This window comes from Martelella mediterranea DSM 17316 (assembly GCF_002043005.1).
Taxonomy (GTDB): Bacteria; Pseudomonadota; Alphaproteobacteria; order Rhizobiales; family Rhizobiaceae; genus Martelella; species Martelella mediterranea.
On record NZ_CP020330.1, the window covers coordinates 3,745,352 to 3,801,006 of the forward strand.

A 55,655-nucleotide genomic window follows, 5' to 3' on the forward strand; every position below is an offset into this window, starting at 1 on the left:
CCCTTCGCCGCGGTCATGGCCGGGCTTATGCTGGCCGCGCCGGCCGGGGCGCTGGCCCAGAGCACGCCATCGGTTCACTCCGACGATCCTTTCTCCCTGATGCGAGGCACGCAGCAGCCCGGCGAAAAGCGCCCGGTGAAGCTGGAGGCGCGGCTGGCCGAGGATGGCAATGTCATGCGCGACGGCCTGTTCTGGCGGGTATTCACCACCATTCCGGACACCAACGGCCGGCTGCGACTGGTCGCATCGGCCGAGGGCGGCACCAAGACCATCGAGCTTTCCCCCGGCGACTATTTCATCAACTGCGCCTTCGGCCGGGCGTCGGCAACGCGCAAGGTGCGCATCGCCCACGAGGCCGGCGAGGCGGAGCAAATTTCCTTTGTGCTGAACGCCGGCGGACTGATGCTCAATGCCCGGCTCGGCGATGGCAAGCCCGCCAGCGCCAGCGAGCTTCGCTTCTCGGTCTATGAGGACCACGACGACCGCCGCGAACTGGTGGCCGAGGATATCGCGCCCGGCAGCATTCTGCGCCTGCGCGCCGGAACCTATGACGTGGTATCCTCCTATGGCACGCTGAATGCCGAAACCCATGCCAGGCTGAAGGTCAAGGCCGGCGAGATCACCGACGCCAAGCTGAAGATCAATGCCGCCGAGGTGACCCTGAAGCTTGCCGGCGAAACGGGAGGCGAAGCGCTCGCCGACACGGCCTGGACGGTGCTCGGCGCGTCCGGCGACGTGCTGACCGAAAGCAGCAGCGCCATGCCGACGATGATCCTCGCCGAGGGCAGCTACACCGCCGTGGCCCGCAACCACGACAACCTCTTCGAGAAGACCTTCACGGTCTCCTCCGCCGGCACCGAGGATGTCGAGTTGCTGCTGTCGGAAAACAAGGCGAACACCGACGCCGACGGGTTCGATTGAAGCCCGCCGCAGCCAGACGGAATCGACTTATGTCCGCGAAGGTGTGGCAGAGCAGACAGATGGAACGCCGGCGAAGACGGATCAGCCTCCAGCACATTTTCCGATGTCTGTTTATCCGGGATTTCCTGAGGTCCCCTCTGTTGCCCGCGCAGCGCATGAGATACTGTGACGGCACGTCGCGGGGGGCCGAGATTTGCTGATATATGTGATCAGTCTTCGACAGCATGCCGAAAGGCGTGAGCATCTCGCAGGCGCGCTCAATGCAGTCGGCCTGCGTGCCGAATGGATCGAGGCCGTTGACGGCCGCACGGTCGCGCTTGACGAGATCGTCAGGCGCGGCAGCTATCCAAGAGCCGGAAGCCACGCTCTGACGCCAACCCAGTACGGCTGCTATCTCAGCCATGTCAAATGCTGGCAGGCATTTCTGGAAAGCGGGGCGCCGCTCGTCGCGATCTTCGAGGACGATGTCCATCTCGCCGAGGATATCGGCGTTTTTCTGGAACAGGCGGAAAGCTGGTTCCCCGAGGATGCGGATGTCGTCAAGCTGGAAACCTGCCTTCAGCCCGTGCGCCTTGAAAGCCAGCCCGTGGATACGGTTTTCGGGCGCGAGCTCTTTCGTCTGCGATCCCGGCACTTGGGGTCGGCCGCCTATGTTCTCAGCCGAAAGGGCGCCCGCAAGCTGCTGGAAAACAGCGATAAACTCGCAATGGGCGTCGACGCGGTGATGTTCAATCCGCGGCCCCGGCTGAAGCATGAGATGATCAACTACCAGATCGATCCCGCGATCTGCATTCAGGACGATATCGCCTATCGCTGCGGCCTGCCCCGCCTGGGTTATTGCTCGAACAACCCGGTTCCGAGAAGCCGGAAATCCTGTGGAACAAATGCCGTCGAATACGCTCGCTATGTGGTGCGTGACGGTCTGCGCCGCCTGCGCCTGTGCCTCAGATACAGGATCGGCGGTTACCGCAAGCGCGTTATCGACTTTCGCCAACGCCCTGCTTCATCTTGCAAGCGACCGAGCCCGCGCTATAAAACTGCTATGCAATCGCGGAGCATTCCGTGAATCGCTCTGTTCCAATGTTTCAGGCAATTGAAAAGGGTGAGCCGCCTTGCCCGGAATTGCCGCAAAGGCGATATTCCTCCGCCAGCGCGAAAGGGCACCGTGCTCACATTCGTCATCAATCTTGACCGCGATAAAGCAAGGCTGAAGCGTGTGGAAGCGCTTCTTTCCGAACGGGATGTTGCCTTCACCCGGGTCCCGGCGGTTGACGCCCGGTCGCTTTCTCCAGACGAGATCGCGGCGGCCTGCGCTTATCCAACGCCGGTCAGCATCCGGCTGCAACCCGGTGAGATCGCCTGCTATCTCAGCCATATCAAGGCCTGGCGCCTGCTGCTCGACAGCGACGAGGATTGCGCCGCGATTTTCGAGGATGATATCGACCTGAGCTGCGACGCAGCCGAGGTTCTTTCCGCGATAGCAGACTGGATGCCGGAAGAGGCAGACGCCGTCAAACTGGAAACCAGCCTGAAGCCGATAGAGATTGGACGGGCACCAGAAGCCGCCATCGGCGACCGCGAGATCCGGCGGCTTGCCGGCTGCCATATCGGCACCGCGGGTTATGTGATCACGCGCAAGGGCGCTGCCCGCATGCTGGCGGAAAGCAAAAAGCTTCGCATGGCGGTGGACACCACGCTGTTCGACCCGCGCGGCGGCGTCGCCGAAACGCTGTCGCTGTTCCAACTCTCGCCCGCGCTCTGCATCCAGACTCGGTTGCAGACCAGCGCAGAGCCTGCAAGCGCGAGCAATATTTCAGAAAGAGCCAGCCATAAATCCTATGGCGCGACGCCGGGCGAAAGACTGGCAAACAGGATCAGGGACAGACTGGCCTATGCCTGCCGAAAGCTGCGCAATTTCGCGAGCGGCGCGCGCCCAAGGGTGATCGATTTCGAGCCATAAAAAAAGGCGGAGCCACAAGCCCCGCCCCTCTTGGTACTTACGCCCGCTTGCGCTTCAGGTCGGGCGGCGTTGCCTCGTCGATCAGCAGGGCCAGCGCATCATCGAGCGACATCGACTGCTGGTCGCGGGAGCCGAGGCGGCGGATGTTGACCGTCTCCTCTTCCGCCTCGCGCATGCCGCAGACAAGAATGACCGGAACCTTGGCCACCGAGTGCTCGCGAACCTTGTAGTTGATCTTCTCGTTACGGAAATCGGTCTCGACCGATAGTCCCGCATCGCGCAAGCGCTTGGCAACCTTTTCGCCATAACCATCCGCCTCGGTCGTGATCGTGGCGACCACCACCTGCAGCGGCGCGAACCACAGCGGCATATGGCCGGAATGGTTTTCGATCAGGATGCCGAGGAAGCGTTCCAGCGAACCGCAGATCGCGCGGTGGATCATCACCGGCTGCTTCTTTTCCGAGGTCGAGTCGATGTAGAAGGCGCCGAAGCGCTCCGGCAGGTTGAAGTCGACCTGGGTGGTGCCGCACTGCCATTCGCGCCCGATCGCGTCCTTCAGCGTATATTCGAACTTCGGTCCGTAGAACGCGCCCTCGCCCGGCAGGATGCCGGTCTTGATGCGGCCGCCGGATTGCGCCTCGATGGTCTTCAGCACCGAGGTCATGATCGCCTCGGCGTGATCCCAGCTCTCGTCGGAACCGACGCGCTTTTCAGGCCGCGTGGAGAGCTTCACCACGATCTCGTCGAACCCAAAATCCTCATAAACCGACAGGATCAGATCGTTGATCTTCAGGCATTCTTCCGCAAGCTGCTCCTCGGTGCAGAACACATGGGCATCGTCCTGCGTGAAGCCGCGCACGCGCATCAACCCGTGCATCGCGCCCGACGGCTCGTAGCGATGGACGACGCCGAATTCCGCATAGCGGATCGGCAGTTCGCGGTAGGACTTCAGACCATGCTTGAAGAGCTGGACGTGGCCGGGGCAGTTCATCGGCTTCAGCGCGAAGACGCGCTTGTCCTCTGCCTCCTCATCGGCGCAGGCAACGGCGAACATGTTTTCGCGATACCATTCCCAATGGCCGGAGGTCTTCCACAGCGAGGTGTCGAGCACCTGCGGCGCATTGACCTCCTCATATTCGCCAGCAAGCCGACGGCGCATATAGGAGGTCAGCGACTGGAACATGCGCCAGCCCTTGGAATGCCAGAAGACGACGCCCGGTCCCTCCTCCTGGAAATGGAAGAGGTTCATCTCGCGACCGAGGCGGCGGTGGTCACGTTTCTCTGCCTCCTCGAGGAAGGTCAGATAGGCGTCGAGATCCTTCTGGTCGGCCCAGGCGGTGCCATAGATGCGGGTCAGCATCGGATTGTTGCTGTCGCCGCGCCAATAGGCGCCGGCCACCTTCATCAGCTTGAAGGCGTTGCCGATCTGGCCGGTCGAGGTCATGTGCGGGCCGCGGCAAAGGTCGAACCAGTCGCCTTGGCTATAGATCTTGAGGTCCTGCCCTTCCGGGATCGCGTCGACCAGCTCGACCTTGTAGGCCTCGCCCTTTTCGGCGAACACCTTCTTGGCCTTTTCGCGCGACCAGATCTCCTTGGTGAACGGCGCGTTGCGGGCGATGATCTCCTTCATCTTCTTTTCGATCTTCGGCAGGTCTTCCGGGGTGAACGGAACCTCGCGGGCGAAGTCGTAATAAAAGCCGTTTTCGATCACCGGACCGATGGTCACCTGGGTGCCGGGCCAGAGCTCCTGCACGGCCTCGGCCATCACATGGGCGGCGTCGTGGCGGATCAGCTCCAGCGCGCGGTCATCGGTGCGGGTGACGATCTCGATGCGGCCATCGCTCACCGGATCGGCGAGGTCGCGCAGCTCGCCATCAAGGGCGATCGCGACGGCCTTCTTGGCCAGCGACTTGGAGATGGATTCGGCGACATCGCGGCCGGTCGTGCCGGCGGCATAGTCGCGCTTCGAGCCATCGGGAAAGATGAGGGAAATCTGGTCAGACATGTCATGCTCCTTGAAACCAGTCCCGCCAACGAATGCGGGTGGACAAACTGCCGTATCGCACGGCGTCTTAAACGAGGCAGGTCAATAAAGAAAAAACGGCCCTGCGTAAAGCCGCAAGACCGGTTCCTGTCAGACGCCGAAACAAGACGGGATCAGAATTTCACGCCGAGACCGGCCATCACCGCGTGGGTATGCATCTTGAACTTGGCCGTGGCGCCGGCGGCGGAGGCCAGATCCTCGACGACCTTCTGATCCGGATAGCCGGTATAGCGATATTCCAGTCGCGTGAAGATGCTGTCGGTGACGGCGTAGTCGAGGCCCGCGCCGACCGTATAGCCGTAGATCGTATCGCTGACGCTGACGTCCAGTGCGCGGATATAGGCGTTTGCGACCGCAGCACCCCCGGTGACATAGACCAGTGCATTGCCGAAGGAATACCCCAGCCGGCCACGGAGCGTGCCGCTCCAGTCGGAGCCGATCTCGCCGTTGAAGCCGAGGCCGGTCGGAACCTCACGCTTGCCCCAGCTATATTCGGCATCGCCCTCAATACCCACGACGATGTTGTTGTCGAGCTGCTTGTTGTAACCGGCAAACAGATTGGCAATCGCGCCATTATAGTTCAGCCCGCGCGACCCTGCGCCGCTGATCGTGCCGCGACCGCCGGTCCAGCCATAGCCGCCGCCGAGGCCCGCATAGGGACCATTCCAAAGCGGCTCTTCCTCGACATAGACTTCCTGATAGGCCACCGGCTGAATTGGCGGGCGCAGCGCCAGATCGGCGGCAAATGCCGGAAAGCATGATGCGCCGTAAACGGCGAGAAGTGACGCAGACAGTTTTTTCATGGAAGGCTCCGTACGTGATGACTTATCAAAGCCATAGCGCATGAAGCGTTAAAAATTCGTCAGCTTATGGTTTACATACCCTTAATTCGCACAACCTCGGGACGATCTATCATTCGCCGTTGCGGGCGGGCTCGATCTTCATGTAGTCGAGCGGCAATTGGGTCGAGAACTTGATCTGCTCCATGGCAAAGGAGGACGAGACGTCGCGGATCTCGATCTTCGCGATCAGCCGCTTGTAGAAGGCGTCATAGGCCGCGATATCTGGCACCACCACGCGCAGCAGATAATCGACCTCGCCGCTCATGCGATAAAATTCCAGCACTTCGGGGAAATCCGCGATCACCTCGGAAAACCGCTTCAGCCACTCGACCGAATGGGTATTGGTGCGGATCGCGACGAAGACGGTGACATTGGCGTTGACCTTTTCCGGGTCGAGCAGCGCGACCCGCCGCTTGATCACGCCTTCCTCTTCCATCTTCTGGATGCGCCGCCAGCAGGGCGTGGTCGAAAGGCCGACCTTCTTGCCGATATCGGCAACCGCCAGCGTCGAGTCCTCCTGTATGAGGCGCAAAATTTTCCTATCCAGGCGATCCATTTCCGCTCTCCGTAAAATATTTTTGCTCTTATAGCATCAATTTTTCGATTTGAAAGGGCCATTCCGCGCGGCGGCGAGCCGCGCCATCACCCCGCGAAAAGCCGCACCGCCGCCTTCAGCTCGGGCAGAACCTCGGCTTCGAACCAAGGGTTGCGCTTCAGCCATGCGGTATTGCGCCAGCTTGGATGCGGCAGCGGCAGGATGCGGGGGCTGGTATTGGCGAAATAGCTGGCGCGCCAGTTGTGCACGGTTTCCGTAAGCGTCTTCCGGCTCGCCTCCCCCATATGCCATTTCTGGGCATACATGCCGATGGCGAGCACGAGTTCGATCTGCGGCATGGCCGCCATCGCCCGCTCGCGCCATTGCGGCGCGCATTCCCGGCGCGGCGGCAGATCGCTGCCGCGCGCGTCATAGCCCGGAAAACAGAAACCCATCGGCATGATGGCGAAACGCGCCGTGTCGTAAAACGCCGCGCGATCGACGCCCATCCAGTCGCGCAGCCGGTCGCCGGAACGGTCGTTGAACGGAATGCCGGTCTCGTGCACCCTGAGCCCCGGGGCCTGACCGGCGATCAGCACCCGCGCGGTCGGCGACAGGATCGCGACGGGGCGCGGTTCATGCGGCAGCGGCTCGCCCATCTGCGGACAGTCGCGGCAGATGCGGCAGGCCGCGATCCGTTCTGCAAGTTCAATCTGATCTGTCAGCGAAAGCTCCCTCATTGCCGGCTCCCGGCATAGATGTATTACCGCCGTCTTAAAAAACAGCCCTAACAAATCCTTTACGGATTTCTTAACAATTCGTTCGTATCCTCGCCCTCAATCGAGGATGGATGCGATGACGAACCGTGCCGAACTGATTGCCAGCCCCCGCGACGAAGCCGATACCGCCGGCGAATTCCGCGCCGCGCTTCAAAGTCTTGAGAAAAGCGCGCCCGCGATCGCGATCATGCTGGCGCTCGCCGGCTTCGGCTTTCTCTATCTCGGGCGCGACCTGATCTTCGCGGTCTGGGCGCTGGCGGCGCTGATCCTGCACGGCGTCGCGTTCCTGACCATCCGTCAGGCCGCGCGCGCGGGCGAAGATACCGCATCGGTGCGCAAATGGAACGCCCGCGTCATCGGCGCCTACTGGCTGGCAGGCGGCGCCTGGGCGCTTCTCTCCGTTCTGGAGTGCGGCGCCTGTGGCGGCGCGGCGCTGCCCTTCTTCAAGGCGTCCATGGTGATTGTCGCGCTGTCGATGATGGCGCTTGGCGCGGTCGCGCTGCCGCGCTCGGCCTGGCATGTCTTCCTGCCGGCGGTCATGGCCTTCGGCCTCGTCGCCTATCAGAGCCGCGAGCCCTTCGATATCGGCCTGGCGGCCGTGCTTGCGATCGTCATGCTGTTCATCGCCTATTTCAACCATCACATCGCCGCGAGCGAAATGGCGCTGAAAACCAGGGAAAGCGAAAAGGACCTGCTTGCCGGACAACTGACCGAAAGCCTCGCCAGGGCGGAAGCCGCGGCCGAGGCCGCCGAGGCGGCCAACCAGGCCAAATCGACCTTCCTCGCCGCCATGTCGCACGACCTGCGCACGCCGCTCAACGCGATCATCGGCTTTTCGGAAATCATGAAGACCGAGATGATGGGGCCGCTGCCAAACGCCCACTACCGCGAATATGCCGCCGACATCCATCAGTCCGGCCGGCACCTGCTCGACATGATCGACAGCGTGCTCGACCTGTCGCGGCTGGAAGCCGGCGGCTATCGGCTGAACGAGCAGCCGGTCTATCTCGTCGACGTCATCGATGCCTCGATGGCAATGATCGGCGGCGCGGCCGCGGCCAAGGCGATCGCCCTCAAATGCGATGTCGCTGGCGCGCTTTCGCCGATCACCGCCGATGGTCGGGCGGTGAAGCAGATGCTGCTCAACCTGATCTCGAATGCGGTCAAGTTTTCCGATGAACATGCCGAGGTGCTGATCCTGGCCGGCACGACCGCGGAAGGCGGCCAGTATCTCAGCGTTCGCGATTTTGGCTGCGGCATGGACTGTGATGCGCTGGCGCTTGCCACCACCGCCTTCTCGCGCGGCGCGGAGGCCCGCGATGTCGAAGGATTCGGCCTTGGCCTTGCAATCGTCAAGCAGCTTGCGGACGCCCATCAGGGCGAGTTGATCCTGCAATCCGCTCCCGGCGAGGGCACGCTCGCCACGATCCTGTTCCCCACGGGCCGGGTGATCGACCTGCCGGCAGCAGCACTCCATCACCAGGACACCGGCCTCACCGTGGCCCTGTCCCCCGAACGGGCGATGCCGTTTGCGCCCGACAGCATCACGATCGAAACCACGGCCCGGACGTCCGAAACCCGCAGCGGCCGCGACCGGCTTGCCGCGGCGCTGAAACGCCGGGGCCGCAAGGTTGCCAATGACGCGCCGCTTCAGCCTGAAGAAGACGCGGCGGCCGCCCTGGCGTTCGAAGACGCGCTTGAGGCCGAGATCATCGAAGCGATGCAGGCCGATGACGGGGCGCGCCGGCACGAGGCCGCCAATGCCGCATGACATTGCCGCGATCCCGGTGATCGAAACCGAACGGCTGCTTCTGCGCCCGCTCGTCTTTGCCGACTGGCCCGCCTATTTCGCCTTTCTCGCCTCCGATCGCGCCCGCTACATGGGCGGACCGCACAGCGAGGAAACGGCGTGGTCGTTCTTCTGCAACGATGTCGCTCAGTGGACGCTCTTCAGCCATGGCGCGCTGATGTTCGAAGACCGCCAGACGGGCGAAACGATGGGACAGGTGGCGCTCTGCAAGGGGCCGCTTTTTCCCGAACTGGAACTCGGCTGGTTCGTCTATGACGGCGCGGAGGGCAAAGGATATGCGCTCGAGGCGGCGTCAGCGCTGCGCGACTGGGGTTTTGCAACGCTCGGCGTGAGCGAATGCGTCAGCTATGTCGATCCGGACAACGCCCGCTCGATCCGCCTTGCCGAACGGCTCGGCGCACGGCTCGATCCGGAAGCCCAAGCCCCGCACCCGGCGAACCTCGTCTACCGGCATGAGCGCCAAGCGCCTCAGAAGAACACCACATAGACGGCGTAGATAAAATTGCTGCTGATCAGGCAGAAGGTCGCGAACGAGCCGAGGTCCTTGGCATGCCGGCCTTCCACGGAGAGTTCCGGCGACACCCGGTCGATGATCTCCTCGACGGCGGTATTGAGCGCTTCCACGCCGAACAGGCACAGCATCAGGATCACGAAGATCATGAACTGAACCGCGCTCGCGCCGACAAGGAAGAACAACACGAGACCGACCACGAAGCCGATCAGTTCGTGGCGGAAGGCCTCTTCCTTCAGCAACCGCATGAAGCCCTGGAACGAATAGCCGCCAGCCGCGAGCAGATGGCGGAATCCCTTCTTCTTCTCGATCGGGGCCATGCATTATCCTTCGCCGTTTTCAAAACCAGCCAAATCACTTACCTAGCCTGAAAGGCCTGCGGCGTCGCCCGGTTTAGGGCGCAAACTGCCACAGGCCCGTGACAGTCCTGCGACACGTTTGTGACTTACGCTTCCCGGTCGGACACACCGGCTTCCTCGAATGTGGCCATGCCTGTATGACAGGCGGCGGCGGCCTTCACCAGGCTCGCCGCAAGGGCCGCGCCCGTGCCCTCGCCCAGCCGCATGCCGAGCGCCAAGAGCGGCGTCTTGCCGAGTTTCTGCACGAGCTTCAGATGCCCCGGCTCCGCTGAGACATGGGCGATCATGCAGTGGTCGAGCGCCGAGGGGTTGGCGGCCTTCAGCACGGCGGCGGCGGCGGTCGCGACATAGCCGTCGATCAGCACCGGCACTTTCTGCATGCGCGCGGCGATGATCGCGCCGGCGATCGCCGCCAGTTCCCGCCCGCCGAGGCGGCGCAAGGCTTCCAGCGGATCGGACAGGTGATCCTTGTGAAGCGTCACGGCCTGCTCGACCAGCGCGACCTTGCGTTCGTAAGCTTCCCCTTCCACACCCGTGCCCGGACCGACCCAGTCGGTAGCATTGCCGCCATAAAGCCCGTAGCTGAGCGCGGCGGCGACGGTGGTGTTGCCGATACCCATCTCGCCGAGGCAGAGAAGATCGACGCCGCCGGCCACCGCCTCCATGCCGTAGGCCATGGTCGCGGCGCAATCCCGCTCCGAAAGCGCCGGCTCGACCGAGATGTCGCCGGTTGGGTGATCGAGCGCGAGGTCGAATATTTTCAGGCTGAGATCAACGCTGGCGCAGATCTGGTTGATCGCCGCGCCGCCCTTGGCGAAGTTGTCGACCATCTGCTTTGTGACGGCTTGCGGGTAGGCCGAAACGCCTCTGGCGGCAATGCCGTGGTTGCCGGCAAAAACAGCAACCATGGGCCGATTGACCGCCGGCGTGCGCCCGCTCCAGGCCGCAAGCCACATGGCGATCTCTTCCAGCCTGCCAAGCGAACCCGGAGGTTTGGTAAGTACAGAGTTGCGTTTTCTCGCCTGAGAGAGTATCTGTGCGTCGGCCTTGGGGAAGGCGTCCAGCAAAGTGCGAAAATCCTCGAATGGGTGTCCATCGCTCATTTGTCTTGTCCCGTGCTATGCTGACAGCGTTGCCAAAGCTCATATTTTTCAAACGGCCGGCTAGCAAGGCCGAAGTCCTGGAAACGAGCACAAACCGATGAAGATGCCATTCTTCATTACCGACTTGACGAGCGCCCTTAGCTTCCTGACACGTCTCAGAGTGCCTGACCTGCTGATGGCCGAGATGCCGGCGGGCGCCCGCGCTGCCTGGGCGTACCCGCTTGCCGGCGCGATTGCAACCATCCTGCCCGCCATCGCACTGGCCGGGTTCGTCTGGCTCGGCGCTTCGCCGCTGCTTGCCGCGCTCATAGCCGTGCTGATCTCGATCATGATCTGCGGCGGGCTCCACGAAGACGGGTTGGCCGACGCCGCCGACGGGCTTTTCGGCGGGCGCGACCGCGAGACGGCACTGGCGATCATGAAGGACAGCCATTGCGGCGTTTTCGGCGTCACCGCGATCGTTCTGTCGCTGCTGTTGCGGGCGGCGGCGCTCGCGGCGCTCGTTCCGCATTACGGTGCGACGGCTGCGGCGCTGCTGTTCATTGCGGGGGCCACCGCCGGTCGCGGAAGCCTTGTGCTGCAGTGGACAATATTGCCCGCAGCGCGCACGGATGGCGCAGCCGCGACGCTCGGACGTCCCGGCGTCCGGACCACGGCGTCCGCAGAGGCGATTGCCCTGCTTTTGTGCGTCGCCCTCGCCATCGCGGCGAATGCATTCGTCCAGGTGGTGGCAGCCCTTGCCTTTGCCGGCATCGCATCACTGCTGTTTTCCGCCTTCGTCAGAAAGAGGATCGCCGGCCATACCGGAGACACGCTGGGCGCTGCCGCGCAGATCAGCGAGATCGTTTTCCTCGCGACCCTTGTTATCGCCACCTGAAACCCGATATCGGGACAATATCTTGTCGTCTCGGACCGGGAGTATATGCCTTGCGCCTTTTCTGGATTTTGATCGCCATCGTCTCGGTCGGCATGATCCTCCTCATGGTGACGGGCACCAGCGGCACCACGCTTGGCGTCAACAGCGATGACTTTGCCCGCACCCTCTGGCTCGCGCCAATCCTGCTGCTGGTCTCGGCGGGCGTGCTGCAGAGCCGCCGCAATCTCGGCTTCGTGTTCCAGTCGCTGCTGATCTGGGCGGCGGTGCTACTCGTGGTGGCGGCAGCCTACATCTTCCGCGACGATTTCCGCGATGTCGGCGCGCGGCTCTTCAGCGGGCTGATCCCCGGCATGGCGATGGAGACGACAATGTCCGATGGCCGCGAACAGGTGATTCTCCACAAGCGCCTGGACGGCCATTTCGCCGCCGATGTCGAGATCGATGGAGAGACGATCACGATGCTGGTTGATTCGGGCGCAAGCCGCGTCACGCTGACGGCGCGCGACGCCGCCCGCATCGGGTTTGAAGGCTCCGATCTCAGCTATACCGCGATGGTAACGACCGCCAACGGCACGGCGATGGCCGCGCCCATAACACTCGATGAGGTTTCGATCGGCCCGATCACGCGGCGCAATGTCAAGGCCATGGTGGCGACGGAGGGCCGGCTTGCCGAAAGCCTGCTCGGCATGAGCTTTCTCTCCACGCTGACCTCGGTCGACATGCGCTCGGACGAGTTACGCCTGACCGAATAACCGATCAGAAGAACGAATAGAAAAACCGCGCCGAGATGATCAGCAGGAAGATGCCGAAGCCGGCTTCCAGTTTCCGCTTGCTGAGCCGGTGCGCGACGGTGGCCCCGAGCGGCGCGATCAGCATCGTGATCGGAATGATCAGGGCGACGGCGACCCAGTTGATATAGCCGGTCGACAGCGGCGGAAGCCCCGCCTTGCCCCAGCCGCCGACGATATTGCCGATGAAGCCCGGAATCGAAATCAGCACGCCGACCCCAGCAGACGTTGCCACCGCCTGATGGATCGGCCGGTTGAAGAGCGTCATGAAGGTGTTGTTGAGCGTGCCGCCGCCAATGCCGATCAGGCCGGAGAGCAGGCCGATGAGCCAGCCATAGACGAACAGCGCCGGGTTTTTCGGCAGGTCATCGCCCAGCCGCCATTCCGCCGATCTGGGATAGAGCATCTTCAGGCCGATCAGCAGCGTGATCACGGCGAAGGCGCCGCGCAGCAGGCTGCCCGGCGCATAGGCGATTACCAGTGTCGAGACCACCGCCCCTAACGGCACCGCAATCACCCACCGCCTGAGCACCGCCATGTCGACCGCGCCGCGTTTGTAATGCGACTGGAAGGAGCGCAGAGATGTCGGAATGATGATCGCAAGCGAGGTGCCGACGCTCAGCTTGATACGCAACCCGTCATCCACGCCGAAAAGGGCGAAGGCCTGATAGAAGACGGGAACCAGCACGGCGCCGCCGCCAATGCCGAAAAGCCCGGCCAGAAACCCGGCAATTCCGCCGGCGAGCGCCAGCAATACGCAAAGTTCGAGAAGTTCGGAAAGCGGCGGCATCTCATTCCCCTCTGAGACGCTTGCATCTTTCCGGATTTTTCGGAATGAGGGCTCAAATGCGTCTCGATGTCATCAAAACGAGATGTTCTTACACTATCCAAACCACGGGGCAAGGCGGTGCCACCCGCCGCCTAGTACGATTGCCGTAACCTGTCTATTGCCGCCCCGGATTTTGAAGAGTGACATACTGCTCTCTGACTTCACATCACCGATTTGTTTCCGCCTTTTTGCCGGCCCTCACACGGGCCGGCTTTTTTTTTGCGGCCGACAGTCTGGCCCGAGGCTTAAGCGCGCTCAGCCTTCGAGGTCGACGTCGAGGATCGCCATCGAGAAATTGTAGGAGCGGTCGCCGTCCTCGTCATCGAGATAGATGACGCCGATGAACTCCTCGCCATTATAGACCTCGCAGGAATCATCCTTGCGCGGCCGCGCCCGGACCGCAAAGCTCGGGCCGAAGAGACGTTTGAAATAGGCGTCGAGTTTTTTGATTTCGTCTTGTTTCAAGGGATTTTCTCCGTCTGGCCTTTGCAATGTCCGCGGCTTTTGCCATGCGCGCCGGCGAAACGCAAACGCGCGACCGCACGGATTTGTTCTCGCCCGCGCCTATTCCTCGGAAATGATCAACTGATCCATCGAGCGCGCGGGATCGGAGCAGCCGGCCGTGCCGATAACCTTGGCGGGAACGCCCGCGACCGTGGAATTGGCCGGCACCGGCTTCAGAACCACGGATCCGGCCGCAATACGGGAGCACTTGCCGACCGAAATATTGCCCAGCACCTTCGCCCCCGCGCCGATCAAAACGCTGTCGCCGATCTTGGGGTGGCGGTCGCCGGTTTCCTTGCCGGTGCCCCCGAGGGTCACGCCCTGCAGGATCGAGACATCGTCGCCGATCGTCGCCGTCATGCCGACCACGAGGCCGGTGGCGTGATCGAGGAAGATGCCCTTGCCCATCTTGGCGGCGGGATTGATATCGGTCTGGAAGACGCTGGAGGAACGGCTCTGCAGGTAAAGCGCCAGATCCTGCCTGCCGCGATTCCACAGCCAGTGCGCCAGCCGGTGGGTCTGGATCGCGTGGAAGCCCTTGAAATAGAGCACCGGCTCCATGAACCGCGTGCAGGCCGGGTCGCGGTCATAGACCGCCTGGATATCGACGCGCAGGATATCGCCCCATTCCGGCCAGTCGCGGCGCATTTCCTCGAAGGTCTGCCGCAGGAGGATGGCCTGGACATCCGGGTGGTCGAGCCGCTCGCAGATGCGGTAGACGACGCAATCCTCCAGCGAATCATGGTTCAGGATGGTCGAATAGAGAAACGCTGCGAGGATCGGGTCCTTTTCCAGCGCGTATTCGGCTTCCGCCCTGAGGCTCGCCCAGATCGGATCGACGGCCTTCAGATTGGTTTCCTGGCTGTTCTTTTCGGGCTGCGCGGCCATGACGGCCTCCTTTTCTTCCGGTTCTCCGGGCGTCGCACCTGCCGTCGCCGACAGCACGATGAAGGACGCAATTTGCGGGGAATATAGATCAGCCGGCCGCAATTACCAATGCGGCGGTCTTCAGTTTTTCGTGTCGGCCACGTCCTGAAGGAAATCCAGAACCGCCTGCTTGAACACCTTGTCGCCGACGGCGAGCATATGGTCGCGGTTCGGAATGTCGAGTGCGCGCGCATTCTGCATCAATCCCGCAAGGGTCTGGGCGGAGCCCGCGAGATCATCGCGGGTGCCGACCCCGATCAGCGTCGGCGCGGCGATGCGGCCGACATCCTCGCGGCTCACGAGTTCGCGCGAGGTCTCGATACAGGCGGCGAGCGCGATCCGGTCGCTTCTGGTCTGGTCGGCGAAGGCGCGGAACATGCGGCCGCGCTCATGGGTGACGTCGTCGAGCGAAGGCGCGCGCAGCGCTTCGGCGATCGGGTCCCAGTCGCCCGCCCCGTCGCAGAGCGCGATGCCGAGCCCGCCGAAGATCAGGCCGCGGACCTTTTCCGGATCGGCGAGCGCCAGATTGGCGGCGATGCGCGCGCCCATTGAATAGCCCATTACATGGGCGTTTTCGATGCCGAGGTGATCGAGCAGGGCCGCGGCATCTCCGGCCATCAGCCTCGGATAATAGCGTTCGGGATCATGCGGCTTGTCGCTTTTGCCATGGCCGCGATTGTCAAGCGCGATCACCCGGTAGCCCGCCTCGCCCAGCGTCTTCAGCCAGCCCGGATGAACCCAGTTGACGGATGCCGTCGAGGCGAAGCCGTGAATCAGCAGGATGGGCTCCCCCGAACCGACATCGAAATAGGCAAGGTCGAGGCCGTCATGGGTAAAACTATCGAAATCCGGGAGATTGAAATTCATGGCTGCACCGCGGCTGATCATTGTCAAAAGGGCCCCGTGAAAAGCCGCCTCGGCGACAAATCGGGTACTACACATTTGCGGCAAAGAGTTATAGTGTCCGCGCCGAAAGCTCAAGGAACCGGAGACAATTATGGCTGGTCACGCGATCGCGCATTTCAAGAACGACGAGGGACATCGCTCCATCGAGGTCGGGGTCAAGGAATTCATGTGCGTCGGCGCGTCCGCGCCCTTCGACCATCCGCATATCTTCATCGATATGGGCGATGACGACGAAGCCGTCTGTTCCTACTGCTCGACGCTTTACCGCTACAACCCCGCCCTTCACGGCGAAGAGACCAAACCGGCCGGCTGCGCCTATCGGGTCGACGCGGCCTGACCGCGCGCCCGCTGGAGAGGCTTTCGGCGGTCAAGGGATGCCATGACAGTTCAACATGTCGCCATCATCGGAGCGGGCGTTGCCGGGCTGAACGTGGCTCTGGCGCTCGCCCGGCGCGGCATTTCCAGCGACATCTTCGAACAGGCGGAAGCGCTGAACGAGGTCGGCGCCGGCCTCCAGATTTCGCCCAATGCCGCACGCTGCCTTGAACGGGTCGGCGTGCTCTCCCGGCTGGAAAGCCAGTGGCGCGAACCGCGCGAGATCACCCTTGCCTCGGGCGTCAGCCTTCGCCGGATCACCGGCCTGCCGATGAGCGAGGCCCGCGCGCGCTGGAACGCGCCCTATGGCGTTCTCCACCGGGCCACATTGCAGACGGTACTGGCACAGGCGGTCGCCGAAGAACCGCTCGCCAACCTGAAGCTTGGCGCGCGCGCGACATCGCGCGATATCGCGGCGCGTGTCGCCGACGGCGGCCGCAAGCCCGATGCCATCATCTGCGCCGATGGCGTGTGGTCCGCCAGCCGCGGCCGGATAGATGGAAGCGCGACAGCGCGGTTTTCGGGCAATATCGCCTGGCGTTTCGTGGTCTCGTCGGAAGACACGCCGGCCTTCCTGAACCGCGAGCACATAACCGCCTTCATGGGGCCGAGCGCCCATCTGGTCGCCTATCCGCTGCGCGATGTCAGCGGCTTCAACCTCGTGGCGATCGCCGCCGGCGCCAATCCGGGCGAGACCTGGGACGGCAATGCCGATCATAGCTGGCAGGTTGCGCGCGAAAAGCATTTCGGCGGCTGGAACGGCGCGCTCAAGCGGCTTTTTTCAAAGGTCTCACCCGCGGCCTGGCCGCTTTACGAGGTTGGCGACGGCCGCTGGCACAATGGCGCGGACACCATCATGATCGGCGACGCGCTGCATGCGATGATGCCGTTTTCGGCGCAGGGCGCGGCCATGGCGATCGAAGACGGCTTCGAACTCGCCGCCTTTCTGGCCGAAATGCCCGCGCCGACAGCCTTTGCGGCCTTCGAGGCCCATCGCCGCCCACGGCTGGAGCGCCTGAAGAAGCGCACCGGCCTGAACAGGTTCGCCTATCATGCGCGCGGCCCCTTCCGGCTCGGCCGCGACGCCGTGCTGACCATGCGTTCCCCCGATTCCCTTGTCCGGGAGCTGGATTGGCTTTATGGCTATGAGGCCTACGGTCTTCAGCAGGCTTGAAGGGCTTGTGCGAATACCGAAACAGCCGGTTGCTCCCGCCGTCGTTCATCCAGGCTTCAGCTTCCGCGCGCCATAGTCCGTTTTGTGTTAGCATCGGCTTCAACACTTGATTTCGGGAGCAACCATGAGAGCAAGCGCCGTTTTGAAATCCGCCGGCATCGCATTGGCGGCAGCGTTGATGTCGGTCCAGGCGCATGCGGGGACCACCGCCTACGCCACGTCCAACGTCAATCTTCGCGCCGGCCCCTCGACATCCTACCCGACCGTCACCGTCGTCCCGGCGGGCGCCAGTCTCGTCAATAATGGATGCCTTGCCGACTATAGCTGGTGCGACGTGTCCTACGCCAATTATCGCGGCTGGCTGGCCGCCCGCTATATCCAGATCGTCTACCAGAACCAGCGCCAGACGCTGTCGCCGGCGATCGCCTTTACCGCCGGCGTCGCGATTACCGCGTTTTCCCAGTCCTACTGGAACAATTACTATCGCGGTTATCCCTGGTACAATACGTGGGGCCGCTACCCGCCCTATTATCCGCCGCACCCTTATTATCCGCCGCCTGGCTGGCGCGCCCCGCCCGGCTGGGGTGGTCCGCCGCCCGGCTGGCGCGCGCCGCCCGGATATCGCCCGCCATGGGGCGTGCCGCGTCCGGTCTACCGCCAGCCGCCGCCACCGCATTATCCGCCGGTCGGCCGTCCCGGCTATCGCCCTCCCCCGCCCTATTATCATGGCGGCCCCCCGCCCGGTTATCATCGTCCGCCGACCGAATTCCACGGCGGTCATCGCGGGGGACGGTGGTAAAAAAACTAGCCGGCGATCGCATCCGATCGCCGGCTTTTCTGTATTGACCGGACAATATGCGGTTGCCGCTACACGGCCCGCGCCGCCGCCAGCCCCTTTTCAAGATCGGCCATCAGGTCCTGAACATCCTCAAGGCCGATCTGCAGGCGGATGAGCGGGCCATCCAATGGAGCCTTGCTGATCGTGCGGTTGGAGAGGTTCACCGGAACCGCGAGCGATTCATAGCCGCCCCAGGAATAGCCGATGCCGAACAGGTCCAGCGCATCGAGGAAGGCGTGCTGGCGACGGCGGAAGGCCCCTTCTTCCGCGGCAAGCACGATCGAGAACAGTCCGGTCGCGCCCTTGAAATCACGCTTCCACAGATCGTGACCCGGAAATGACGGCAGGCCGGGATGCAGCACCCGCGACACGCCCGGCTGACCTTCCAGCCAGGCCGCGATCTCGAGCGCGCTCTTTTGATGATGGGCAAGCCGCACGCCCATGGTCCGCAGCCCGCGCAGGATCTGGTAGGCATCGTCCGGCGCCGCGCACATGCCGGTCCAGGTGTAATGTTCAAGAAGCTGCGGGAAGCAGCGCTCATTGGCCGAGGCCGTGCCCATCAGGATATCGGAATGGCCCGACGGGTATTTGGTCGCCGCGTTGAGCGACAGGTCGACGCCGAAATCGAGCGGCTTGAAATAAAGCGGCGTCGCCCAGGTATTGTCCATCGATACGATCGCGTCATGGGCGTGGGCGATGTCGGACAGGAGCCGGATATCCTGGATTTCGAACGTGTTCGAGCCGGGGGATTCGGTATGCAGCAGCCTGGTGTTATGCCTGAACATGCCCTCGATATCCGCCCCGAGCGCCGGGTCGTAATATTCGACCTCCACCCCGAGCCCTGTCAGAACGTTATCGGCGAAACGACGGGCCGGATCATACACCGAATCGACGATCAGAATGTGGTCCCCGGGCCTGAGGAAGGCCAGCCAGGGCATGGTGATCGAGGCGAGTCCCGAGGGATAAAGCAGCGTGCCGGCGGCATTTTCCAGCATGGTGAAGGCCGCGTTGGCCGCATCCGTGGTCGGCGTGCCATGGGTGCCATAGGTGTATTTCTGGTTCCCCTCCACCGTCGTCCTGGCATCGGGAAACAGCACCGTGGAGGCATGCACCACCGGCGGATTGACGAAGCCGTGAAAGGCATGCGGGTCGTTCCCGCAATGGGCAAGCTTGCTATTGTCCCCCAGAGTAGAGGCGGCATCTGGTATTCTGGCCATGGCATCCAATCGCACGATTATGAAAACGCATCTGTGTTTTGGAGTTTTGCGGAAGGTCGGTCAAGGCTGAACGATTTCGCGGTAGTTGATCGACAGTCAACAAAACAAACATGACAACGGCCTGCCCTGTTTCCCAGCAACGTCACGCACAGTTTTTGGCTCCCTGCCCATTTATTAGACTAAAGTGGACCTTTTCCATGAAAACAGACCATTTTTGACAGCCGAGTATTGACCATACGGAAAATAACGACTGTGATAAGTCCGCTCGCCCCGAGGGGTAGCGGGCAGTTGTCGTTACCGGCCTGAAGCTGAACTGGTCGCGGCGGCAACTCGAGATTTCAACGATAAACAAAGGTTGGGAAAATGAGAAAGACGATTCTGTCAGCCGCGATCGGCGCAGTAGTCTTGGGTCTTGGCGCCCAGGGCGCTGCGGCCGCGACACTTGACGACGTGAAGTCCAAAGGAACGTTGACCTGCGGCGTCAGCACGGGCCTGCAAGGCTTTTCCGCGCCCGACAATGAGGGGAACTGGTCCGGTCTGGACGTCGAATATTGCCGCGCTATCGCCGCCGCGATCTTCGGCGACCCCGACAAGGTGAATTTCGTAGCCCTGACGGCAACCGACCGTTTCCCGGCGCTGCAGTCCGGCGAAATCGACGTTCTGAGCCGCAACACCACCTGGACGCTGTCGCGCGACACCTCGCTCGGCCTCGATTTCCGCACCGTCAACTACTATGACGGCCAGGGCTTCATGGTGCCGAAGGACCTCGGCGTTTCCTCGGCCAAGGAACTCTCCGGCGCTGCCGTCTGCGTGCAGTCCGGCACCACCACCGAGCTCAACCTCGCCGACTACTTTTCGGCCAACGGCATGGACTACAATCCGGTCGTTTACGAACAGCTCGAAGACGTCAACAACGCCTTCAACCAGGGCCGTTGCGACGTTTACACCACCGACCAGTCGGGCCTTTATGCGATCCGTCTGACGCTGACCGATCCGGACAATTACGTGATCCTGCCGGAAATCATCTCCAAGGAGCCGCTCGGCCCGGCATGGCGCCAGGGCGACGACCAGTGGGGCGACGTCGTATCGTGGGTTCACTACGCGATGCTGAACGCCGAGGAATTCGGCATCACCTCGGAGAACATCGATGAGATGGCCGAATCCTCCGACAATCCGGGGATCAAGCGTCTGCTCGGCACCGAAACCGACAGCAAGCTCGGCGCCGATCTCGGTCTCGACGAGAAGTGGGCCTATAACGTGATCAAGCTCGTCGGCAATTACGGCGAAGTCTTCGACAAGACCGTCGGCACGGGCAGCCCGCTGAAGATCGACCGCGGCCTGAACGCGCTGTGGACCGATGGCGGCCTGCAGTACGGCCCGCCGATCCGCTAAGCTGTGGTTATAATCTTATAAAATCAGGCGCATGGCGGAGTTCCGCCATGCGCCGTATAAAATAAGAACCCTTTCGGGCAACAACCTTTCGGGCAAACCGGGGAACACATGGCTGACACGACAAGCAACGCTCCCTTGGGGGAGTCGCGGGCTGCCGCACTTCTATACAATCCCGCCGTCAGAGGTTTCGTCTACCAGTTGGTGACGGTCATTCTGGTGGTCGGATTTGTCTGGTGGGTCACAGACAACACCATCACCAACCTTCAAAACGCCGGCATCGCGTCGGGCTTCGGCTTTCTCGACAGCCGCGCCGGCTTCGATATCGCGCAGACGCCGGTCGCCTACAATAATGACATGACCTATGGCCGGGCGCTTGTCATCGGCATCATCAACACGGTCATCGTCTCGGCCGCAGGGATCGTGACAGCGACGATCATCGGCTTCATCGTCGGCATCGGTCGGCTTTCCTCGAACTGGCTCATCGCCAGGCTCAGCGAGGTCTATGTCGAGATCTTCCGCAACATTCCGCCGCTGCTGGTCATCTTCTTCTTCTACACCGGCGTTCTGGCGCTCTTGCCCTCGGCGCGCGATTCGATCGCGCTGCCGCTCGATATCTATCTCAACAATCGCGGCCTCGCCTTTCCCACGCCGATCTTCGGCCCCGGCTCCTGGCTGATGGGCGCGGCGCTGGTGGCGGCGATCGTCGCCGTGGTGGCGCTTGCCGTGTGGTCCAAGCGCCGCCAGATGGCGACCGGCCAGCAATTCCCGACGATCAGGGTCAGCATCGCGATCCTTATCCTGCTGCCGCTCATCGCCTATTTCGTCTCCGGCATGCCGGTGACCTTCGACATTCCGGTCAAGGGCCGCTTCAATCTGGCCGGCGGCGCGGTGATCGGTCCGGAATTCATGTCGCTCTATCTGGCGCTGTCGCTCTATACCGCAGCCTTCATGGCGGAGATCATCCGCGGCGGCATTCTCGGCGTCGCCAAGGGCCAGACGGAGGCCGCCGGCGCGCTCGGCCTGCATCCGCGCAAGGTCACACGGCTGGTCGTGGTGCCGCAGGCCATGCGGATCATCATTCCGCCGATGACATCCGAATATCTGAGCCTGACCAAGAACTCCTCGCTCGCCGTCGCGATCGGCTATGCCGATATCGTCGCCGTCGGCAAGACCGTCCTCAACCAGACGGGTCAGGCCGTGGAGGTGGTGACGATCTGGATGATCATCTATCTCACGCTTTCGATCCTGACATCGATCTTCATGAACTGGTTCAACGCCAAGATGGCTCTGGTGGAGAGATAAGATGGCGCAAGATCTGGCTTATGTCCGAAAGGAAATGCAGGCCCAGCAGCCTGCGCCGAAGAAAGAGGGTACGGCGATTCAGTGGGTCAAGGCCAACATGTTTGCCACGCCCAAGGATTCAATTCTCTCGATCATCGCCATCGTCTTTCTCATCTGGGCGATCCCGCCCATGGTCGAATGGCTGCTGATCAACGCCGCCTGGACCGGCACAGACCGCGCGACCTGCGCGACCATAGCCCAGGGCGGTATAAGGCCGGATGGCTGGAGCGGCGCGTGCTGGGCCTTCATCGGCAACAAGATGGATCAGATCCTGTTCGGGCGCTATCCCGACCCATGGCTCTGGCGCCCGATCCTCGTTGCCGTGGTCTTCACTGCCCTGCTGATCCCGATGCTGATGCCGAAGGTGCCGCACAAGGGATGGAACGCTCTGGCGCTGTTCATCATCCTGCCCATTATTGGATTCTTCATCATCTACGGCGGCGTTTTCGGCCTTCCGGTGGTCGACACATCGGACTGGGGCGGGCTGATGGTGACGCTGATCCTGTCCTACTTCGCGATCGCCGTGTCGCTGCCCTTCGGTATCCTGCTGGCGCTCGGGCGGCGGTCGAAGCTGCCGGTAGTGCGCACGCTTTCCATCATGTTCATCGAGGTGGTGCGCGGCGTTCCGCTGATCACCATTCTGTTCATGGCGAGCGTGATGCTGCCGCTGTTCCTGCCGGAAGGCATGACGATCAACAAGTTCCTGCGTGCGATCGTCGGCGTCTCGCTGTTCATCTCCGCCTATATGGCCGAGGTGATCCGCGGCGGTCTGCAGGCGATGCCGAAGGGACAGTTCGAGGGCGCGGCCTCGCTCGGCCTTGGCTACTGGCAGACCATGCGGCTGATCATACTGCCTCAGGCGATCAAGCTGGTGATCCCGGCGATCGTCAACCAGTTCATCTCGATCTTCAAGGACACCTCGCTGGTCTCGATCATCGGCATGTTCGACCTGCTCGGCATCATCAAGTTCAACTTCACCGATTCCTCCTGGGCCTCGCCCGTCACCCCGATCACCGGCCTGATCTTCGCCGGTCTCGTTTTCTGGGTCTTCTGCTTCGGCATGTCGCGCTATTCCAGCTTCATGGAACGCCATCTCGACACCGGACACAGAAGCTAGATTTTTGAGAGAGCCGCAATGACAAATGTAGAGACCATCGACACCTCCCACATGACCGTCTCGGATACCGAGGTCGCGGTCGACATGATCAACGTCAACAAGTGGTATGGCGACTTTCACGTTCTGCGCGACATCAACCTCAAGGTGATGAAGGGCGAGCGCATCGTCATCGCCGGCCCGTCCGGTTCGGGCAAATCCACGATGATCCGCTGTATCAACCGGCTGGAGGAACACCAGAAGGGCACGATCATCGTCGACAATATCGAGTTGACCGACGACCTGAAGAAGATCGATGAGATTCGCCGCGAAGTCGGCATGGTGTTCCAGCACTTCAACCTGTTCCCGCATCTCACCATCCTGGAAAACTGCACGCTCGCCCCGATCTGGGTGCGCAAGATGCCAAAGAAACAGGCCGAGGAAATCGCGATGCATTACCTCGAGCGGGTGAAGATCCCGGAGCAGGCGGACAAGTATCCGGGCCAGCTTTCCGGCGGTCAGCAGCAGCGCGTGGCGATCGCGCGGTCTTTGTGCATGAGCCCGAAGATCATGCTGTTCGACGAGCCGACCTCGGCGCTCGACCCGGAAATGATCAAGGAAGTGCTCGACACCATGGTGGGCCTTGCCGAGGAAGGCATGACCATGCTGTGCGTGACCCACGAAATGGGCTTCGCCCGCCAGGTCGCCAACCGCGTGATCTTCATGGACCAGGGCCAGATCGTCGAACAGAACGCCCCCGCCGAGTTCTTTGACAACCCCCAGCACGAACGCACCAAGCTGTTCCTCAGCCAGATCCTGCACTAGGCTTGATTTTGTACGCATAAGAAGAAGGCGGACCTTGCGGCCCGCCTTTTTTGTTGTGCCCTCAGCGAGGGCGACGCGTCTATCTCAGGACGGGCGGATGGCCACCACCAGCGCGGTCATTGCCAGCGCGAAAACCGCGATTTTCCAGAAATCCATGCGCTTCTTCAGGCCCGGCAGCCCGAGCGGCCTGATGATTTGAACCGCCATGGCGGCGATCAGCAGCAGCGATATCAGCTTGGCCATGTCTCTCCTCATCCGCCCGGCGCAACGGGCTTTCGCCCCTCATACAGCGACAAGCCGGCCGCGTCACCCGCGACAGCCATAATTCGACAGTGCAATTTGCCGCGCAGGTGATAGAATCGAGCCGGAACAAGTGCGGTTATGTTGCGTTGCAACCATACCCGCCAAAATTGATTTCAGATTACCCAGGTTCATTGATGAAACGCAATTTACTTCCCGTTTTCGCGCTGCTTCTCGGCACATTGTTTCTCTTCCTCGGCAATGGCCTGCACGGCCTGCTGCTGCCGCTGCGCGGCGCGGCGGAGGGCTACAGCGACACGGCCCTCGGCTTTATCGGCACGTCCTGGGCGAGCGGTTTCGTGCTCGGCTGCCTGTTCGCGCCGAAGCTGATCATGCGGATCGGCCATGTGCGCGCGTTTTCGGGTTTCATCGCGATCATCTGCATGGTGGCGCTGATGACCGGCATCTTTATCGATGAATATGCCTGGATCGCGCTCCGGGCCGCGACCGGCTTTGCCATGGCCGGCACCCAGATGATCATAGAAAGCTGGCTCAACGAGCGGGTCGACAATTCCAGCCGCGGCGTGGTTTTCACCTTCTATACCGGCATCACCCTTTTCGGCGTGGTCGGCGGTCAGTTGGTGGTCGGCTTCGGCAACACCAACACCGCGATCCTGTTCATGGTGGCCGGTATTTTCTACTGCGTCGCCATGCTGCCGACAACAATGTCGAACGCGGCCTCGCCGCGGCCGCTCCAGGCGGTCAGGATCGACGTCAAGCTGCTCTACCGCAATTCGCCGGTCGCCTGTCTCGGCGTGCTGTTGACCGGCATCGCCAATGGCGCATTCGGCACGCTGGTGGCCGTGTTCGCGACGCGCGCGGGCCTGCCGGATGCGGAAATCGCCTTTCTGGTCACCGGCGCGATCCTCGCTGGCGCGGTGGCGCAGGTGCCGTTCGGCAAGATTTCGGACATGACCGACAGGCGCTATGTGATCGCCGCACTTGCCGGCTGCGCGGCGCTTGCCGCCATGCTGATATTCCTGCTCAAGCCCGGCGCGGAGGTTCTGATCGGCCTCGTGGTGATCTACGGCGCGACCGCCAACGTGCTCTACCCGATTACCGCATCGCACGCCAACGACTTCGCGCGGCCGGAAGACTATGTGAAGATCTCAAGCGGCCTGTTGTTCCTGTTCGGGATCGGCACGATCATCGGGCCGACGGTGGGCGGCCCGGTCATGTCGGCATTCGGCCCCTATTCACTGTTCATCATCACCGCCACCGCGCACCTGTTGATCCTCGCCTATGCGCTGCTGCGCTCTCGCCTGCGCGCGCCCGTGCCGATGGCCGAGCGCGAGGCCTTCATGGCGATGCCGGATGCCGCCACGCCGGTCTCCACCCGCGAGGGGGTTGCGTTCAGAACACCGCCCCGGGAGTATGAGGAGGAAAGCGCCGATCGCGCGCCAGCGAACGAGGAGGCCGAGAATGTGGAACGAGGATGAGCCCGCGCCGAAAAAGAGCGATTATGTGATCGGTTCCGATCTCGAGCAGCATTCCGTCGAGGCGCTGAAAGGCTTCGCGGCGGCGCTTCGCGCCGAGCTCGAACGCATCGAGGCGGCGATCGCGCGCAAGGGCAGCGACCGGGAAGCGGCCGAAAGTTTCTTCAAGAAATAGCGCCTTCCCGCCGCGTAAACGCAATATTAACCTTTCCAGGATTTTATTGGGGACATCCGCAATGCGGTATCGGAACCTCTGTCTTGATTCCGATCATCACCCTCTGACTTCAGAGCCGCCCGTTAGCGGCTCTTTTTTTTGCCTTTTCCTGATTGGCAGTGGGTATTAACCTTTCATTAAGAAACGTCTTGCGGTTTTGCGCTACAGGTATATTTGTTTTCGGTAGTGTCCAAGTCCCGCTCTCATGAGCAGGCAGCGTAGCCAGAGTAAGTTGATGACCAGTTCCGGGGCCAAACCCATAGATTTTGCCGGCAGGGCCGCAAGCTCTCCGCAATTTTACGCGCTTTATGCCGAGGGCATGAAGCTCGTGGAGACGACGGCGGCCTATCTTGATGGTCCAGGTCGGGCCGCCGCGAAAATGCTGAGCCCGCTTGGCGCCGCGCTCTATTCCACGGAATCGATCCGACTGACGACCCGGCTGATGCAGCTCGCCTCCTGGCTGCTGCTGCAACGCTCGCTCAACACCGGCGAGATGACGCTGGACCAGGTGGTGCAGGAGCGTCGCAAGCTCCGGCTCGGCGATGGCGACGATCGCATCCCGCACGGCTGGAAGGAACTGCCCCCCGGCTTCCGCGACCTTGCCGCCCACACGGATCGGCTCGAAGCGCGCATCCGCAAGCTCGACGACAGCCTGATGAAGACCGCCGCCGCGCAAGCCCCGGAAATTCCGGAGAACCAGGTGATCGCCCAGATCGACCTGCTGCAGACCGCGTTCGCGCGCCGCTGATCGGCCGCGTCCGGCCTGTCCGCGGCGCTTTTCCCTGCGACAAAACAGCACAACAAAAAACCCGGCGCCAAGGCCGGGTTTTCAAAATCACTGCTCGGGCAGCAATCAGATGCCGAGACCGCCGAAGCGCTTGTTGAACTTCGAAACGCGGCCGCCGCGGTCGAGCAACTGCTGCGAGCCGCCGGTCCATGCCGGGTGCGAGGTCGGGTCGATGTCGAGGTTCAGCACATCGCCTTCCTTGCCCCAGGTCGAGCGGGTTTCGTATTCCGTGCCGTCCGTCATGACGACCTTGATCATGTGATAGTCGGGATGAATATCAGCCTTCATAACTCTCGTTCCTGCAAGCTCGTTTAAGGTCTGGCGGCCATTGCGCCGGCCGGGCCTATTGAATAAACAAAGCCGTGAGACCTCAAAAAGGCCACGGCTGTCGACAAGGTTGCGGTCGCTATACAGGAACGTGAGGCGAATAACAAGAGCCGCCGAAAGCAATATCAGAGGCCGGCGGAAACGAGGAAAATCCATTGAGCCGAAATGAACCAACCGGGGGCGACAGGGCGCGGGCGCTGAGCCCGCTCGCCGGACTTTTTCCCTATATCCGCGCCTATCGCGGCCTTGTCGCGGGCGCGCTGACGTTCCTGTTGTCGGCCTCCCTCGTCACGCTGGCGCTTCCGATCGCGGTGCGCCGCGTCATCGACCACGGCTTTTCCGATTCCGATGCCCAGTTGATCAACAACTACTTCATCGTTCTCGGCCTGATGGCGCTGGCGCTCGGGATTTCGAGCGCGCTTCGCTATTTCTTCGTGATGATTCTCGGCGAACGCGTCGTGACCGATCTGCGCCGCGATGTGTTCGACAACGTCGTGCGGCTCTCGCCCGCCTTCTTCGACGTCAACCAGTCGGGCGAGATCGTGTCGCGGCTGACGGCCGATACGGTGCAGATCAAGTCGGCTTTCGGCGCAACCGCCTCGATCGCGCTGCGCAATCTGATCATGGGGATCGGCGCGCTGGCGATGATGGTCTACACCTCGCCCCGGCTCTCGGTGATGGTGATCGCCGCGATCCCGATCGTGGTGCTGCCGCTGATTGCCGCCGGCCGCAATGTCCGCTCACGCTCGCGCACCGCCCAGGACGAACTCGCCGACGCCACCGCCTTTGCCGGCGAGGCGATCGGCGCAACCCGGACGCTGCAGGCGTTTACCGCCGAGGCGATGGCCGGCCGGCGCTACGGTTCGGCCGTCGAACATGCCTTCTCGGCCGCTCGCTCGACGCTGAAGGCGCGGGCGGGGCTGACGGCAGTCGCCATCAGCCTAGTGTTCTGCTCGATCACCGCCATCCTGTGGTTCGGGGCGCAATCGGTGCTGGCCGGCACGATGACGGGCGGCACGCTCGGCCAGTTCCTGCTCTATTCGGTGCTTGCCGCCGGCGCGCTCGGCCAGCTTTCGGAAGTCTGGGGCGAGCTGTCGCTTGCCGCCGGGGCCGCCGAACGCCTGAGCGAACTCCTGCACGAGAAGCGCGAGATCGCGGCGCCTGAAAATCCCCTGCCCCTGCCGGAGCCCGCCGCCGGCGCGATCCATATCGAAAACATCGCCTTCCGCTACCCCACCGGCGGCGCCAAGGCCGGCGCGCTTTCGGGCGTCTCGCTCAATGTTCAGCCGGGCGAGACCGTCGCCGTTGTCGGCCCTTCGGGTGCCGGCAAGAGCACGCTGTTCTCGCTGCTGCTGCGCTTCTACGACCCGGATCAAGGCCGCATCACGCTCGATGGCCTCGACCTGCGCGATGTCGATCCTCAGGCGCTGCGCGCACGGTTCGCGCTGGTGCCGCAGGATGTCGCGATCTTCGCCGCGAGCATCCACGACAATATCGCGCTGGGGCGTCCCGATGCCAGCCGCGAGGAGGTCCGCGCCGCGGCGATCGCCGCCCAGGCTGACGGCTTCATCGCCAGGCTTGAAGATGGCTACGACACCATGGCCGGCGAACGCGGCATCACCTTTTCCGGCGGCCAGCGCCAGCGCATCGCGATCGCCCGGGCGGTGCTGCGCGATGCGCCGGTGCTGCTGCTCGACGAGGCCACCTCGGCGCTCGACGCTGAAAGCGAAATCCTGGTGCAGCAGGCGCTCGGCACGCTGATGCAGGGCCGCACCACGCTGGTGATCGCCCACAGGCTCGCCACCGTGCTCTCCGCCGACAGGATCGTGGTCATGGACGAGGGCCGGATCGTCGAGGAAGGCCGGCATGAAACGCTGGTCAAGAAAAACGGCCTCTATGCCCGCCTCGCCCGCCTGCAGTTCGATGTCGAGGCCGAACGGCGCGCGGGGTAGTCATTCGGTTTTTCCCGGTCCCGAAGGCATGAAGGTCGCGAGGAAAATCAGCGCAATTCCCGCCCAGACAATCGGAGTCGGCCATTCGCCGAAGACAACGAGGCCGATCAGCACCGCCATCGGCAGCGCGGTGTGCAGCGCCGGCGTTAGTTGCACCGCATCCGCCATGGAGAACGCCCGCAGCATGCAGTAATTGCTGGCATTGACGAGCGCGGCCGAGACGACGAACAGGCCGAAATCGCCGCCGCTCATGCCGGACCAGGAGAACCAGGCCGGAACCGCGGCAATACCGGCCATCAGCACATACATCCAGAACAGCGCCGGCACCGTCGCCTCGCTCATCGCCACCTGCTTCAGCACGACATTCTTGAGCGCGAGCGCAATCGCGGCAGCGACCGCGACAAGTCCAGCGACCTGAAAGGTCTCTGTGCCGGGACGCAGGATCAGCAGAGCGCCGCTAAGCCCGAGACCGACCGCGAACCACCGTCGCCAGTCCGCGCGTTCCTTCAGAAGCACGATCGCCAGCGGAATGAAGAACAGCGTCTCGAGCTGCAACAGCGTCGCCGCGACCGTGAACGGCAGCAGCGACAGTGACGTCACGATCAGGAAGCTGACGACGACGCCGATGAGAGCGCGCAGCACCAGAAGCCGGGGCCCGAGGATGCGAAAGCCCGCCGCGCCGCGCCCGAGCGCCACAGGCAACATCATCACCGCCGCCAGGCCGTATTGCATGAACATCACCACCACCGGCGCGTGGCGGTCGGTGAGCGTCTTGGAAAACGTGTCGACGAGGGTGAACGAGGCGACGCCGCCGATCATCAGAAGGGTGGCGACAAGGCGCGTACTGGGCCGCCGAACGGCGCTGAACATGGACATGGCTTCTCCTGCCAAAGCAAAATGGGATGCTTCCTGGAGGAGCCCTCGTCCGCTTGACAGGAAGATCAGCGCAGGAAAAGCGCGATGGTAAGGCACAGATGCCCCGCCATCCTTGCGGAGCCGGAAGGATAGGAAAGAGCGGCGCGGAAGGCAAGGGCCTCGGGCCGCGCTCGTCCGGATCGAACGGATGAGACCCACAGCCTTTTGCTGAAACTCACGGAACCGACAGGCTCGTATATCCGTTCTATGCGTCGGAACGATCATGTTCCGGAGGAACACGAGATGAGCAGCACCTCAGACAAGGTCAAGGGCAAGGCGAATGAAGTGGCCGGAAAGGCGCGCCAGAGTGTAGGCGACGCCACCGGCAACAACGAGACAAAGAGCAAGGGCGCCGCACAGGAAGCCAAGGGCCACGCCCAGCAGGCCAAAGGCAAGGCCAAGGAAGCGGTCAAGAAGACCGTCGACAAGGCCTGAACCCAGCCAAAGCCATGAGATACAGCCCGCAGCTCTCGCCAGAGCTGCGGGTTTGTTTTTCTTGAAACGGATCGCGCCATTCCATCCCGCGAGAACAGCTTTTTCTCATTCGCCATTCGTGAGAAAGGACTGACTGCTTCCGGCGGCTACCGCTCCGTCAGCTTGAACTCGATGCGCCGGTTCTGGGCGCGCGCTTCGGGCGAATTGCCCTCCGCGATCGGCTGATATTCGGCAAAGCCCGCGGCCACCAGCCGGTTCGCCGGAACACCCTCGGAAATCAGGTAGCGCACAACGGCATTGGCGCGCGCCGATGACAGTTCCCAATTGTCGGCAAACTGACCGCCTGGGCGGATCGGGACGTCATCGGTGTGGCCGTCGACGCGCAGGACCCAGTTGATGTCCTCGGGAATCTCGGGAACGATTTCAAGCAGCGCATCGGCGAGCTTGCCGAGTTCGACGCGGCCATCCTCGTTGAGTTCGTCCGAGCCGGACGGAAACAGCACTTCCGACTGGAACACGAAGCGGTCGCCGACGATGCGGATATTCTCGCGATCGGAGAGGATCTGCCGCAGCCGCCCGAAGAAGTCCGAGCGATAGCGGTTCAGTTCCTGCACCTTCTGGGCCAGCGCGACATTCAGCCGTCGTCCGAGATCGGCGATCCGCGCCTGCGAGGCATCGTCCTTGGCCTCGGAAACCTCCAGCGCCTCCTCGACGGCGGCAAGCTGGGCGCGCAGCGCGGCGATCTGCTGGTTCAGAAGCGCGATCTGGTTCTGGGCGCGCGCCGAAAGCTGGCGCTCGGCCTCGAGGTCCTCCGACAGCGCGCCGATCTGCGCCTGGGCGCTGTCGCTCGCGCCGGCGCCGGCATCCAGCAGCGCCTGCAGGCGGCTGCGCGCGGCCTCCGCCGATGACAGCGAGGCCTGCAGCGAGGCGATCATGTCCTCGGCGTCCTGGGTATTGCCCTTCTCAAGCGCAAGAAGCTGGGTCAGTTCCGCGATCTGGCTGTTGAGCCGGTTCAGCACCTCGTCCTTGCCGGAAATCTCGCGCGTCAGGATGAACTGGCCGATCACGAACACGGTAAGCAGGAACATGATCGCCAGCAGCAGCGTGGCGAGCGCATCGACAAAGCCCGGCCAGTAATCGACGCTGCGATTGGAACGGCGGTTGCGGGCAAGCGCCATGGTCAGCGGTCCCCGAGCTTGTCAGTCAGGCGTTGCAGCGTGCGGCGCAGCTCCTGGGATTCCTCCTGCTGCGCCTCGATCCAGTCGCGCAGCATCTGCTGCTCGTTGCGCATGTTCTTGACGACGCCCTGAATGCCCTCGGCAAGCTGTGCCATCGCAGGCACCGAGCCTGCGCTGGAGCCGTTTTCGGCGATCCGGCGCAACTCCTCGGCCAGAATTTCGAACTGCTCGCTGGAACCGCTGGCAACGCCCTCGAGCGCGGGCGCGAGGTCGGAGGTGACATCGGTCACCGAGGACAGCCAGTTTTCGAGTTCCATGTAGAAACGGTTCTGCGCACGGCCGGCCTGAAGATCGAGGAAGCCGAGGACGAGCGAGCCGGAAAGGCCGAGCAGAGAGGACGAGAACGCCGTGCCCATGCCGGACAGCGGGCCGGCAAGGCCCGACTTCAGGGCATCGAGAACATCGGAGGAATCGCCGGCATTGGGGTCGAGATTCTGGATGATGTCGCCGATCGAGCCGATCGTGTTGAGCAGGCCCCAGAAGGTGCCGAGCAGACCGAGGAAGACGAGAAGGCCGACGAGATAGCGCGAGGTGTCACGTTGTTCGTCCAGCCGGGTCGCTATCGAATCGAGGATCGAGCGCAGCGACGTGGTCGAAAGCGACATGGTCTGGCGGCTGCCGATCAGCGCGCGCATCGGCGCGAGCAGCTTGGGGTCGCGCCCGACGCGATCGGCGCTGCCGGCGGCGCGGAAGGAATTCAGCCAGCCAACCTCGCGGCGCAGTGCCAGGACCTGTGAAAACACCATCAGGATGCCGATCAAGAGCACGCCGAGGATCAGCCCGTTGAGGCCGGGATTGGTCATGAAGGCGGTATGGGCCTGACGGTAGAGGATGGCGACGCAGAACCCGATCAGGATCAGGAAGATGACCATCGTCCAGACAAAGGACATCGGGCTCGACATCTTCTGCGCATAGCCCGGACGCGGCGGGGCGCGCCGGTCATCATGCTCGAGTTCGAAATCCGACATATTCGCCAATTCCTCCGCTCTGCGCTCGACTTCGGCTCGGCCGAAAGCGGCTTATCCTACAGTCCGCCACCGTCTCCCGAACCCTTGGGCCGGAAGCGGCTGGCTCTGCAACCTCTATTCGAAAACGACGGCGATTTGAAGGGCGCGGCGCGCAAAACCGAGAAAGCCTATTTTTCGAGGCGACGCTGGAGCTGGTCGTAAAGCGCGATGCGGATCATCTCGTTGCCGGCAATCACGCTGCCGGTCTCAAGGCACTGCTGGCCGCCCTTCATGTCGGAGACGAAACCGCCGGCCTCGCGGATCATGATCAGGCCCGCCGCCATGTCCCATGCGTTGAGCCCTTCCTCCCAGAAGCCGTCCATGCGGCCGGCCGCGACATAGGCGAGATCGAGCGATGCGGCGCCGAGGCGGCGAATGCCGGCGACCTCGCCCATCACATGGCGCAGTTCGACCAGGAACTTGCCATGATGGCCAAAACCGAGATGGGGAACGCCGCAACCGATGACGGCGTCGGAGAGTTTTCGGCGCGCCGAAACCCGGATACGGCGGTCGTTGCAGAACGCGCCGCCGCCCTTTTCCGCCACGTACAGTTCATCGAGCGCGGGGTTAAAAATCACGCCGGCCACGATTTCGCCGGAACGCTCAAGCGCGATCGAGACGGCGAACTGGGGTATGCCGTGCAGGAAGTTGGTGGTGCCGTCGAGCGGATCGACGATCCAGCGGTGCTGGCCGTCCGTGCCCTTTTCCTCGCCGCCTTCCTCGCCCAGGAAACCGTAGGTCGGTCGCGCCCGCATCAGTTCGGTATGCACGATCTTTTCAGCCTTCAGGTCTGCCTGGCTGACGAAATCGGACGGCCCCTTGACGGAGACCTGCAGGTTCTGGACCTCCCCGAAATCGCGCGTCAGCGAGCGCCCGGCTTTAAGGGCAGCCTGCACCATGACGTTGAGAAGAGCTGAACGGGCCATCGGGAAAATTTCCTTGGTTGTGAGCGCCTGCGCGGTGAGCAGCGCGCGGCGCTTTTGCGACACGGCGGTTCATGATCACAGAATGCGGTGAAATTCAAGGCCCGCAGGCCTAAATCGAATCGCCCTGAAGCGCTTCGTCGTCGGAGCGTTCGGCCTTCTTCGATGATAAATCGAGCACTTCGGTCCGGTTGCGGCCGGCATTCTTGGCGCGGTAGAGCGCCCGGTCGGCGTAATCAAGCGCCACCGCCAGCCGCGTCTCGCCGGCCGCGAAACCGGCGACGCCCGCGCTGATGGTGATCGAGAATGTCTGCCCCTCGAAGGTGAATTCCAGTTTCTCGATCGTGGTTCGGATCTGTTCGGCCACGCGGAAGCCGTTGTCCACCGTTGTCGCCAGCAGGATGATGGCGATCTCCTCGCCGCCGTAGCGCACGGCGAAATCGGACCGGCGGATGCGGGTGACGATGGTTTTGGCCACCTGCTTCAGCACCTCGTCGCCGCGGGGGTGGCCATAGCGGTCATTGACCGCCTTGAAGCGGTCGATATCGAACAGGATGACGCAACCATCCTTCTGCTCTCCGGCGGCGGCCTCCCGTTCTATCGTGAATTCGAGCTGGGAGAGCGCCCGCCGATTGTGGAGGCCCGTCAGTGGATCGCGGTCGGCGTTGAACTCGACATCATGCAGATAGGAGGTCGCGCGTCTGGTCGATTCCAGAGCCGATCCGAGCAGGACCGTGCCGACGGTGTTGATCACGATCAGCGGCGCGCCGATCACGGCAAACAGATCGGCGGCCCGTTCGAACCCAGCCATCAGCAATGACAGGACATAGAGATTGCTGAGGCAGCCGAGTAGCAGAAGCGACCGAAAACGCTGAACCTTGGGGCCGAGAAGAGCAAAGCCGATCCCGATCGCGCCGGCCATCGCGATCCCGACAACCCCCGCAGCCACCCCGTCGCCGCCAATCCAGATGCGGAACGCCGCCACGATAGCGCTGACAAGCAGGCCCGCAACCGGCCCTCCGAAAACGGGGGACAGAACCACAAAGACGGCGCGGGTGTCGAACACGTAGCCGGATTGCATTTCGATCGCATTCATCATGGCGGCGATCGCACCGCCGGCAAAAACGACAGCGCTAGCATAGGTCCGACGACGCGGAAGGCGAACATGGCGAAGGACAAAGCCGTAGCCAAGGACGATCAGCGCACCGAGTCCAAGGCTTGTGATCAATTCACCGACAATATCAAGGCGCCCCAAAAAACTTCCCCCAACCTCCACCAGTCACGCTCATCAAAATATAGTCACAACCTGTCACAACGGAAAATACACAAACTGACGCGCGAGGAACAGACAAATCGATGATCGACCGCGTTCTCCCGGCGCGTTTTTGGCTAGTATCGTTGCGCCAGCGCGCGCGAACGGCGTTCAGCCTCCGTCCGGGTCTCGGCGTCGAGACCGTCGACAAGCTCTTCCATGTCCGGCTCGATCAGTCCCAGCCGCCGAACGCTGAGATAGAAGGTCGCCGCCGTTTCCTTGTCTTCGCGCACGCCAATGCCCTGGCTGTAAAGGTAGGCGAGCCTGCTCATCGCCGCCGGATTGCCGTTGAGCGCGGCGCGGCGCAGCCAGTCGACGCCCTGCTCGAGATCGCGCGGCATCCCCCTGCCGTTGATCAGCGCCAGCGCGAGATCGAGCTGGGCGGTATCGTGATCGCCATCGGCGGCGCGGCGCAGCCAGAATTTCCAGAGCGCCTTCTTCTCCTCCGGAAGATCGTCCAGGGCCGGATAGATCTGTGAAAGCGCATATTGCGCGTCGGCGATATCGGCTTCGGCCGATGCCTCGAACCACGGCAAAGCTAGCTTCAGCCCATCCTTGCCGGGATTCTGTTCGATCAGCAGGCTGCCGTAATTGAATTGGGCAAGCGGATCGCCGGCTTCAGCGGCCTGTTTCACCAGCACGCCACCCTTTTCGTTGTCCGCCTCTTCATCCGAAGTCAGAAGGGCCATGCCGTAGCGGTTGAGCGCGAAAGCCTCGCCGCTTTCAGCCGCCATGCGGTACCATTCCAGCGCCGGACCGGCCCTGCTTTCGGCGATGAGTTGACGCTCCACCAGTTCGCCGATCAGGGTTTCGGCGCGGGGATCGCCACGGGCGGATTGCTGGAGCGCGGCCTCATAGGCCGCCTCATAGGCGCCGCGCTGATAGGCGCCGTAGGCGAGATCGACCGGCCCGTCATAGGCAGGCTCCGGCGGCAACCCAGGAAGGTCATCGCCGACCGGCGCGGCAAACGCGAACTGATAGGGCGCGGGCCTGTCGGGCGCGAGCCCCGGCGGCAACAACCGTCCGCCCCCGTAAAGCGAAGCCCGGTCGCCAGCGACCAGATCCGCATCGGTCGCGAACTGCCCCATTGTCGCGGCAAGACCAAGGCCCGGCGCAAGCGCCAGCAAAACAGCAGCAGTGACGACGGAACGAGCGGTCATGGCTTTCCTAATCGCCAAACCGTGGCGCTTTTTCGTCCAGCATGGCATTGATCTCGGCCACCATGGCGGCGGGCCCGCCGGGGGCGTCGAAGACGGCCTTTCCAACGGCGACGAATTCCGCGAAGGTCAGCGCCACGTCGATAACGCCGGCCGGATCGCTGCCAGCCATCACGATACACGGAATTTCCACCATCGAGGCCCACCATTCGCCGAGGTCGACGTTCTTGGGATGGGGCGCCGCATGGGTGTCGCCATCGAGCATGCCGAAGAAGACATAATCGGGGTTGAGTTCGCCGGCCTCAAGCGCCGCGTGGCGATCCTTCAATCCGCCGACGCCGACGATCAGCCGCGGCGAGAACCGCTCCATCGCATCGGCAAGCTCGCCGCGCGCGACATGAATACCATCGGCCTTCGCGCGGCCGGCAACGCGGCTGTCGCCGGCGATCAGCGCCGCCGCGCCATGATCCTGGATGATCGGCACCAGTCGTTCGGCGCGGCGCTGGAAAGCCTCGATGTCCTCGCCATATTGCGGCAGGATGACGGAGGCGACATCGCCGCCGCGCAAAGCATCGGAGAGTTGCTTCTCCTGGTCGCCGGTATCGGCCATTTCGGGCACCACCAGCACCAGCCGGCAACGATCCTGATCCACAGTCATCTCGCTCAATCCCTTTCGCGCCCGCCTCATCTTACCGCAACCGGGGGGCCTCGCCTTCCCCGGATAAATCCGTTAGAGCGGAGTTTCAACAGGTGCTTTGATTTATGCTTCCCGATCCGATCTTTTATGCAGCGGCAATCCCCGCCGTGATACTCGTGGGCCTTGCCAAGGGCGGCATGGGCGGTGCGCTTTCGCTGCTCGGCGTGCCGATCCTCACCTTCGTGGTCGAACCGGCGACGGCAGCCGCGGTGATGCTGCCGATCCTGATCGTCATGGACATCGTGGCGCTATGGACCTGGCGCCACTATAATCACTGGCCGACGCTTGTGATGCTGCTGCCCGGCGCGCTGATCGGAACTGCGCTCGGGTGGTATACTTTCTCGACCGTGCCTTTCGAGCTGACGCGCATGCTGGTCGGGATCGCGACGCTCGCCTTTGCCGGCAAGTATTTCTACGACCGCTGGAAGCCGGGCGAGAAGATCGAAAAGCCCCCGGCCCCGCAGCGGCCTGCCGCCGCCACCTTCTGGGGCGGCATTGCCGGCTATACGAGCTTTATCTCGCATTCCGGCGGCCCGCCCTTCCAGATCTACACATTGCCGCTCAAGCTCGACCCGAGAAGCTATACCGGCGCGAGCGTTCGCTTCTTCGCCATCGTCAACTTCGTCAAGCTGCCGCCCTATTATTTCCTGGGCGAACTCGGTGCGCCCAATCTCACCGCCTCGGCAAGTCTGCTGCCCTTCGCGGTGGTTGCGACGATCGCGGGCGGCATGATCATCAAGCGCATGCGGATGGAAGTGTTCTATCCGCTGATGTACGCCATGGCGGGACTTGCCGGGCTGAAACTGGTGCTGGACGGGTTCTAGGTCGTCAAGGAAAAGCGTGTCCGGCTGAAACGCCGGAGCCGCCCTATTCCTCTTCCGGCGCGCGGATCATGCCGAGCGCGATCATGTAGGTATCGAGCACGGCTTCCTCTTCCATGCGCTCCTGCTCGTCCTTCTTGCGCAACGCGATGATCTTGCGCAGCGCCTTGGTGTCGAAGCCGGTGCCCTTGGCCTCGGCATAGACATCCTTGATGTCGTCGGCGATCGTCTTCTTTTCTTCTTCCAGACGTTCGATCCGCTCGATGATCGAACGCAACTGATCGCGCGCTATGCCGTGTGCGTCGTCGGCCATGCTCAACTCCTTGTGACACTGAAAACTGTGTGGGCCCTGCCTGCCGAAAACCGCGTGTCAGGTCAAGGCCGATAATGCGGGAGGGATCGATTGTTCCACTCAATCGCGCGGTCTGGCCGCTTCGAACGCGGCCTTCTGGCTGTCCGACGCCTCGCTCTGGTGGCGCGCCTTCCATTCATCATAAGGCATGCCGTAGACGATCTCGCGGGCCTCGTCCTTGGTCATGGGAATACCATCCTGTTCCGCCGCCTCGCGATACCAGTTGGCAAGGCAGTTGCGGCAGAAGCCGGCAAGGGTCATCAGGTCGATATTCTGCACGTCGGCGCGCGCCCCGAGATGAGCGACGAGCCTTCGGAACGCGGCAGCCTCCAGATCGCGCTTCTGTTCTTCGCTGAGCTTTTCCATGTTCGTCTCCATATTGGTTTTCAGGCCCGCGAGGGAAAACGCCGCAGCACATGCATTTCATCATCGGCGTTCAAAGCGGCCAAAATGGGGGCGATCCGCCTCGCCCATAGCGCAACGCCGCCGGCATCGGCGATCAGGTCCTGGCGCACTTCCAGCAGGGCGTGGGCGATGCCCTTTTCCATGCAGTGCCGGTTCATGGTATCGCCCTTCAGCGCCCCGTCATAGGGCTCGTTGTCGCCGACGATCACGCCTTCGATGGCGTCAAGCGCATCGATCAGCGGACGCACCGCGCGCGGATCGCCGTCCCACAGGACACCGGTATGCCACGGCCGCGCTACGCCTTTCCAGAATGGCGTGAACGAGTGCAGCGATATTACCAGAGGCGGTCGGCCGGTGGCCTCCGCAGACTTTTCGATGAGCGCGTCGATAGCGTGGTGATAGGGCCGGTGATAGCGCTCCAACCGCCTCTCGCGCTCATCCGGTGACAGCGGATGATTGGCCGGAATGATCGCGCCGTCGGAGAGTTTCATGATCAGCGTCGGATCATCCTCGCCCCGGTTCGGATCGATCAGCAACCGCGAGAAAGTCGCCATGACGGCGGGGCAGGAAAGTTCGGCGGCAAGCGCGCGGGTCAACGCCTCGATCCCGATATCATAGGCGATGTGGCGCGCAAACACCGAGCGGTCGAGGCCGAGATCGCCATATTCCGCCGGCACAAGAGCCATGGCGTGATCGGCGAGCAGCGCCAAACCGCTGTCATATTTCCCTTCTAAAACTTCAAAAGCACACATGTTCGCCATGGATATCCGGTCGGAATTTGCGATAATGGGTGATGGCACAAACGGCCGGCTTTCGGCAAGCGTGTGCTCCGCCATTTGCCTCGCCCGCCGCGCGGCACTATGATAACGCTGTAAATCGATTGAATGCGTTCCCGTCACGGATCGTCCCACGAGATCAGGCTGCCATGCTGTCAACTCCGAAACGTCTTCCCACCGCCTCCTCCCACAAAGCCTTTGCCATTGCAGGACAGGGCCTGACACTCGCCGGCACGCTTGCCGCCGGTCTGTTCGTCGCCGCCTTCTGGTCGCCGCACGAAGCCCGCGCGGAGTTCCGCGTGTGCAACGACACGGCCAACCTTGTCGGCGTGGCGGTCGGCTACCGGGCGGAAGAAGGATGGATCTCGGAGGGATGGTGGCAACTCCCGGCCACCACCTGCGCGACCGTCGTGCCCGGCCCGCTTCAATCGCGCTACTACTATCTCTACGCCGAGGATGCCTCCGGAAGCGGACGCTGGACCGGCTATACCAATATGTGCGTCGCCGAGGATGAATTCGAAATCACCGGCGTTCAGGACTGCTTTGCGCGCGGTTACCAGCAGATGGGTTTTAGCGAATATGACACAGGGCGGGAAGAAAGCTGGACCGTCCAGCTTTCCGACACCCCCTCCACCCAGGAAAGTCAGAATTGATGAGACGTCACAGAAAAGTAAAGATTCTCGCCACGCTCGGCCCGGCCTCCTCCGAGGAAGAGCAGATCGAGGCGCTGCACAAGGCCGGCGCCGACCTGTTCCGAATCAATATGAGCCATGCCAGCCACGACCTGATGCGCACGCTGACCAAGCGGATTCGCAATGTCGAGGCGCGCTGCGGCCGGCCGATCGGCATTCTTTGCGACCTGCAGGGCCCCAAGCTGCGCGTCGGCAAGTTTCTCGACGGCAAGGTGGAGCTTGAGGTCGGCCAGACCTTTACGCTCGACGATCGCGACGAGCCGGGCAATGAAAAGCGCGTATTCCTGCCGCATCCTGAAATCCTGCAATCGGTTCAGCCCGGCCACCGCCTGCTGATCGATGATGGCAAGCTGCAGCTTCGCGCCGAAAAATGCGACGGCAAGAGCATCGAATGCACCGTGGTCGCCGGCACCGGCATTTCCGACCGCAAGGGCGTCAGCCTGCCCGATACGCTGCTCGGCGTCGGAGCGCTGACCGAGAAGGATCGCGCCGATCTCGACGCGGTGCTGGAAACGGGCGATGCCGACTGGGTCGCGCTGTCCTTCATCCAGCGTCCGGACGATCTGGCGGAAGTGCGCAAGATCGCGCGCGGCCAGGTGGGGCTGATGTCGAAGATCGAGAAGCCGCAGGCGATCGAGCGGATCGAGGAAATCATCGAGATGAGCGATGCGCTGATGGTGGCGCGCGGCGATCTCGGCGTCGAAATGCCGCTCGAAACCGTGCCCGGTCTTCAGAAGAAGCTGATTCGCCTGTGCCGCGCCGCCGGCAAACCTGTGGTGGTCGCCACCCAGATGCTGGAATCGATGATCGAATCGCCGGTTCCCACCCGCGCCGAGGTTTCCGACGTCGCCACTGCCGTGTTCGAGGGCGCCGACGCGATCATGCTGTCGGCAGAGTCGGCCGCGGGCGAATACCCGGTTGAAGCCGTCAGCACCATGGCCTCGATCGCCCGGACCATCGAGCGCGAGCAGCTTTATCCGCAGATCCTCTACGCCCAGCGCCCCCAGCCCGAAGCGACGGGCGCGGACGCGATATCGCTGGCCGCGCGCGAGATCGCCGAAACGCTGAAGCTGACCGCCATGGTCTGTTATACCGCGTCCGGCACCACCGGGCTGCGCGCCGCGCGCGAGCGGCCGAACGTGCCGATCCTGGCGCTGTCCCCGGTCGTCAGAACCGCGCGGCGGCTGTCGGTGGTCTGGGGCCTGCACTGCGTGGTGGCCGATGAGCCGACCGATCTCGAATCCATGGTCGACGGCGCCTGCCGGATCGTGGTCGACGAGGGCATCGGCAAGCCCGGCGACCGGATCATCATCTCCGCCGGCGTGCCGCTCGGCACCCCCGGCGCCACCAACATGCTGCGCATCGCCTATATCGGCATGGACGGCCGCTCGGGCGTGTGATGTTTTCAGGCGGCGGCTTTGCGGCCGCCGTCCACTCTTATGGACGCATATTTGCGAGAAGAGCTTACGGCGTGCTCCCAATACTCTCTCCCGCTTGCGGGAGAGATACCCCCGAAAGGGGGAGTGAGCGACTGTCTTTCTGGTCAAGCGTTTTGTTCGCGCCATGGATGATTGTCCCGGAGGATTGCGTTGAGGATGGTGATGAGTTTTCGTGCGACTGCGATGATGGCCACGAGTTTGGGTTTTCCATGAGCGACCAGACGATCCCTGAACGCCCTGAGGCTTGGATTGTGATGCGCTGCAACGAGGGCTCCCATGTAGAGCGCCGTTCTGACGCCGGCGCGTCCTCCGCCGATGAAGCTCTTTCCGCGCCATTGGCCGGATTGGCGCGTCCATGGAGCCAGTCCGACGAGAGCGGCGATCTGACGTCGGTCGAGCGTGCCGAGTTCCGGTAGCTCGGCGATCAGGGTGCGGGCGATCTGGTCACCGATACCGGGGACAGACTTCATGAGCTCGACCTTGGCCCGCCAATGGGGCGATCGGCGAATGCTGTCGTCAATGTCCTGATCGATGTCGGTGAGTTCCTTCTGCAGCGCCTTGAGGAGCCGGTTGATGCTCTTGGCCGTGCGCTGAGACGATCGCTTCAGGCGTTGGTTTTCCGCGCCGATCATGGCGATGATCTGCCGCCGGCGAGCGACGAGATCACCCAGGGCCTGGGTTTCGGCGTCCGGCAGCGGCCGCAGGGCGGGCCTTGTGGCCTCGGCGAAACGGGCGATCACGGCTGCATCGATCGGATCGGTCTTGGCCCTCTTGCCGAGCGCCTGGGCAAAGGCCCGCACCTGCGCCGGATTGACGATGACAACCGGCAGTCCGGCCGAAGCCAGCGCCGCCGCAACCACGGTTTCGAAGCCGCCGGTGGCCTCAATGGCGATCCGTGCGGCCCCGAGCGGCTTCAGCCGCGCGATCAGGTCCTCCAGCCCGTCATGATCGCGCGGGACATGAAAAGGGGCCATCGAAGACGTGTTGGCGGCGACATCCAGACGATCCCTGGAGACGTCGATACCGATGTTAAGAGCGTCCATCCGATCCCATCCTTGCTTAAGCGGGCTTCGCTTCGAGCGGCCCAAGCGACTGTTCGGGTTCGATGGAACGGCGGACGAGGACCCTTGCTCACTCACGGGCTTGGTGTCCCTCAGGGTGACCGGTCTCCCGTCCGCCACCGCAACCTGCTCTATACCACAAGCAGCGGATTCGAAGTTACAAGGGTGATGCAGCGTTTCAAGCTGTGAGGGCGTTCGCAGGGATGGACTCCCCCCTCACTGCCCCTGTCGGGGCATCTCTCCCCGCCGGGGCGAGAAGACTGGGGGGCTTTGCGGTGAGACCGGTGTCTGCTGCGAGATATCGAGCTGCCTGAAGACAAGCAGCCCCCCTCCCCTACAACAACCCCAATTCCGCCAACTCCGCGCGCAGGTCGTCGGGCATATCATCGCCGCCATCGCCGAAGTCCAGGTCGCGGGGCGCATCCTCGGGTTTGAGATAGCGCCAGCCCTGGAACGGCTTTCGGGGCACCGGAACCGTGTCGATCACCTGCGGCGCGAGGACGAGGTCGCAGCGCTGGATGCCCTGATTGTCGGTGTGGTTGGCGATGTCGAGCAGCATCTGGCGGGCGCGGATCTGGCCGTTGATGACCCAGTAGAGCGAGCCGCCCTCAAGCAGTTCGTCGCGGCGCTTGGGCGTCATCCGCGTGGTGTGGATGCTGTGCGGCTCCTGGCCGAGCGCGATCGCCGCCATCGCGCGGCGCGACACCCATTCGCGCAGATCGTCAATGCCGGTGGCACCGACGCAGAGTTTGAGGAGATTGAGGCTCATGCCCTCATCAAACGCCGGAGGGCTTTCCAGTCAAGGCCGAATATCGGCGGGCCTCAGCAATCCACCACATTGACGGCCAGCCCGCCGGTGGAGGTTTCCTTGTATTTCTCGTGCATGTCGCGGCCGGTCTGGCGCATGGTCTCGATGCAATTGTCGAGCGGCACGAAATGGCTGCCATCGCCCTTCAGCGCCAGCGAGGCGGCGGTGACCGCCTTGACCGCGCCGAGCGCATTGCGCTCGATGCAGGGCACCTGGACGAGCCCCGCGATCGGGTCGCAGGTCATGCCTAGATGGTGTTCGAGCGCGATTTCGGCGGCGTTTTCCACCTGTTCCGGCGTACCGCCCATGGCGGCGGCGAGCCCCGCGGCGGCCATGGCGGAGGCCGAGCCGACCTCGCCCTGACAGCCGACCTCGGCGCCGGAGATCGACGCATTGGTCTTGATGATGCCGCCGATCGCCGCCGCCGTCAGCAGGAAGTCGCGGATCGCGGCGGTGCCCATCGGTTTCTGGAACTCGCGGAAATAGCGCAGCGTCGCCGGTACCACGCCGGCCGCGCCATTGGTCGGCGCGGTCACGACACGGCCGCCGGCGGCATTTTCCTCGTTGACGGCCATGGCGAACATCGACAGCCAGTCATTGGCCATCATCGGGTCGAACTGGTTGGAAAGCCGCGCCTCGGACAACTTCTCGTAAAGCTTGCCGGCGCGCCGTTTGACCCTGAGCCCGCCGGGCAGTTCGCCCTCGCCCTTCAGCCCGCGATCAATGCAGCCATCCATCGCCTGCCACAGCGAATCGAGTCCGGCGTCGAGTTCGCCGCGCGGCATGCGCGCCTCCTCATTGGCGCGTTTCATGGCGGCGATACTGAGGCCGGACCGGCTGGCCATCTCCAGCATTTCCCTGGCGGTGCGGAACGGGAATGGCGTGTTCTCGTCTGTCTTCTCGGCGGCGGGAAAGGCCTTCTGCTCCTTCCAGGCCGCAAGCTCGGTATCGGTGAGAACGAAGCCGCCGCCGATCGAATAATAGACCTGCCGCAAAAGCACGTTGTCATCCGCATTAAGCGCGTAGAACGTCATGCCGTTGGCGTGACCCGGCAGCGCTTCCTTGCGGTCGAAGATCACATCCTCGTCGCAATCGAACTGGTAGGCGGGGTGGCCGGGCGGTTCGACCGCGCCCTTTTGGCGGATCGCGTCGAGAATAGAGTCCATGTCATCCGGATCGACGCTATCCGCCCGCTCGCCGGCAAGGCCGAGGATCACGGCGCGGTCGCTCGCATGGCCGACGCCGGTATAGGCGAGCGAACCGTGCAGGCTTACCCTCAGCCGGAAGACGACCGTTCCGGCTGGGCGCGGCCAGTCGTTTGAGGCGAGCAAATCAAGGAACCGGTTGGCCGCCGACATCGGCCCCATCGTGTGGGAGCTCGACGGGCCGATCCCGATCTTGAAGACTTCAAATACCGACAGAAACAATCCGCCACCTCCACGCGCTTTCGCCCGACACTGGATCATCAGGCGAGTGATTGGCACCGCCCGATGCTCTCAGCCATCTTCAACGAGGACGGCACCATCGCGCAGGCCCTGGACCGACATGATGCGCATGTGTCCACGACATAAGGGAAATATGGCAGGAAAGAAGCGGAAATGAAAACAACGGCGGCCCGGTTGGGCAGCGCCGTTGTTTTCTTCAAATTCCGGGCTGATCAAACAGCGACGATAAGATAGGCAAGTCCGAGAATAGCACCAAAGCCGATGACAGCCCTGAGGGTCACACCCCAACAGGATTTGTGTGCGGTATCTTCCATGATTACTCCGATTGACATTACCCGGCACGCCCTTGGGAGAATGCGTGCGGATGGTTATCGCTTTATTAAACTGTCACAGAAACTTCAATGGGGGTCCGACGGAAAATTTCGAAAATGTCCGCTTGCAAAGGCAAGGGACAGCGGACAAAACGGTAGCGTCGTGAAGGAAATGCCGTGCATCGTCAACAGGCTGCCCGCATTTCTTTCATACGCGACCGCACTCTGATATTTATTTTCACGGGGCGATCCGGAAAGCGCGGGCAGAAGGTTCATGACGACAGTCGATCTATTGGCGCTTCTCTTCTTTCTCGGCTGCTGGTTTCTGTTCGACAGCATCGTTGTCGGCCGTTTCCGCCTCGTTTCCCGCCGCAGCCTGACGGAGGTGATGTCGATCCACCGCAAGCGCTGGATGCTGAACGCACTGACGCGCGACCTCAAGATCATCGATACCCAGATCATGGCCGGGCTGCAGAACGGCACGGCGTTTTTCGCCTCGACCTCGATCTTCGCGATCGGCGGCTGTTTCGCGCTGATGGGAGAAGCCGACACCGCGCAATCGCTGTTTCAGGACCTGCCGCTGCTGACGCCGAGCACGCGCGCGGCGTTCGAGATGAAGGCGGGCGGGCTTGCCGCGATCTTCGGCTACTCCTTCTTCAAGTTCGGCTGGTCCTACCGTCTGTTCAACTACAACACCATCCTGTTCGGCAGCCTGCCGATGATGGCGGAGACGGAGCGCGACAGAGAGAAGGCCGAACGGCTGGCAGAGCGGATCGCGGAGATCAACATCATCGCCGCGCGCCATTTCAATACCGGCCTGCGCGCCATCTTCCTGTCGATCGGCTATCTGGGCTGGTTTCTCGGCCCCTACGCCTTCATCGCCACCACCGCCTTCGTATTCATGATCCTGATGCGGCGGCAGTATTTTTCGGATGCGCGGAAAACCGTCATAGCTGCCCTTGAGGGCGCGGAGGAAAAGCCTTGAGCGAGACTATAGTTCAACGACGGCGGATCCATGCCATCGACGCCGCGCGCGGGATCGCGCTCATTGCGATGGCGATCTACCACTTCACCTGGGATCTCGACTTTTTCGGCTATGTCCGATCCGGGCTCGCGACCACCGGCGGCTGGGCGATCTTTGCCCACCTGATCGCCGGCAGTTTCCTGTTCGTGGCCGGCTACAGCCTGTGGATGGCGCAGGGCGGCGGCATCCGGATGGCCTCGTTCCTGAAGCGTCTCGGCATACTGGTGCTGGCTTCGCTGGCGATCTCCATCGTTTCGTGGTTCACGACGCCGGACGCGGTGATCTATTTCGGAATCCTGCATAATATCGCGGTCGCCTCGATCATCGGCCTGTTTTTCCTGCGCGTCCCCGCGCTCGTGACACTGGTGGTCGCCGTCGTTGCGCTTATTCTGCCGCATTATGTCAGTTTCGATGCGCTCGACCCGCGCTGGCTCGCCTGGATCGGCATGGCGGCGCATCCGCCTTCTTCCAACGACTATGTGCCGCTATTTCCCTGGATCGGCCCGTTTCTGGCCGGACTGGCGGTCTCGAAGCTCTCGCTCGACTGGCTGAAGCGTCAGAAGCAGGTGCCGAAGAACGAAAACATTCTCACCTTTTTCGGCCGCCACAGCCTGGTCTTCTACCTGTTGCACCAGCCGATCCTGTTCGGCCTCGTCTATGCCGCCACGCTGGTGGTCCCGCCCGATCCCTCGCCCGCCTACATCTCCAGTTGCCAGGCGAGCTGCGAGCGCACCGATGACGCCGCCTTCTGTGCGTCCTACTGCGCCTGCACGCTCGATACGCTCAAGGAAGAAGGCTTGCTCGGTCCGCTGATGCGCAACCAGACCACGGAGCAGGACGCCGTCGCGCTCGGTCGCATTTCGATGATGTGCAGCAGCCGCTGACCAGATATCGATTGTGGGGAATTCAGGTGCCGACGCCGATTTCGGCGAGCCGTCCGAGGCAGTTTTCCTCGGCGAGATCGAGTTCGTTCATCATCTCGTCGATGTCGCGGCGCTTCTGGCGCATCGCTTCGCGCCAGGCCTTGATCGATTCCATCGTCCGCTTGAGCTCTTTTGTTTCGCTGGGAAGGCCATGGAACAGGGCGAGCACGTCCTTGATCTCGGAAAGAGAAAGACCGATACGGCGGCTGCGGAGGATTTCCTTGAGCATCAGCCGCTCACCCTCGCTGTAAAGCCTCGTTCGACCCCGGCGTTCGGGTTGCAGCAGGCCCTCATCCTCATAGAAGCGAAGCGTTCGTGTCGAGACTCCAAACTCGCGCGTCAATTCCGAAATCGAATAATGCCTTCTCTGCACGTTCCCGCCCCATACGATATTATTTAAGCACTTCAGAATGTAAGTGCTGACATAACTAGATATTAAACCACCAGGTCGCAATTCCCAAAAATGAGAAAAAACCAATCACATCTGTGGTGGTGGTCACAAAAACCGACGATGATATGGCGGGGTCGGCGCCGGCCCGGTCGAGAAGCAGCGGAATGAGGATGCCGGCCATGGCGGCGGCGAACATGTTGATGATCATCGCGGCGGCCACGACCCCGCCAAGCTGGGGATTGTCGAACCAGTAGCCGGCGGCAAGCGCGATCAGAATCGCGAAGGCGAGCCCGTTGAATAGGCCGACGCCGGCCTCCCTTCGGATGATCCGGGCCGCATTGTAGATATCGAGGTCGCGGGTGGCGAGCGCGCGCACCGTTACCGTCATCGTCTGGGTGCCGGCATTGCCGCCCATGGAGGCGACCACTGGCATCAGCACCGCGAGCGCGATCATCTGGCCGATCGATTCGTCGAACAGGCCGATTACGCTCGCCGACATGAATGCGGTGCACATATTGATCAGCAACCAGCCGAAACGCGAGCGCACCGCGCGCATGATATTATCCGAGAGTTCCTCGTCGCCGACGCCGCCGAGGCGCTTGATATCCTCGTCGGCCTCCTCGTGGATCACGTCAACGACGTCATCGATGGTCAGCACGCCGACGAGACGGTCATTGCTGTCGACAACGGCGGCGGAGAGAAGGTCGTACTGCTCGAATACCTGCGCCGCCTCTTCCTGGTCGAGCTCGGCGGCGATCGGGTGGTTGGTGTCGTGCATGATCGCTTCGATCTTGACCTGGCGCTTGGTGCGCAGGATCTGGTCGAGATAGACGGCGCCCAGGAGGCGGAATGTCGGATCGACCACGAAAATCTGCGAGAAACTGTCGGGCAGTTCCTCATCCTCGCGCATGTAGTCGATCGTCTGGCCGACGGTCCAGAACGGCGGGACGGCCACGAATTCGGTCTGCATGCGCCGGCCGGCCGAGCTTTCGGGATAGTCGAGCGAGCGGGCGAAGCGGATCCGCTCGGTAAAGGGGAGCTTGGAGAGGATTTCCTCCCGCTCCTCGTCGGCGAGGTCTTCGAGAATGTAGACGGCGTCGTCGGAATCGAGCGCGGTCAGCGCGGTGGCGAACTGTTCGGGGGGCAGCGATTCGATGATGTTGAGGCGGATCGCCTCATCGACCTCGGTCAGCGCCGTGAGGTCGAAATCCTCGCCCAGAAGCCGCACCAGTTCCGGACGGTTTTCATGAGACAGCGCCTCGATAACGTCGCCAGTCTCGGATTCGTGGCGGCCCGCGATCTGCTCGCGCAGAAAATCGACATCGCCGTCTTCGATCGCCTGTTCGACGCGGGCGATGAACTCGGCGCTGACGGCGCCTTCCTCATTGTAGATTTCCAGGAGCGCGTCGCGCGGCGGTTCGTTCTGACCCGGCAATACTTCGTCCAGATGGCTCATTTTTTGATGACCTTTCTGTCTGCAACGCTGCCCCGCAGATGCGGTTCCCCCGGCGCCCATCTCTTAGTGGGTTTCGCGGGCAAATGGAATCGCCGTCTGACAACCTTTTGATGACACGGTTGTGAAATCCGCGAACGACGGGCGCTCTGCGGGAAGAAACGGAGCGATGCCGGCGGATGAACGGTCGGTTGGCGCAGCCGGTGATGCAACGCCGTGATAGCTGGCTCGCCCTCCCCTTCATCGCCGATTAACCGAGGCGACGCTTCACCTCCGGCAAAGGGCGAACGCGTTTGACTAAGGGCCGGCGCGCTCCTATCAAAGTGGGGGTCAAAAAGAACGCACGATCGGAGCGCAAGCTCTGCCCAGGCAACGGGACATTGCAGGGGCAGAGCGGGGAAGTCCAGCCTCCGAATCGGGCAGGTGCGCAGCAGGGGATTTGCGATGCGTTATGGTGCCGGGTCTCTTCAGCGGGCGAACCGATGGAGAGGCTGAGCAATGTGAGGAATGCCCACAATCACGGCCGGACAACCCGGCTGCTGACGGCACTCACAATACTGTTTTTCGTAACGCTCGCGATCGGCACCTATGCGGGCGGCGTGTTTGTGCGCGAATCGATAAAGGAGGAACGCCGCCTTCTGGCAGAGGGACGGCTGAGCACATTCGGCAAGGCGCTGCGGAGCATCTTCGAGGTTTCGATCGAGGGCGGCAAGACGCTGACGACGGCGCTGGGCAGCGGCAACGACATATCCCATTTCGAGAGCGCGACGAAATCCTATCTGGCAACCGCGCCCTGGACCCAGGCGGTCATCCTGCAGCAGCCGGACCAGTCCCCGCTTGTGCTTCCGCAATCCGCCAGGGAGGCCGTGCTCGCGCTGCCGCTGCCGCCGAAGGAGAATACGACCCAGCAGTTTTTCGGCCCCTACACGCTGCCGGATGGTCAGAAGGGGCTCATCTATCGAATCAATGCAGGTGACGATGTCATCGAACTCGTGATCGGCTTCAGGTCCGTTCTCGAAGCGGTGGGCCTCTTGGAACTTGCCCAGTCGACGCAGTTTTCCGTTGAGATCGATGGCGCAGGCAAGGCTCAGGCGATTGCCGGCAACGCCAATCTCAACCCGGAAGATACCGTCAACTTCTCCACCCAGATCGGCAATGCCAAATGGACGATCCGCGTCCTGCCCGATCCGCTGGACCAGGGACCCCACAACTGGAGCCGGATATTCCTGCTGTTTGCCGGCATTGTCGTGCTGGCATTCCTCACCCCGCTGATCGCCCTGATCATCCTTCTCAGGGCGCGATTGCGCGACAACCGCCATATCGACGAAAGCATGGCGGCGATCGACAACCTGTCGCGCCAGCTCTATGTCGCGCTCAACGCCTCGAATATCGGGTTGTGGGAGCATGACCTCGATTCGGGAGAACAGATCTGGGACGACCAGATCCTGAAACTCTACGGGATCGAGGGTCAGGGGCGTCTCCACACATTCGAGGAATGGCGCAGCTTTCTGCATCCCGATGACCGCGCGCGGATGAAACGGTTCAGGTGGCGGGAAACCGGAGACACGAGCTTCCGGCGGGAATATCGTATCGTCACGCCCGACGGCACAGAGAAGACCATCCGCTCCGCCGGCAATTCATTCCGCGATGCGGCCGGACGACGAAAATATGTCGGCGTGAACTGGGATGTCTCCGCCGACAAGGCGCAGCAGAAGGCGCTGACCGAGGCCAAGGCGCGCGCGGAAGCGCAGAACGCCGAACTGGAAAACGCCCGGCTGCAGATGGAAAAATTCGCGCTCGAGGATCCGCTCACCGGCGTCGCGAACCGGCGGCATTTCGAGAAGAAGCTCGAAGCCGCGCAAACCGGCGGAACGCTGCGCAAGGGCACCAAGCTCGTGCTCATCGACCTCGACGGCTTCAAGACGCTCAACGACACGATGGGCCATGTCTTCGGCGACGACGTGCTGCGTCTCGCGGCGAAAGTCTTCAGTGAAAAGCTCGGCCCCGAGGATTTTCTGGCGCGCACCGGCGGCGACGAGTTCGTTGTTCTGATGCCGCCGCAAAGCAATGTTGACGCCTTTACCGACCAACTCGCCAGAGCCTTCTCACGGCCGGTCGAGATCGACGGAAACGCCTGCCGGGTGGGCATCAGCATCGGTATCGCCGTTGCCGACGCCGAGCCGATTTCCGCCAGCGAACTTCTGGTGAAGGCCGACCTCGCGCTCTATGACGCCAAGAACCGCGGACGGGGCCGCACCGTCCACTTTACCCAGGACCTGATGGCGCAGACCTTCGAAATGAAGCGCCTTGCGGACGATCTCCAGGAGGGGCTGGAACGCGGCGAGATCACCGCCTTCTACCAGCCGATCCTCGACAGCAGAACGTCGGACGTCATCGGCGTCGAGGCGCTGGCGCGCTGGCGGCATCCGCAGCGGGGCATGATGGAGCCCAGGGCCTTCATCGATGTCGCCGAAAAACACAGCCTGCTGCACAGGATCGACGAGATCGTGTTCGAAAAGACGCTCGGCGTGCTGCGCCGCTGCGAGGCCGAGGATATTGCTGCGCCGACGCTTTCCGTCAATGTTTCCGCGCCGCGCCTGCAGGAGCCATCCCTTTTGCGACAACTCAGGGACGCCGAACTGCCGCCGGGCAAGCTTCATTTCGAACTGCTGGAATCGATCCCGTTCGATGACAGCGACAACGCGCTGCTGAAGATCGTCAATGCGGTCCGCGACATCGGCATCGGCATCGATCTTGACGATTTCGGCTCAGGCTATGCATCGCTGGTGGGGCTGACCCAGGTTCGGCCGGACCGGCTGAAGATCGCCGGGCAGTTGATCGAGCCGATCATACGCTCGCCGGAAAGCCTCTTGATCGTCGAGACGATCGCCAAGATCGCGGAATCCTTTGAAATCCAGGTGATCTGCGAGGGTGTCCTGTCCGCCGAGCACCGGGACAAGCTTGATGCGATCGGCTGTCATTTCCAGCAGGGCTATTTCTTCGCTCGACCAATGGACGAGGACCAGATCGTTCGCTATCTCGCCCAGCGCCTGCAATAGAGCCTTTCCGCATTTCACGGAAACGCGGAAAGGCTCTATTTCTTTGTTTTTACGCAATTCCGGACGGTGAACCGGTGTCCACTTCACCTGGAATTGCTATAGCGGCGTGCCCTTGCCCACGGCGGAAGCTCCCGATCCCTTTTTCTCGCCAGGTATGCGTCTTGCGCATGGCTTCCATGTCAATATGTCACTCCCCAACCGCGTCGGCGCGCGCTATATAGATATCAACAGCGTGATCGAGAGACCAAACGGTCGAAACGGTCCCTGGCCCGGAAACGGGTTACATATTCGAAGCAGCGTGCTCCTCCTCCCATACGCGCTTCGATGGGTTGACGACACTCCTCCTCCCAGTCGTCAGCCAACGCAAATGACGCTCACCGGATCCTCCTCCCCCGGTGGGCGTTATTTTTTTGCCTAGCTCTCCCGTCTTTTATCGAATCCGTCCTGCAGCTTGGCATTCAGGCTCCTCGACGCGCGTTCATTCTTTGGGCGATCGGAAGTGGTCGTCCACCGCACGTCATCCGCCTCAAAAATAGCCACACCAACCTGAGTGCACTCGCGATGTGCAACATCACGCACAAATGCATGGCAGTTGCATAAAACTTGCACAACTTTTCCTTCCAAAAACGGGTATATGGACCTCACATAAGAAATCCGGAGCAAGAAGCTCCTTCGCGTATCACGAGGAAACACCCATGAACCCCTTCGACCTGACCATGAAATGGTTCTCCTACCGCCGCACCCGCGCCCAGTTGCGCAACCTTTCGGCTGAAGAACTCAAGGATATCGGCCTTCTCCCGTCCGATATCGACCGCGTTTCGGCGCGCGCCTTTCGCTAAGCGACAGGCATAACTGACCTGACCAGCGGCGCCTTCGGGCGCCGTTTGCATTTACGGCAGGCGGCGGGAATGCTTGCCATTGGCGGGCGAGTGATTATGTTTGGCCGGATTTCAAACCGGAACGCCCTTATGACCGACTTCCCGCGCTTTACCGCCCTTGCCCGGAACCTGCCCGCGACCGTGCCCTTTGTGGGACCCGAAGCGCTGGAGCGCACCCGGAACTACCCGATCAACGCCCGGCTCGGCGCCAATGAAAGCGGATTCGGCCCGGCCTCCACGGTGTTGGCGGCGATTCGCGAGGCGGCGGGCGAGATCTGGAAATATTCCGACCCCGAACATCTGTCGCTGCGCCAGGCGCTGGCCGCCCATCTCGGCTGCGGCAGCGAAAACATCGTGATCGGCGAAGGCGTCGACGGGCTGCTGGGCATGGCCGTGAGGCTGACGGTCGAGCCCGGCACAACCGTGGTCACCTCGCTCGGCGGTTACCCGACCTTCAACTACCATGTCGACGGCTATGGCGGGCGGCGCATCAACGTGCCCTATGCCGGCGACCGCGAGGACCTCGACGGTCTTCTCGAGGCGGTGAAGGCGGAAGACGCCACCATGGTCTATTTCGCCAATCCCGATAATCCCATGGGCAGTTTCTGGCACGCGGACGATGTCATCCGCTTCGCCGACGCGCTGCCGGAAACCTGCATGCTGGTTCTGGACGAGGCCTATTGCGAATGCGGGCCCGCCGAGGCCTTTCCCGATATGTCCCGCTTCATCGACCGACCGAATATTCTGCGCTTCCGCACTTTCTCCAAGGCTTACGGGCTGGCGGGCGCGCGCGTCGGCTATGCGATCGGCGCGCCGCAGACGATCCGCGCCTTCGACAAGATCCGCAATCATTTCGGCATGCCGCGCCTCAGCCTCGTGGCGGCCGAGGCCGCGCTTGCCGATCAGGCTTATCTGCAGGCCGTTGTCGGCCGCATCATCGCCTCGCGCGAGGAGATCGCCGGCATTGCGCGTGACAACGGGCTGACGCCCCTGCCCTCGGCCACCAACTTCGTGGCGATCGATTGCGGCCGGGACGGCGCCTATGCGCGCTCCATTGTCGATGCGCTGGGCGCGCGCGGCGTGTTCATCCGCATGCCCGGCGTCGCCCCGCTCAACCGCTGCATCCGCATTTCCACCGGCCCGCACCGCGACATGCAGCTTCTGGCCGAAGAACTGCCGATCGTGCTGGAAGCGCTCGGCTGAAGCCGGGCGCCCCGGCCTGCTCCGCAGGCCTATCGCGCCTTCTGGCCGAACAGCACGGATTGCGCGTCCTTGTCGGTGGCGAGGTTCATCTTTTCTCGCTCGGACTGACCGACGGCAATGCCTGCCTGAACGGCCGGACGGGCCATGACGGCCTCATACCAGCGCTTGAGATTCGGAAAATCGTTGAGGTCCTGGCCCTGCCCCTCATGGGACCGCACCCAGCCGATCGAGGCCATGTCGGCAATCGAATAGTCGCCGCCGAGATACTCGACCTCGGAAAGCCGCCTGTTCATCACGCCATAGAGGCGGTTGACCTCGTTGGTGTAGCGGTTGATGCCGTATTCGATCTTTTCCGGCGCGTATCTGCGGAAATGATGGGCCTGCCCCGCCATAGGCCCGAGGCCGCCGACCTGCCAGAACAGCCATTCCTCGACCGCAACGCGTTCGCGCTCGGTCTCGGGATAGAATCTTTTGAACTTGCGGCCGAGATATTGCAGGATCGCGCCCGACTCGAACACCGAGAGCGGCCCGCCGCCGGGCCCGTCCGGATCGACGATCGCCGGCATCCGGTTGTTGGGCGATATCTCCAGGAATTCAGGCTTGAACTGGTCGCCCTTGCCGATGTTCACATAATTCACGTTATAGGGAACGCCGGCTTCCTCGAGATAGATGGTGATCTTGTAGCCGTTGGGCGTGGGCCAGTAATAAAGTTCAATCGGCGTGGTCATGAAATTCATCCTCTTCGTGTCGTAAAACACCGTCCCAGACGATATAGATCGATATCGAGCCGATAAAAGGCCGGCGGGGTTGCAGCGAGTGAGCGCCGGTCGGCGGAGAAATGCAAGGGTGACACAATGCGCGATTACGAACCTCTGGCAGCAAGGATCATCAGCCCGGACCGTCAGGAACCGCAGAGCTTTACCGATGCGCGCGAGGCGGTTAAGGCGCTGCAGGCGCTCTATAAACGCAACACCCGCTTTCTCATCGACGCCTTCGTGGCGCTTGCCGGCGGCGCGCCGATCGAGGGGCGGCATCGCGCTTTCTATCCGCAGATCAGCATCGAGACCGGCAGCTACGGCCTGACCGATTCGCGCCTCTCCTTCGGCCATGTGGCGACACCCGGGCAATATGCAACCGCGATCAGTCATCCGGACCTGTTCGAAGACTATCTCATCGCCCAGCTTTCTCTGCTGATCAAGAATCACGGGGTTCCGGTGACCGTTGGCGAATCGGAAACGCCGATCCCGCTCCATTTCGCCTTCGGCGAGAATACCCATGTCGAGGCCGACCTCGCGGCGCTCGCCGATGTTCCGCTGCGCGACATTTTCGATACGCCGGACCTCAACACCACCGACGACCTGATCGCCAATGGCGACTACGAGCCTGAGCCCGGCAAGCCGCAGCCGCTGGCGCCGTTCACGGCGCAACGCGTCGATTATTCGCTGGCCCGGCTCAGCCATTACACGGCGACCAGCTCGGCGCATTTCCAGAATTTCGTGCTGTTCACCAATTATCAGTTCTATGTCGATGAGTTCTGCGCCTTTGCGCGCGAGACCATGGCCAAGGGCGGCGAGGGCTATACCGCCTTCGTCGAGCCCGGCAACGTCATCACCCGGCCGGGCGAGGTCGAACCGGAGGAAGGGCGCAGTGGGCGCATGCCGCAAATGCCCGCCTATCACCTGAAGCGCGGCGACAATTGCGGGATATCGATGGTCAATATCGGCGTCGGCCCCTCCAACGCCAAGACGATCACCGACCATATCGCGGTGCTGCGCCCTCATGCCTGGCTGATGCTCGGCCATTGCGCGGGGCTGCGCAACAGCCAGAAACTGGGCGACTACGTGCTGGCCCATGCCTATGTCCGCGAGGACCACGTGCTCGATGATGACCTGCCGGTCTGGGTGCCGATCCCGGCGCTAGCGGAAGTGCAACTTGCGCTGGAAGAGGCGGTCGCCGAGGTGACG

At 62.6% G+C, this 55,655-nt stretch carries 58 protein-coding genes (2 of these 58 running past the window's edge); 29 read left to right on the plus strand and 29 right to left on the minus strand.

Going from position 1 to position 55,655, the window contains the following annotated elements; genetic code table 11:
- The 3 genes from Mame_RS17395 to Mame_RS17405 all read left to right on the plus strand — a co-directional run.
- Window positions 1-921 carry the 3' portion of a hypothetical protein gene (locus Mame_RS17395; RefSeq protein ID WP_018066353.1) on the plus strand. It extends 39 nt beyond the left edge of the window, so the window shows 921 of its 960 coding nt (coding positions 40-960); the start codon falls outside the window, past its left edge; it ends in the stop codon at window positions 919-921.
- Window positions 922-1,126: 205 nt separating this feature from the next.
- Window positions 1,127-1,987 carry a glycosyltransferase family 25 protein gene (locus Mame_RS17400; RefSeq protein WP_157624549.1) on the plus strand — a complete coding sequence of 287 codons (861 nt, stop codon included), beginning with the start codon at window positions 1,127-1,129 and terminating at the stop codon, window positions 1,985-1,987.
- 99 nt (window positions 1,988-2,086) lie between these two features.
- The gene (locus Mame_RS17405) at window positions 2,087-2,881 is read left to right on the plus strand and encodes a glycosyltransferase family 25 protein (RefSeq protein ID WP_157624546.1); all 795 of its coding nucleotides are present in this window, start codon (window positions 2,087-2,089) and stop codon (window positions 2,879-2,881) included.
- A 37-nt stretch (window positions 2,882-2,918) separates the two neighbouring features.
- Here Mame_RS17405 and thrS read toward each other — a convergent pair whose 3' ends face one another.
- The 4 genes from thrS to Mame_RS17425 form a co-directional block, all read right to left on the minus strand.
- Window positions 2,919-4,886 carry a threonine--tRNA ligase gene (thrS, locus tag Mame_RS17410; protein WP_018066350.1) on the minus strand — a complete coding sequence of 656 codons (1,968 nt, stop codon included), beginning with the start codon at window positions 4,884-4,886 and terminating at the stop codon, window positions 2,919-2,921.
- Between the two features lie 152 nt (window positions 4,887-5,038).
- Window positions 5,039-5,728 carry an outer membrane protein gene (locus Mame_RS17415; protein WP_018066349.1) on the minus strand — a complete coding sequence of 230 codons (690 nt, stop codon included), beginning with the start codon at window positions 5,726-5,728 and terminating at the stop codon, window positions 5,039-5,041.
- A 109-nt stretch (window positions 5,729-5,837) separates the two neighbouring features.
- The gene (locus Mame_RS17420; protein ID WP_018066348.1) at window positions 5,838-6,323 is read right to left on the minus strand and encodes an Lrp/AsnC family transcriptional regulator; all 486 of its coding nucleotides are present in this window, start codon (window positions 6,321-6,323) and stop codon (window positions 5,838-5,840) included.
- Window positions 6,324-6,409: 86 nt separating this feature from the next.
- Window positions 6,410-7,042: a uracil-DNA glycosylase family protein gene (locus Mame_RS17425; protein ID WP_018066347.1), complete on the minus strand. Its 633-nt coding sequence runs from the start codon at window positions 7,040-7,042 to the stop codon at window positions 6,410-6,412.
- A 115-nt stretch (window positions 7,043-7,157) separates the two neighbouring features.
- On the opposite strand from Mame_RS17425, the gene Mame_RS17430 reads away from it, so the two are divergent.
- Entirely contained in the window at window positions 7,158-8,852 is a 1,695-nt protein-coding gene (locus Mame_RS17430; protein ID WP_162141093.1) for a sensor histidine kinase, read from the plus strand.
- Window positions 8,842-9,378 (plus strand): GNAT family N-acetyltransferase, encoded by a 537-nt coding sequence (locus Mame_RS17435; RefSeq protein ID WP_018066345.1) that lies wholly within the window; start codon window positions 8,842-8,844, stop codon window positions 9,376-9,378. The genes Mame_RS17430 and Mame_RS17435 overlap by 11 nt, the downstream gene beginning before the upstream one ends.
- On the opposite strand, the gene Mame_RS17440 is transcribed toward Mame_RS17435, so the two are convergent.
- Together Mame_RS17440 and cobT are read right to left on the minus strand one after the other, a co-directional pair.
- Window positions 9,360-9,722, minus strand: a complete 363-nt coding sequence (locus Mame_RS17440; RefSeq protein ID WP_018066344.1) for a diacylglycerol kinase — start codon at window positions 9,720-9,722, stop codon at window positions 9,360-9,362. The two genes, Mame_RS17435 and Mame_RS17440, sit on opposite strands and share 19 nt — an antisense overlap.
- Before the next feature lie 125 nt (window positions 9,723-9,847).
- Entirely contained in the window at window positions 9,848-10,864 is a 1,017-nt protein-coding gene (gene cobT, locus Mame_RS17445) for a nicotinate-nucleotide--dimethylbenzimidazole phosphoribosyltransferase (protein WP_026173744.1), read from the minus strand.
- Between the two features lie 97 nt (window positions 10,865-10,961).
- On the opposite strand from cobT, the gene cobS reads away from it, so the two are divergent.
- Together cobS and Mame_RS17455 are read left to right on the plus strand one after the other, a co-directional pair.
- Complete coding sequence (cobS, locus tag Mame_RS17450; RefSeq protein WP_018066342.1) at window positions 10,962-11,741, plus strand: adenosylcobinamide-GDP ribazoletransferase; 780 nt, start codon at window positions 10,962-10,964, stop codon at window positions 11,739-11,741.
- A gap of 50 nt (window positions 11,742-11,791) precedes the next feature.
- Window positions 11,792-12,493, plus strand: coding sequence for a retropepsin-like aspartic protease family protein (locus tag Mame_RS17455; RefSeq protein WP_018066341.1), 702 nt, complete (start codon window positions 11,792-11,794; stop codon window positions 12,491-12,493).
- 4 nt (window positions 12,494-12,497) lie between these two features.
- On the opposite strand, the gene Mame_RS17460 is transcribed toward Mame_RS17455, so the two are convergent.
- From Mame_RS17460 to Mame_RS17475, 4 genes are all read right to left on the minus strand, one after another.
- Window positions 12,498-13,319: a sulfite exporter TauE/SafE family protein gene (locus Mame_RS17460; protein ID WP_018066340.1), complete on the minus strand. Its 822-nt coding sequence runs from the start codon at window positions 13,317-13,319 to the stop codon at window positions 12,498-12,500.
- A gap of 294 nt (window positions 13,320-13,613) precedes the next feature.
- Complete coding sequence (locus tag Mame_RS17465) at window positions 13,614-13,823, minus strand: DUF3126 family protein (RefSeq protein ID WP_018066339.1); 210 nt, start codon at window positions 13,821-13,823, stop codon at window positions 13,614-13,616.
- 99 nt (window positions 13,824-13,922) lie between these two features.
- Window positions 13,923-14,750: a serine O-acetyltransferase gene (gene cysE / locus Mame_RS17470; protein ID WP_026173743.1), complete on the minus strand. Its 828-nt coding sequence runs from the start codon at window positions 14,748-14,750 to the stop codon at window positions 13,923-13,925.
- Window positions 14,751-14,870: 120 nt separating this feature from the next.
- Window positions 14,871-15,656, minus strand: coding sequence for an alpha/beta fold hydrolase (locus Mame_RS17475; protein WP_018066337.1), 786 nt, complete (start codon window positions 15,654-15,656; stop codon window positions 14,871-14,873).
- A 130-nt stretch (window positions 15,657-15,786) separates the two neighbouring features.
- On the opposite strand from Mame_RS17475, the gene Mame_RS17480 reads away from it, so the two are divergent.
- From Mame_RS17480 to Mame_RS27560, 3 genes are all read left to right on the plus strand, one after another.
- A complete protein-coding gene (locus tag Mame_RS17480; RefSeq protein WP_018066336.1) occupies window positions 15,787-16,032 on the plus strand; it encodes a zinc-finger domain-containing protein in 246 nt (81 codons plus the stop codon).
- Window positions 16,033-16,074: 42 nt separating this feature from the next.
- On the plus strand, window positions 16,075-17,244 hold the full coding sequence (locus Mame_RS17485; protein ID WP_018066335.1) for an FAD-dependent monooxygenase: 1,170 nt from the start codon (window positions 16,075-16,077) through the stop codon (window positions 17,242-17,244).
- Window positions 17,245-17,368: 124 nt separating this feature from the next.
- Window positions 17,369-18,043, plus strand: coding sequence for an SH3 domain-containing protein (locus Mame_RS27560; protein ID WP_079920894.1), 675 nt, complete (start codon window positions 17,369-17,371; stop codon window positions 18,041-18,043).
- A 68-nt stretch (window positions 18,044-18,111) separates the two neighbouring features.
- On the opposite strand, the gene Mame_RS17495 is transcribed toward Mame_RS27560, so the two are convergent.
- Window positions 18,112-19,299 (minus strand): cystathionine beta-lyase, encoded by a 1,188-nt coding sequence (locus Mame_RS17495; RefSeq protein WP_026173742.1) that lies wholly within the window; start codon window positions 19,297-19,299, stop codon window positions 18,112-18,114.
- Window positions 19,300-19,662: 363 nt separating this feature from the next.
- Here Mame_RS17495 and Mame_RS17500 point away from each other — a divergent pair, with 363 nt between their 5' ends.
- From Mame_RS17500 to Mame_RS17515, 4 genes are all read left to right on the plus strand, one after another.
- A complete protein-coding gene (locus Mame_RS17500) occupies window positions 19,663-20,691 on the plus strand; it encodes an amino acid ABC transporter substrate-binding protein (RefSeq protein ID WP_018066333.1) in 1,029 nt (342 codons plus the stop codon).
- Window positions 20,692-20,799: 108 nt separating this feature from the next.
- Window positions 20,800-21,993, plus strand: coding sequence for an amino acid ABC transporter permease (locus Mame_RS17505; RefSeq protein WP_026173741.1), 1,194 nt, complete (start codon window positions 20,800-20,802; stop codon window positions 21,991-21,993).
- A 1-nt stretch (window position 21,994) separates the two neighbouring features.
- On the plus strand, window positions 21,995-23,149 hold the full coding sequence (locus Mame_RS17510; protein WP_018066331.1) for an amino acid ABC transporter permease: 1,155 nt from the start codon (window positions 21,995-21,997) through the stop codon (window positions 23,147-23,149).
- 18 nt (window positions 23,150-23,167) lie between these two features.
- Window positions 23,168-23,950: an amino acid ABC transporter ATP-binding protein gene (locus Mame_RS17515; RefSeq protein WP_018066330.1), complete on the plus strand. Its 783-nt coding sequence runs from the start codon at window positions 23,168-23,170 to the stop codon at window positions 23,948-23,950.
- Between the two features lie 84 nt (window positions 23,951-24,034).
- Here the strand turns inward: Mame_RS17515 and Mame_RS27040 are convergent, their stop codons facing one another.
- Complete coding sequence (locus Mame_RS27040) at window positions 24,035-24,193, minus strand: hypothetical protein (protein ID WP_018066329.1); 159 nt, start codon at window positions 24,191-24,193, stop codon at window positions 24,035-24,037.
- A gap of 194 nt (window positions 24,194-24,387) precedes the next feature.
- On the opposite strand from Mame_RS27040, the gene Mame_RS17520 reads away from it, so the two are divergent.
- From Mame_RS17520 to rcdA, 3 genes are all read left to right on the plus strand, one after another.
- Window positions 24,388-25,689: an MFS transporter gene (locus Mame_RS17520; RefSeq protein WP_018066328.1), complete on the plus strand. Its 1,302-nt coding sequence runs from the start codon at window positions 24,388-24,390 to the stop codon at window positions 25,687-25,689.
- Entirely contained in the window at window positions 25,673-25,861 is a 189-nt protein-coding gene (locus tag Mame_RS27045) for a DUF1192 domain-containing protein (protein WP_018066327.1), read from the plus strand. The genes Mame_RS17520 and Mame_RS27045 overlap by 17 nt, the downstream gene beginning before the upstream one ends.
- 274 nt (window positions 25,862-26,135) lie before the next feature.
- The gene (rcdA, locus tag Mame_RS17530; RefSeq protein ID WP_018066326.1) at window positions 26,136-26,648 is read left to right on the plus strand and encodes a protease adaptor protein RcdA; all 513 of its coding nucleotides are present in this window, start codon (window positions 26,136-26,138) and stop codon (window positions 26,646-26,648) included.
- A 105-nt stretch (window positions 26,649-26,753) separates the two neighbouring features.
- On the opposite strand, the gene rpmE is transcribed toward rcdA, so the two are convergent.
- A complete protein-coding gene (gene rpmE, locus Mame_RS17535) occupies window positions 26,754-26,975 on the minus strand; it encodes a 50S ribosomal protein L31 (protein ID WP_018066325.1) in 222 nt (73 codons plus the stop codon).
- A 194-nt stretch (window positions 26,976-27,169) separates the two neighbouring features.
- Between rpmE and Mame_RS17540 the strand changes: the two genes are divergently transcribed.
- The gene (locus Mame_RS17540; protein ID WP_018066324.1) at window positions 27,170-28,966 is read left to right on the plus strand and encodes an ABC transporter transmembrane domain-containing protein; all 1,797 of its coding nucleotides are present in this window, start codon (window positions 27,170-27,172) and stop codon (window positions 28,964-28,966) included.
- Here the strand turns inward: Mame_RS17540 and Mame_RS17545 are convergent, their stop codons facing one another.
- Complete coding sequence (locus Mame_RS17545; protein ID WP_018066323.1) at window positions 28,967-29,842, minus strand: DMT family transporter; 876 nt, start codon at window positions 29,840-29,842, stop codon at window positions 28,967-28,969.
- Between the two features lie 282 nt (window positions 29,843-30,124).
- Between Mame_RS17545 and Mame_RS17550 the strand changes: the two genes are divergently transcribed.
- Window positions 30,125-30,316: a CsbD family protein gene (locus Mame_RS17550; protein WP_026173740.1), complete on the plus strand. Its 192-nt coding sequence runs from the start codon at window positions 30,125-30,127 to the stop codon at window positions 30,314-30,316.
- Between the two features lie 146 nt (window positions 30,317-30,462).
- Here the strand turns inward: Mame_RS17550 and Mame_RS17555 are convergent, their stop codons facing one another.
- The 4 genes from Mame_RS17555 to Mame_RS17570 all read right to left on the minus strand — a co-directional run bounded on the left by Mame_RS17555 (window position 30,463) and on the right by Mame_RS17570 (window position 34,739).
- Complete coding sequence (locus Mame_RS17555) at window positions 30,463-31,494, minus strand: peptidoglycan -binding protein (protein WP_018066321.1); 1,032 nt, start codon at window positions 31,492-31,494, stop codon at window positions 30,463-30,465.
- A 2-nt stretch (window positions 31,495-31,496) separates the two neighbouring features.
- Complete coding sequence (locus Mame_RS17560) at window positions 31,497-32,531, minus strand: hypothetical protein (RefSeq protein ID WP_026173739.1); 1,035 nt, start codon at window positions 32,529-32,531, stop codon at window positions 31,497-31,499.
- Window positions 32,532-32,689: 158 nt separating this feature from the next.
- Window positions 32,690-33,487 carry an inositol monophosphatase family protein gene (locus tag Mame_RS17565; RefSeq protein ID WP_026173738.1) on the minus strand — a complete coding sequence of 266 codons (798 nt, stop codon included), beginning with the start codon at window positions 33,485-33,487 and terminating at the stop codon, window positions 32,690-32,692.
- Between the two features lie 109 nt (window positions 33,488-33,596).
- On the minus strand, window positions 33,597-34,739 hold the full coding sequence (locus tag Mame_RS17570) for a GGDEF domain-containing protein (protein WP_018066318.1): 1,143 nt from the start codon (window positions 34,737-34,739) through the stop codon (window positions 33,597-33,599).
- Here Mame_RS17570 and Mame_RS26750 point away from each other — a divergent pair.
- Window positions 34,650-34,844 (plus strand): hypothetical protein, encoded by a 195-nt coding sequence (locus Mame_RS26750; RefSeq protein ID WP_155122137.1) that lies wholly within the window; start codon window positions 34,650-34,652, stop codon window positions 34,842-34,844. The two genes, Mame_RS17570 and Mame_RS26750, sit on opposite strands and share 90 nt — an antisense overlap.
- 29 nt (window positions 34,845-34,873) lie before the next feature.
- Here the strand turns inward: Mame_RS26750 and Mame_RS17575 are convergent, their stop codons facing one another.
- Window positions 34,874-35,956: a tetratricopeptide repeat protein gene (locus tag Mame_RS17575; protein WP_018066317.1), complete on the minus strand. Its 1,083-nt coding sequence runs from the start codon at window positions 35,954-35,956 to the stop codon at window positions 34,874-34,876.
- Between the two features lie 7 nt (window positions 35,957-35,963).
- Window positions 35,964-36,611 carry a thiamine phosphate synthase gene (locus Mame_RS17580; RefSeq protein ID WP_026173737.1) on the minus strand — a complete coding sequence of 216 codons (648 nt, stop codon included), beginning with the start codon at window positions 36,609-36,611 and terminating at the stop codon, window positions 35,964-35,966.
- 104 nt (window positions 36,612-36,715) lie between these two features.
- On the opposite strand from Mame_RS17580, the gene Mame_RS17585 reads away from it, so the two are divergent.
- Window positions 36,716-37,474, plus strand: coding sequence for a sulfite exporter TauE/SafE family protein (locus Mame_RS17585; protein ID WP_018066315.1), 759 nt, complete (start codon window positions 36,716-36,718; stop codon window positions 37,472-37,474).
- Between the two features lie 43 nt (window positions 37,475-37,517).
- Here Mame_RS17585 and Mame_RS17590 read toward each other — a convergent pair whose 3' ends face one another.
- From Mame_RS17590 to Mame_RS17600, 3 genes are all read right to left on the minus strand, one after another.
- Window positions 37,518-37,784, minus strand: a complete 267-nt coding sequence (locus Mame_RS17590) for a DUF2312 domain-containing protein (protein ID WP_018066314.1) — start codon at window positions 37,782-37,784, stop codon at window positions 37,518-37,520.
- A gap of 99 nt (window positions 37,785-37,883) precedes the next feature.
- Window positions 37,884-38,189: a DUF1244 domain-containing protein gene (locus tag Mame_RS17595; RefSeq protein WP_026173736.1), complete on the minus strand. Its 306-nt coding sequence runs from the start codon at window positions 38,187-38,189 to the stop codon at window positions 37,884-37,886.
- Between the two features lie 20 nt (window positions 38,190-38,209).
- Window positions 38,210-38,989, minus strand: a complete 780-nt coding sequence (locus Mame_RS17600; protein WP_026173735.1) for an N-formylglutamate amidohydrolase — start codon at window positions 38,987-38,989, stop codon at window positions 38,210-38,212.
- 164 nt (window positions 38,990-39,153) lie between these two features.
- On the opposite strand from Mame_RS17600, the gene Mame_RS17605 reads away from it, so the two are divergent.
- Window positions 39,154-39,657: a DUF1036 domain-containing protein gene (locus tag Mame_RS17605; RefSeq protein WP_018066311.1), complete on the plus strand. Its 504-nt coding sequence runs from the start codon at window positions 39,154-39,156 to the stop codon at window positions 39,655-39,657.
- A complete protein-coding gene (gene pyk / locus Mame_RS17610; protein WP_018066310.1) occupies window positions 39,657-41,096 on the plus strand; it encodes a pyruvate kinase in 1,440 nt (479 codons plus the stop codon). The genes Mame_RS17605 and pyk overlap by 1 nt, the downstream gene beginning before the upstream one ends.
- A 143-nt stretch (window positions 41,097-41,239) precedes the next feature.
- Here the strand turns inward: pyk and Mame_RS17615 are convergent, their stop codons facing one another.
- The 3 genes from Mame_RS17615 to Mame_RS17625 all read right to left on the minus strand — a co-directional run bounded on the left by Mame_RS17615 (window position 41,240) and on the right by Mame_RS17625 (window position 44,431).
- Window positions 41,240-42,178, minus strand: coding sequence for an IS110 family RNA-guided transposase (locus Mame_RS17615; protein ID WP_079920906.1), 939 nt, complete (start codon window positions 42,176-42,178; stop codon window positions 41,240-41,242).
- Window positions 42,179-42,530: 352 nt separating this feature from the next.
- A complete protein-coding gene (locus Mame_RS17620; protein ID WP_018066565.1) occupies window positions 42,531-42,965 on the minus strand; it encodes a DUF1489 family protein in 435 nt (144 codons plus the stop codon).
- A 53-nt stretch (window positions 42,966-43,018) separates the two neighbouring features.
- Entirely contained in the window at window positions 43,019-44,431 is a 1,413-nt protein-coding gene (locus Mame_RS17625; protein WP_018066566.1) for an L-serine ammonia-lyase, read from the minus strand.
- Between the two features lie 603 nt (window positions 44,432-45,034).
- On the opposite strand from Mame_RS17625, the gene Mame_RS17630 reads away from it, so the two are divergent.
- Entirely contained in the window at window positions 45,035-45,745 is a 711-nt protein-coding gene (locus Mame_RS17630) for a DUF599 domain-containing protein (protein ID WP_026173789.1), read from the plus strand.
- Window positions 45,742-46,668: an acetyltransferase domain-containing protein gene (locus tag Mame_RS17635; protein ID WP_018066568.1), complete on the plus strand. Its 927-nt coding sequence runs from the start codon at window positions 45,742-45,744 to the stop codon at window positions 46,666-46,668. The genes Mame_RS17630 and Mame_RS17635 overlap by 4 nt, the downstream gene beginning before the upstream one ends.
- Before the next feature lie 22 nt (window positions 46,669-46,690).
- Here Mame_RS17635 and Mame_RS17640 read toward each other — a convergent pair whose 3' ends face one another.
- Entirely contained in the window at window positions 46,691-47,080 is a 390-nt protein-coding gene (locus Mame_RS17640) for a MerR family transcriptional regulator (protein ID WP_033410834.1), read from the minus strand.
- 55 nt (window positions 47,081-47,135) lie between these two features.
- Window positions 47,136-48,554, minus strand: a complete 1,419-nt coding sequence (mgtE, locus tag Mame_RS17645; RefSeq protein WP_018066570.1) for a magnesium transporter — start codon at window positions 48,552-48,554, stop codon at window positions 47,136-47,138.
- Between the two features lie 479 nt (window positions 48,555-49,033).
- Here mgtE and Mame_RS17650 point away from each other — a divergent pair, with 479 nt between their 5' ends.
- From Mame_RS17650 to Mame_RS17660, 3 genes are all read left to right on the plus strand, one after another.
- Window positions 49,034-51,610, plus strand: a complete 2,577-nt coding sequence (locus tag Mame_RS17650; RefSeq protein WP_018066571.1) for a putative bifunctional diguanylate cyclase/phosphodiesterase — start codon at window positions 49,034-49,036, stop codon at window positions 51,608-51,610.
- 695 nt (window positions 51,611-52,305) lie between these two features.
- On the plus strand, window positions 52,306-52,449 hold the full coding sequence (locus Mame_RS26755; protein WP_018066572.1) for a DUF1127 domain-containing protein: 144 nt from the start codon (window positions 52,306-52,308) through the stop codon (window positions 52,447-52,449).
- Window positions 52,450-52,578: 129 nt separating this feature from the next.
- Window positions 52,579-53,691 carry a pyridoxal phosphate-dependent aminotransferase gene (locus Mame_RS17660; RefSeq protein WP_018066573.1) on the plus strand — a complete coding sequence of 371 codons (1,113 nt, stop codon included), beginning with the start codon at window positions 52,579-52,581 and terminating at the stop codon, window positions 53,689-53,691.
- 29 nt (window positions 53,692-53,720) lie between these two features.
- Here Mame_RS17660 and Mame_RS17665 read toward each other — a convergent pair whose 3' ends face one another.
- Entirely contained in the window at window positions 53,721-54,419 is a 699-nt protein-coding gene (locus Mame_RS17665; protein WP_026173791.1) for a glutathione S-transferase N-terminal domain-containing protein, read from the minus strand.
- Window positions 54,420-54,545: 126 nt separating this feature from the next.
- Between Mame_RS17665 and Mame_RS17670 the strand changes: the two genes are divergently transcribed.
- Window positions 54,546-55,655, plus strand: partial view of an AMP nucleosidase gene (locus Mame_RS17670; RefSeq protein ID WP_018066575.1) — the 5' portion only. 384 nt of this gene lie beyond the right edge of the window; only the first 1,110 of its 1,494 coding nucleotides appear in the window; its start codon is at window positions 54,546-54,548; its stop codon lies off the right edge, out of view.

Coding starts and splice junctions, on each gene's coding strand:
- thrS (WP_018066350.1), bottom strand. CDS start 4,886: ATGTCTGACCAGATTTCCCTCATCTTTCCCGATGGCTCGAAGCGCGAC.
- Mame_RS17415 (WP_018066349.1), bottom strand. CDS start 5,728: ATGAAAAAACTGTCTGCGTCACTTCTCGCCGTTTACGGCGCATCATGC.
- Mame_RS17420 (WP_018066348.1), bottom strand. CDS start 6,323: ATGGATCGCCTGGATAGGAAAATTTTGCGCCTCATACAGGAGGACTCG.
- Mame_RS17425 (WP_018066347.1), bottom strand. CDS start 7,042: ATGAGGGAGCTTTCGCTGACAGATCAGATTGAACTTGCAGAACGGATC.
- Mame_RS17430 (WP_162141093.1), top strand. CDS start 7,158: ATGACGAACCGTGCCGAACTGATTGCCAGCCCCCGCGACGAAGCCGAT.
- Mame_RS17435 (WP_018066345.1), top strand. CDS start 8,842: ATGCCGCATGACATTGCCGCGATCCCGGTGATCGAAACCGAACGGCTG.
- Mame_RS17440 (WP_018066344.1), bottom strand. CDS start 9,722: ATGGCCCCGATCGAGAAGAAGAAGGGATTCCGCCATCTGCTCGCGGCT.
- cobT (WP_026173744.1), bottom strand. CDS start 10,864: ATGAGCGATGGACACCCATTCGAGGATTTTCGCACTTTGCTGGACGCC.
- cobS (WP_018066342.1), top strand. CDS start 10,962: ATGAAGATGCCATTCTTCATTACCGACTTGACGAGCGCCCTTAGCTTC.
- Mame_RS17460 (WP_018066340.1), bottom strand. CDS start 13,319: ATGCCGCCGCTTTCCGAACTTCTCGAACTTTGCGTATTGCTGGCGCTC.
- cysE (WP_026173743.1), bottom strand. CDS start 14,750: ATGGCCGCGCAGCCCGAAAAGAACAGCCAGGAAACCAATCTGAAGGCC.
- Mame_RS17475 (WP_018066337.1), bottom strand. CDS start 15,656: ATGAATTTCAATCTCCCGGATTTCGATAGTTTTACCCATGACGGCCTC.
- Mame_RS17480 (WP_018066336.1), top strand. CDS start 15,787: ATGGCTGGTCACGCGATCGCGCATTTCAAGAACGACGAGGGACATCGC.
- Mame_RS17485 (WP_018066335.1), top strand. CDS start 16,075: ATGACAGTTCAACATGTCGCCATCATCGGAGCGGGCGTTGCCGGGCTG.
- Mame_RS27560 (WP_079920894.1), top strand. CDS start 17,369: ATGAGAGCAAGCGCCGTTTTGAAATCCGCCGGCATCGCATTGGCGGCA.
- Mame_RS17495 (WP_026173742.1), bottom strand. CDS start 19,299: ATGGCCAGAATACCAGATGCCGCCTCTACTCTGGGGGACAATAGCAAG.
- Mame_RS17500 (WP_018066333.1), top strand. CDS start 19,663: ATGAGAAAGACGATTCTGTCAGCCGCGATCGGCGCAGTAGTCTTGGGT.
- Mame_RS17505 (WP_026173741.1), top strand. CDS start 20,800: ATGGCTGACACGACAAGCAACGCTCCCTTGGGGGAGTCGCGGGCTGCC.
- Mame_RS17510 (WP_018066331.1), top strand. CDS start 21,995: ATGGCGCAAGATCTGGCTTATGTCCGAAAGGAAATGCAGGCCCAGCAG.
- Mame_RS17515 (WP_018066330.1), top strand. CDS start 23,168: ATGACAAATGTAGAGACCATCGACACCTCCCACATGACCGTCTCGGAT.
- Mame_RS27040 (WP_018066329.1), bottom strand. CDS start 24,193: ATGGCCAAGCTGATATCGCTGCTGCTGATCGCCGCCATGGCGGTTCAA.
- Mame_RS17520 (WP_018066328.1), top strand. CDS start 24,388: ATGAAACGCAATTTACTTCCCGTTTTCGCGCTGCTTCTCGGCACATTG.
- Mame_RS27045 (WP_018066327.1), top strand. CDS start 25,673: ATGTGGAACGAGGATGAGCCCGCGCCGAAAAAGAGCGATTATGTGATC.
- rcdA (WP_018066326.1), top strand. CDS start 26,136: ATGACCAGTTCCGGGGCCAAACCCATAGATTTTGCCGGCAGGGCCGCA.
- rpmE (WP_018066325.1), bottom strand. CDS start 26,975: ATGAAGGCTGATATTCATCCCGACTATCACATGATCAAGGTCGTCATG.
- Mame_RS17545 (WP_018066323.1), bottom strand. CDS start 29,842: ATGTCCATGTTCAGCGCCGTTCGGCGGCCCAGTACGCGCCTTGTCGCC.
- Mame_RS17550 (WP_026173740.1), top strand. CDS start 30,125: ATGAGCAGCACCTCAGACAAGGTCAAGGGCAAGGCGAATGAAGTGGCC.
- Mame_RS17555 (WP_018066321.1), bottom strand. CDS start 31,494: ATGGCGCTTGCCCGCAACCGCCGTTCCAATCGCAGCGTCGATTACTGG.
- Mame_RS17565 (WP_026173738.1), bottom strand. CDS start 33,487: ATGGCCCGTTCAGCTCTTCTCAACGTCATGGTGCAGGCTGCCCTTAAA.
- Mame_RS26750 (WP_155122137.1), top strand. CDS start 34,650: ATGGCGAAGGACAAAGCCGTAGCCAAGGACGATCAGCGCACCGAGTCC.
- Mame_RS17575 (WP_018066317.1), bottom strand. CDS start 35,956: ATGACCGCTCGTTCCGTCGTCACTGCTGCTGTTTTGCTGGCGCTTGCG.
- Mame_RS17580 (WP_026173737.1), bottom strand. CDS start 36,611: ATGACTGTGGATCAGGATCGTTGCCGGCTGGTGCTGGTGGTGCCCGAA.
- Mame_RS17585 (WP_018066315.1), top strand. CDS start 36,716: ATGCTTCCCGATCCGATCTTTTATGCAGCGGCAATCCCCGCCGTGATA.
- Mame_RS17590 (WP_018066314.1), bottom strand. CDS start 37,784: ATGGCCGACGACGCACACGGCATAGCGCGCGATCAGTTGCGTTCGATC.
- Mame_RS17595 (WP_026173736.1), bottom strand. CDS start 38,189: ATGGAAAAGCTCAGCGAAGAACAGAAGCGCGATCTGGAGGCTGCCGCG.
- Mame_RS17600 (WP_026173735.1), bottom strand. CDS start 38,989: ATGGCGAACATGTGTGCTTTTGAAGTTTTAGAAGGGAAATATGACAGC.
- Mame_RS17605 (WP_018066311.1), top strand. CDS start 39,154: ATGCTGTCAACTCCGAAACGTCTTCCCACCGCCTCCTCCCACAAAGCC.
- pyk (WP_018066310.1), top strand. CDS start 39,657: ATGAGACGTCACAGAAAAGTAAAGATTCTCGCCACGCTCGGCCCGGCC.
- Mame_RS17615 (WP_079920906.1), bottom strand. CDS start 42,178: ATGGACGCTCTTAACATCGGTATCGACGTCTCCAGGGATCGTCTGGAT.
- Mame_RS17620 (WP_018066565.1), bottom strand. CDS start 42,965: ATGAGCCTCAATCTCCTCAAACTCTGCGTCGGTGCCACCGGCATTGAC.
- Mame_RS17630 (WP_026173789.1), top strand. CDS start 45,035: ATGACGACAGTCGATCTATTGGCGCTTCTCTTCTTTCTCGGCTGCTGG.
- mgtE (WP_018066570.1), bottom strand. CDS start 48,554: ATGAGCCATCTGGACGAAGTATTGCCGGGTCAGAACGAACCGCCGCGC.
- Mame_RS17650 (WP_018066571.1), top strand. CDS start 49,034: ATGGAGAGGCTGAGCAATGTGAGGAATGCCCACAATCACGGCCGGACA.
- Mame_RS26755 (WP_018066572.1), top strand. CDS start 52,306: ATGAACCCCTTCGACCTGACCATGAAATGGTTCTCCTACCGCCGCACC.
- Mame_RS17660 (WP_018066573.1), top strand. CDS start 52,579: ATGACCGACTTCCCGCGCTTTACCGCCCTTGCCCGGAACCTGCCCGCG.
- Mame_RS17665 (WP_026173791.1), bottom strand. CDS start 54,419: ATGACCACGCCGATTGAACTTTATTACTGGCCCACGCCCAACGGCTAC.